This is a genomic window from Flavobacterium hydrophilum (genome assembly GCF_003202405.1).
Classification (GTDB): Bacteria; Bacteroidota; Bacteroidia; order Flavobacteriales; family Flavobacteriaceae; genus Flavobacterium; species Flavobacterium hydrophilum.
Genome location: NZ_QJHL01000009.1, coordinates 1 through 57671, shown reverse-complemented (window position 1 = coordinate 57671; position 57671 = coordinate 1). Strand labels below are relative to the sequence as shown.

49 protein-coding genes (1 of these 49 running past the window's edge) are annotated in these 57671 nt (G+C 34.8%); 24 read left to right on the top strand and 25 right to left on the bottom strand.

The genetic code is table 11. The features are described from left to right. The 3 genes from DMB68_RS22645 to apaG form a co-directional block, all read left to right on the top strand. Window positions 1–602: the end of a DEAD/DEAH box helicase gene (locus DMB68_RS22645; protein ID WP_110348908.1), read on the top strand. Its footprint begins 2305 nt before the window's first position; only the last 602 of its 2907 coding nucleotides appear in the window; the start codon falls outside the window, past its left edge; the stop codon is at window positions 600–602. 74 nt (window positions 603–676) lie between these two features. Next, window positions 677–1930, top strand: coding sequence for a type IX secretion system plug protein (locus DMB68_RS22640; RefSeq protein ID WP_110348907.1), 1254 nt, complete (start codon window positions 677–679; stop codon window positions 1928–1930). Between the two features lie 81 nt (window positions 1931–2011). Beyond that, a complete protein-coding gene (apaG, locus tag DMB68_RS22635) occupies window positions 2012–2398 on the top strand; it encodes a Co2+/Mg2+ efflux protein ApaG (RefSeq protein WP_110348906.1) in 387 nt (128 codons plus the stop codon). Window position 2399: 1 nt separating this feature from the next. Here apaG and pdeM read toward each other — a convergent pair whose 3' ends face one another. Genes pdeM through DMB68_RS22615 form a run of 4 tightly spaced genes read right to left on the bottom strand, consistent with a single transcriptional unit; the run spans window position 2400 to window position 8181 of the window. Beyond that, the gene (gene pdeM, locus DMB68_RS22630; RefSeq protein ID WP_110348905.1) at window positions 2400–3032 is read right to left on the bottom strand and encodes a ligase-associated DNA damage response endonuclease PdeM; all 633 of its coding nucleotides are present in this window, start codon (window positions 3030–3032) and stop codon (window positions 2400–2402) included. A 4-nt stretch (window positions 3033–3036) separates the two neighbouring features. Beyond that, entirely contained in the window at window positions 3037–5496 is a 2460-nt protein-coding gene (locus DMB68_RS22625; protein ID WP_110348904.1) for a ligase-associated DNA damage response DEXH box helicase, read from the bottom strand. An 18-nt stretch (window positions 5497–5514) separates the two neighbouring features. After that, window positions 5515–7116, bottom strand: coding sequence for an ATP-dependent DNA ligase (locus DMB68_RS22620; protein WP_110348903.1), 1602 nt, complete (start codon window positions 7114–7116; stop codon window positions 5515–5517). Beyond that, entirely contained in the window at window positions 7117–8181 is a 1065-nt protein-coding gene (locus DMB68_RS22615; protein WP_110348902.1) for a ligase-associated DNA damage response exonuclease, read from the bottom strand. Between the two features lie 175 nt (window positions 8182–8356). On the opposite strand from DMB68_RS22615, the gene pruA reads away from it, so the two are divergent. Further along, complete coding sequence (pruA, locus tag DMB68_RS22610) at window positions 8357–9985, top strand: L-glutamate gamma-semialdehyde dehydrogenase (protein ID WP_110348901.1); 1629 nt, start codon at window positions 8357–8359, stop codon at window positions 9983–9985. Between the two features lie 116 nt (window positions 9986–10101). On the opposite strand, the gene DMB68_RS22605 is transcribed toward pruA, so the two are convergent. Then, window positions 10102–11517 (bottom strand): alkaline phosphatase, encoded by a 1416-nt coding sequence (locus tag DMB68_RS22605; protein ID WP_110348900.1) that lies wholly within the window; start codon window positions 11515–11517, stop codon window positions 10102–10104. 147 nt (window positions 11518–11664) lie between these two features. Next, window positions 11665–12294: a 16S rRNA (guanine(527)-N(7))-methyltransferase RsmG gene (gene rsmG / locus DMB68_RS22600; protein WP_110348899.1), complete on the bottom strand. Its 630-nt coding sequence runs from the start codon at window positions 12292–12294 to the stop codon at window positions 11665–11667. Window positions 12295–12401: 107 nt separating this feature from the next. Between rsmG and DMB68_RS22595 the strand changes: the two genes are divergently transcribed. The 10 genes from DMB68_RS22595 (at window position 12402) to DMB68_RS22550 (ending at window position 23443) form a co-directional block, all read left to right on the top strand. Next, entirely contained in the window at window positions 12402–13496 is a 1095-nt protein-coding gene (locus DMB68_RS22595) for a fatty acid desaturase family protein (protein WP_110348898.1), read from the top strand. Between the two features lie 73 nt (window positions 13497–13569). Next, window positions 13570–14760 carry a pyridoxal phosphate-dependent aminotransferase gene (locus DMB68_RS22590; RefSeq protein WP_110348897.1) on the top strand — a complete coding sequence of 397 codons (1191 nt, stop codon included), beginning with the start codon at window positions 13570–13572 and terminating at the stop codon, window positions 14758–14760. A 318-nt stretch (window positions 14761–15078) separates the two neighbouring features. Further along, window positions 15079–15534, top strand: a complete 456-nt coding sequence (locus DMB68_RS22585; protein ID WP_110348896.1) for a ferritin-like domain-containing protein — start codon at window positions 15079–15081, stop codon at window positions 15532–15534. A 144-nt stretch (window positions 15535–15678) separates the two neighbouring features. Further along, on the top strand, window positions 15679–16080 hold the full coding sequence (locus tag DMB68_RS22580) for a hypothetical protein (protein WP_110348895.1): 402 nt from the start codon (window positions 15679–15681) through the stop codon (window positions 16078–16080). 129 nt (window positions 16081–16209) lie between these two features. After that, the gene (locus DMB68_RS22575) at window positions 16210–18078 is read left to right on the top strand and encodes a peptidase U32 family protein (RefSeq protein ID WP_110348894.1); all 1869 of its coding nucleotides are present in this window, start codon (window positions 16210–16212) and stop codon (window positions 18076–18078) included. A gap of 155 nt (window positions 18079–18233) precedes the next feature. Beyond that, complete coding sequence (locus DMB68_RS22570) at window positions 18234–18893, top strand: response regulator transcription factor (RefSeq protein WP_110348893.1); 660 nt, start codon at window positions 18234–18236, stop codon at window positions 18891–18893. Between the two features lie 101 nt (window positions 18894–18994). Then, entirely contained in the window at window positions 18995–20473 is a 1479-nt protein-coding gene (locus tag DMB68_RS22565) for an MFS transporter (protein WP_110348892.1), read from the top strand. A gap of 274 nt (window positions 20474–20747) precedes the next feature. Next, complete coding sequence (locus tag DMB68_RS22560) at window positions 20748–22136, top strand: CmpA/NrtA family ABC transporter substrate-binding protein (protein ID WP_110348954.1); 1389 nt, start codon at window positions 20748–20750, stop codon at window positions 22134–22136. Window positions 22137–22324: 188 nt separating this feature from the next. Then, window positions 22325–22690, top strand: a complete 366-nt coding sequence (locus DMB68_RS22555; protein ID WP_110348891.1) for a hypothetical protein — start codon at window positions 22325–22327, stop codon at window positions 22688–22690. Window positions 22691–22810: 120 nt separating this feature from the next. Next, window positions 22811–23443 (top strand): class I SAM-dependent methyltransferase, encoded by a 633-nt coding sequence (locus DMB68_RS22550; protein WP_110348890.1) that lies wholly within the window; start codon window positions 22811–22813, stop codon window positions 23441–23443. Window positions 23444–23483: 40 nt separating this feature from the next. Here DMB68_RS22550 and DMB68_RS23755 read toward each other — a convergent pair whose 3' ends face one another. Further along, on the bottom strand, window positions 23484–23618 hold the full coding sequence (locus DMB68_RS23755) for a hypothetical protein (protein ID WP_262510120.1): 135 nt from the start codon (window positions 23616–23618) through the stop codon (window positions 23484–23486). A gap of 252 nt (window positions 23619–23870) precedes the next feature. On the opposite strand from DMB68_RS23755, the gene DMB68_RS22545 reads away from it, so the two are divergent. Then, the gene (locus tag DMB68_RS22545; RefSeq protein ID WP_110348889.1) at window positions 23871–24761 is read left to right on the top strand and encodes a hypothetical protein; all 891 of its coding nucleotides are present in this window, start codon (window positions 23871–23873) and stop codon (window positions 24759–24761) included. A gap of 21 nt (window positions 24762–24782) precedes the next feature. Beyond that, window positions 24783–25922 (top strand): OmpA family protein, encoded by a 1140-nt coding sequence (locus DMB68_RS22540; RefSeq protein WP_110348888.1) that lies wholly within the window; start codon window positions 24783–24785, stop codon window positions 25920–25922. Between the two features lie 527 nt (window positions 25923–26449). On the opposite strand, the gene DMB68_RS22535 is transcribed toward DMB68_RS22540, so the two are convergent. Continuing rightward, complete coding sequence (locus DMB68_RS22535) at window positions 26450–27754, bottom strand: ammonium transporter (protein WP_110348887.1); 1305 nt, start codon at window positions 27752–27754, stop codon at window positions 26450–26452. Between the two features lie 384 nt (window positions 27755–28138). Between DMB68_RS22535 and DMB68_RS22530 the strand changes: the two genes are divergently transcribed. Then, window positions 28139–28891, top strand: coding sequence for a PAS domain-containing protein (locus DMB68_RS22530; protein WP_231131724.1), 753 nt, complete (start codon window positions 28139–28141; stop codon window positions 28889–28891). A gap of 110 nt (window positions 28892–29001) precedes the next feature. Here DMB68_RS22530 and DMB68_RS22525 read toward each other — a convergent pair whose 3' ends face one another. From DMB68_RS22525 to DMB68_RS22505, 5 genes are all read right to left on the bottom strand, one after another. Beyond that, window positions 29002–29808, bottom strand: a complete 807-nt coding sequence (locus DMB68_RS22525; RefSeq protein ID WP_110348886.1) for an ABC transporter ATP-binding protein — start codon at window positions 29806–29808, stop codon at window positions 29002–29004. An 85-nt stretch (window positions 29809–29893) separates the two neighbouring features. Next, a complete protein-coding gene (gene ntrB, locus DMB68_RS22520; RefSeq protein ID WP_110348885.1) occupies window positions 29894–30781 on the bottom strand; it encodes a nitrate ABC transporter permease in 888 nt (295 codons plus the stop codon). 167 nt (window positions 30782–30948) lie between these two features. Continuing rightward, window positions 30949–32163 (bottom strand): CmpA/NrtA family ABC transporter substrate-binding protein, encoded by a 1215-nt coding sequence (locus DMB68_RS22515; RefSeq protein WP_110348884.1) that lies wholly within the window; start codon window positions 32161–32163, stop codon window positions 30949–30951. Between the two features lie 29 nt (window positions 32164–32192). Continuing rightward, complete coding sequence (locus DMB68_RS22510; RefSeq protein WP_110348883.1) at window positions 32193–33644, bottom strand: alginate export family protein; 1452 nt, start codon at window positions 33642–33644, stop codon at window positions 32193–32195. Window positions 33645–34022: 378 nt separating this feature from the next. After that, on the bottom strand, window positions 34023–34727 hold the full coding sequence (locus tag DMB68_RS22505) for a Crp/Fnr family transcriptional regulator (RefSeq protein ID WP_110348882.1): 705 nt from the start codon (window positions 34725–34727) through the stop codon (window positions 34023–34025). A 277-nt stretch (window positions 34728–35004) separates the two neighbouring features. Between DMB68_RS22505 and DMB68_RS22500 the strand changes: the two genes are divergently transcribed. Further along, entirely contained in the window at window positions 35005–38523 is a 3519-nt protein-coding gene (locus tag DMB68_RS22500; RefSeq protein ID WP_110348881.1) for a nitrate reductase, read from the top strand. Window positions 38524–38597: 74 nt separating this feature from the next. After that, window positions 38598–40031: a rubredoxin gene (locus DMB68_RS22495; protein WP_110348880.1), complete on the top strand. Its 1434-nt coding sequence runs from the start codon at window positions 38598–38600 to the stop codon at window positions 40029–40031. 248 nt (window positions 40032–40279) lie between these two features. Here the strand turns inward: DMB68_RS22495 and DMB68_RS22490 are convergent, their stop codons facing one another. Beyond that, window positions 40280–41143 carry an AraC family transcriptional regulator gene (locus DMB68_RS22490; RefSeq protein ID WP_110348879.1) on the bottom strand — a complete coding sequence of 288 codons (864 nt, stop codon included), beginning with the start codon at window positions 41141–41143 and terminating at the stop codon, window positions 40280–40282. A 96-nt stretch (window positions 41144–41239) separates the two neighbouring features. On the opposite strand from DMB68_RS22490, the gene DMB68_RS22485 reads away from it, so the two are divergent. Together DMB68_RS22485 and fabD are read left to right on the top strand one after the other, a co-directional pair. Next, window positions 41240–41602: a DUF983 domain-containing protein gene (locus DMB68_RS22485; protein WP_110348878.1), complete on the top strand. Its 363-nt coding sequence runs from the start codon at window positions 41240–41242 to the stop codon at window positions 41600–41602. A gap of 73 nt (window positions 41603–41675) precedes the next feature. Further along, a complete protein-coding gene (gene fabD / locus DMB68_RS22480; RefSeq protein ID WP_110348877.1) occupies window positions 41676–42551 on the top strand; it encodes an ACP S-malonyltransferase in 876 nt (291 codons plus the stop codon). Window positions 42552–42650: 99 nt separating this feature from the next. Here the strand turns inward: fabD and DMB68_RS22475 are convergent, their stop codons facing one another. From DMB68_RS22475 to nirB, 9 genes are all read right to left on the bottom strand, one after another. Next, a complete protein-coding gene (locus tag DMB68_RS22475; RefSeq protein WP_110348876.1) occupies window positions 42651–43184 on the bottom strand; it encodes a YceI family protein in 534 nt (177 codons plus the stop codon). Between the two features lie 248 nt (window positions 43185–43432). Then, window positions 43433–44149, bottom strand: a complete 717-nt coding sequence (locus DMB68_RS22470) for a pirin family protein (protein WP_110348875.1) — start codon at window positions 44147–44149, stop codon at window positions 43433–43435. A gap of 256 nt (window positions 44150–44405) precedes the next feature. Continuing rightward, window positions 44406–44981, bottom strand: coding sequence for a Crp/Fnr family transcriptional regulator (locus DMB68_RS22465; protein ID WP_110348874.1), 576 nt, complete (start codon window positions 44979–44981; stop codon window positions 44406–44408). 1 nt (window position 44982) lies between these two features. After that, window positions 44983–45303: a DUF6370 family protein gene (locus DMB68_RS22460; RefSeq protein ID WP_110348873.1), complete on the bottom strand. Its 321-nt coding sequence runs from the start codon at window positions 45301–45303 to the stop codon at window positions 44983–44985. A 3-nt stretch (window positions 45304–45306) separates the two neighbouring features. Beyond that, complete coding sequence (gene purT / locus DMB68_RS22455; protein ID WP_110348872.1) at window positions 45307–46467, bottom strand: formate-dependent phosphoribosylglycinamide formyltransferase; 1161 nt, start codon at window positions 46465–46467, stop codon at window positions 45307–45309. A 725-nt stretch (window positions 46468–47192) separates the two neighbouring features. After that, the gene (locus DMB68_RS22445; protein ID WP_110348870.1) at window positions 47193–49013 is read right to left on the bottom strand and encodes a PAS domain-containing sensor histidine kinase; all 1821 of its coding nucleotides are present in this window, start codon (window positions 49011–49013) and stop codon (window positions 47193–47195) included. A gap of 66 nt (window positions 49014–49079) precedes the next feature. Then, the gene (locus tag DMB68_RS22440) at window positions 49080–49664 is read right to left on the bottom strand and encodes a DUF4202 domain-containing protein (RefSeq protein WP_110348869.1); all 585 of its coding nucleotides are present in this window, start codon (window positions 49662–49664) and stop codon (window positions 49080–49082) included. Window positions 49665–49698: 34 nt separating this feature from the next. Next, entirely contained in the window at window positions 49699–50079 is a 381-nt protein-coding gene (gene nirD, locus DMB68_RS22435) for a nitrite reductase small subunit NirD (protein WP_110348868.1), read from the bottom strand. A 253-nt stretch (window positions 50080–50332) separates the two neighbouring features. Then, entirely contained in the window at window positions 50333–52843 is a 2511-nt protein-coding gene (nirB, locus tag DMB68_RS22430; RefSeq protein ID WP_110348867.1) for a nitrite reductase large subunit NirB, read from the bottom strand. A gap of 261 nt (window positions 52844–53104) precedes the next feature. On the opposite strand from nirB, the gene DMB68_RS22420 reads away from it, so the two are divergent. Beyond that, the gene (locus DMB68_RS22420) at window positions 53105–53893 is read left to right on the top strand and encodes an META domain-containing protein (RefSeq protein WP_110348865.1); all 789 of its coding nucleotides are present in this window, start codon (window positions 53105–53107) and stop codon (window positions 53891–53893) included. Window positions 53894–53952: 59 nt separating this feature from the next. Here DMB68_RS22420 and DMB68_RS22415 read toward each other — a convergent pair whose 3' ends face one another. Beyond that, complete coding sequence (locus tag DMB68_RS22415; protein ID WP_110348864.1) at window positions 53953–55086, bottom strand: DegT/DnrJ/EryC1/StrS family aminotransferase; 1134 nt, start codon at window positions 55084–55086, stop codon at window positions 53953–53955. Window positions 55087–55221: 135 nt separating this feature from the next. Between DMB68_RS22415 and DMB68_RS22410 the strand changes: the two genes are divergently transcribed. After that, the gene (locus DMB68_RS22410; protein WP_110348863.1) at window positions 55222–56451 is read left to right on the top strand and encodes a 3-deoxy-D-manno-octulosonic acid transferase; all 1230 of its coding nucleotides are present in this window, start codon (window positions 55222–55224) and stop codon (window positions 56449–56451) included. 342 nt (window positions 56452–56793) lie between these two features. Beyond that, the gene (locus DMB68_RS22405) at window positions 56794–57018 is read left to right on the top strand and encodes a PG1828 family lipoprotein (protein WP_110348862.1); all 225 of its coding nucleotides are present in this window, start codon (window positions 56794–56796) and stop codon (window positions 57016–57018) included. 122 nt (window positions 57019–57140) lie between these two features. Here DMB68_RS22405 and DMB68_RS22400 read toward each other — a convergent pair whose 3' ends face one another. After that, the gene (locus tag DMB68_RS22400; RefSeq protein WP_110348861.1) at window positions 57141–57515 is read right to left on the bottom strand and encodes a DUF1508 domain-containing protein; all 375 of its coding nucleotides are present in this window, start codon (window positions 57513–57515) and stop codon (window positions 57141–57143) included. Between the last annotated feature and the right edge of the window lie 156 nt (window positions 57516–57671).

The window sequence follows — 57671 nt, the reverse complement described above, 5'->3', positions numbered from 1 at the left end:
GTCCGGACAAAATCAGTATTATCAATACTTTGATGAAGTTAAGACAGCTGAGTAATCATCCGAAAATGGTCGATCAGAAATCGGAAATTGATTCCGGAAAATACATTGCGGTTACCAATTACCTGGAAAATTTAGTAAAAGCAAAACAAAAAGTTATCATTTTTAGTTCGTTTGTTACCAATTTGAATTTTTACACGGATTGGTGCAGGGAAAACAAAGTAGCGTTTTGTGAAATTACAGGAGAAACTCCATCCGGAAGAAGAGAACAGCAGGTAAAATTGTTTCAGGAAAAAGAAAATCCGTTATTGTTTTTTATTTCGCTAAAAGCGGGAGGTGTTGGTCTGAATATTACCAAAGCTTCTTATGTTTTATTCTTGGATCCGTGGTGGAATCCTTTTGCAGAAAAACAGGGAGTTGGACGAGCCCACCGAATTGGGCAGTTAAATAAAGTAAATGTTATTCGTTTTATTTCGAAAAATACAGTGGAAGAAAAGATTATTAAACTGCAGGAAAATAAAAAACTTTTATCTGATTCGCTTTTAGAAGAAAGTTATATCAATGATGAAATTGAAGGTAACTTAGCCTATATTTTGGGATCTTAGCAGTAAAATCCAATAGAATGGCATCTTTTTCGTTACATAAAATTGTTATATTTACAATCTTACAACTAAATGAGATGCCGAAATTTTTATATACAAGCTTAGTTTTTCTTTTAATTTTCACTTTGGCAAAAGCCCAGGAAAAAGAAATCAATCCTCCTTATAATATAAAAACCGTTTCCTTTGTTCAAAACGGCAGCAATGTTGTTCCCATATTTGAATTGGGCTCCACATTTGAATTACAGTTTGATGATTTGTATGGCAATGAAGCCAATTATTATTTTGAGATTATACACTGCGACTACAACTGGAAAGCTTCTGAAATTCCTAAAATGGATTATATTCTCGGATTAGACAATCAAAGGATTATGGATTACAGTAATTCTTTTAATACGCTGCAGAGTTATTCGCACTATCGTATTAACTTTCCAAACCAATTTACGACACAGTTGCGAATTTCAGGAAATTATATCTTAAGAATACTGAATGAAGACCGAGAAGTTGTTTTCTCCAGAAAATTTATTTTATATGAGAACCAATGTACTGTAGCAGCTCAGGTAAAACGTACCCGAAACCTAAACAATATTAATCAAAAGCAGAATCTGGATTTTTCAATTGCTTCAAATGATATTGCATTTCAGACACCTTTGCAAAACGTAAAAGTACTTTTACTGCAAAACGGAGATTTTAACACTTGTATTAAAAACATTCGTCCACAATATACACTTGGAAATCAATTAGTTTATAAATACGATAGTGAAACGCAGTTCTGGGGCGGAAATGAATTTTTATACTTTGAAAATAAAGATATCAGAGCAGCTAATAACAATGTAGCAAAAGTGAGCTCTACCAGCGATATTTACAGTTCATTTTTATACACAAGCCCAGCAAGAGGCAATCAGATTTATACAGTATATCAGGATGTCAATGGGAATTTTGTAGTCAAAAATATCAACGGTTCTAATCAGGAAATTGAGGCTGACTATGCCTGGGTTTATTTTAGTCTTTCTGCTCCAGCTTTTAGATTGAACAAAGACATCTATATTACAGGAATGTTCAATAATTACAGCTTGTCACAAGAATACAAAATGGATTATAATGCAGAGAAAGGAATCTACGAAAAAGCTGTCATGATTAAACAGGGATTCACCAATTTTCAATATACTGTTGCTGATAAAAAAGGTGAAATTGATTATGAAAATGCTATAGATGGCAATTTTTATCAAACCGAAAATGAATATACTATTTTAGTTTATTATCGTGAAAATACCGACCGATACCAAAGAGTTATTGGAAAAGGAAATGCGAACTCATTGAATATTATTAACTAAACATTCTAAAAAGGATTTAAATTGAATCATTTTTTTTTGTAAGTTTGCAGTTATAACGCACACATATATACTACTTTAGTTATGGTTTCTCAGATAACAAGAGGCATAAAAATATCTGTTTTAACTAGTTTTGAAGGTACTTACTTCAAGAACTACAAGATTCATTTTGCATTTAGTTATGTTGTTACAATCGAAAATCACAGTAAAGATTCTGTACAGTTAACATCACGTCACTGGGAAATTTTCGACTCTTTAAACGATCTTGAAGTAGTTGACGGAGAAGGCGTTATCGGAAAAAAACCTGTTTTAAAACCAGGAGAAAATCACACCTATAGTTCAGGTTGTTTATTATCATCTCCTTATGGTGCAATGAAAGGTCATTTTAATATGATCAATTTTACTACAACCAAAATTTTTAAGGTGATAGTTCCTACTTTTAGAATGTGCGCACCTTTCGCCTTGAATTAAATTAGTTTTTAATTTCTATTATTTCCCCCTTGGCAAGAGCATATACTTTGTCATTTTCTGTGGGAGTCAGATAATAATTCCCCGTAAATTCTCCAAAAGCCGGAAAAATCATTTGATTCGTTTTTCTGAAAAAACAAGACAAGCTTAAGAATTGTTTTCCTAATCCTTTTAGTTTAATTCCGGGATGAATGTGACCGCAAAAATTAAATAAATTTTCACGTTCTGTTGGATGATGTGTAAGCAGAAAATCATCAATTATTAGTTCCGAATAAATTTCGATATTTAAAACTGTATAATATTTTTTTGAAATAATGTCGTGATTGCCTTCAATCAAAATAATCCTTTGCAAAATTGTCTTTGTCCAGTCTGCAAAGAAATTCCATTCATTATTGATTTTACTGTGAAATAAATCTCCCAAAAAAATAATCGTTTCGGCATCAAATAATTCTAAAACATTATTCAATCGATTAAAATTTTCCTGAACGGCTTTCTCCGGAATTGGCATGCCGTGTTTTCTAAAATGTGATACTTTGCCCAAATGCAGATCAGATATTAGAAGTATTTTCTTTTCTTCCCAATAAGCAGCCCCACACGAGTGTAAAACAAATTTTTGATTGTTGATTGTAATTTTCATGTTATTATTTCATGTAACTCGCTGTCATTTTTTTGATCCTTTCTGCCAATGTCTCACTGGATAATTTTTCCCTCAATCGGTCTGTAATGATTGGAAAACTAAATGGTGTAGGCTTTTTGCACTGTTTCCAGACAATAGTCTGTTTATTCACTCTTTCCAAAGCCTGAATCAAGCGTCCTTCTTCCAGCTGATGTTCAATTGTTTCTGAATATGCCTGCTGGAGTAATAAATTATCCGGTTCATAATCCCTGAAAACTTCAAAAAGCAATTGTGATCCGCTCTGTAAATGCTTTGTTTTAACAGGTCTTCCGGGCATTCCCGTAAAAACCAGACCGGCAATTACAGCAATATCTCTGAACTTTCTTCGGGCCATTTCCGTTAAATTTAGGCTTTTTTGCAAATCATGGTGTACATATTCTGTTGAAAATAAATTATTATCAAAAACAGACTGCATATCAATCTCCTGATCGGAGAGTAATTCAAAACCGTAATCATTATACGCCAGCGAAAAAGTTATCGGAAACAGTAAACTGATACGGTAAGATAAAATACTTGCTAAAGCTTCATGCACAAACCTGCCTTCGAAAAGATAAAAAACGGCATGATACCCTTCTCTGGTTTTGAAAGTTTCAATTAAAAATTCATCATCAGAAGGTACAATACTTTCTTTTCTCTGTCTTGCAAAAATAGGCTGCAAAGCTTTTAATTCCGGGGTCAAATCATCAGAATTAGCAGCGTACAATTCTTCCCGAAGCAATTCACTCATTTGCACCGATAATGCCATTCGCCCGCCCATCCAGCTTACGGTTCGGGATTCTTTTTTAGGATCTGCTTTTCGTACCAATACCTGCATATTTTTTACACGAAATAATTCCAATCTTTTTCCAGCGAAAGTAAAAACATCTCCCGGCTGGAGTTTTGAAGCAAACCATTCTTCAATATTCCCTATATAACCTCCGCTTAAAAATTTCACATTTAATGATGCGTCGCCAACAATGGTTCCAATTTGCATTCTGTGGTGCATCGCAATCAGTCGGCTATTGATTTTAAAACGGCCGTCTTCTTCAATTTCTACTTTTTTGTATTCATCATACGCCCGTAAACTCTGACTTCCATTGGTTATGAAGTTCAGAATCCAGTTCCAGTTTTCCTTTGTGATGTTTTGATAACAGAACGTTTGTCGCACCTCTTCAAAAATTTCATCCGGAAAAAATCCGTCAGAAACCGCTAATGTATTTAGGTATTGCACCAAAACATCCCAACTGTTCAAATAGGGAATTCGGTCTTCAACAATGGTTTTAGCAACCGCTTTTTTAAGTGCCGAAGCTTCAATCAATTCTATGGCGTGAGTTGCCAAAAAGTAAATCACACTTTCTTTACCGGGTTGGTGACCGCTTCGTCCTGCTCTTTGCAAAAAACGGGCAACACCTTTTGGACCGCCTACCTGAATAATAGTTTCAACAGGGGCAAAATCTACTCCCAAATCCAAGCTTGAAGTACACACCACTACTTTTAATTCTTCGTTTCTAATCGCATTTTCAACCCACAAACGGGTTTCCCTGCTTATGCTTCCGTGATGCATCGCCATATCTCCGGCAAACTCCGGATATTTCTCCAATATTGCCTGAAACCACATTTCGCAGGCAGAACGTACATTGGTAAAAATTAAAGTAGTTTTGCTTTTCCGTACTATTTTAGCAACCTCATCAATTAGATGTAATCCCATGTGACCACGCCACGGATAACTGTCCATTTTGTCTGGCAGTATCGAAAGTACTTTTATTTTTTTGTTGATGTGGGCTTTAATCAAAACTGAATTTTGGTAGGTCTCAGAATTTAAACCTAATAATACCTGTTGCGCCAGTTCCAGATTTCCGATGGTGGCAGAAATTCCCCAAATTCGCATTTTGGGTGCAACCTTTTTTAGTCGGGATAGAGCCAGTTCCATTTGGACGCCACGTTTTGTTCCTAATAGTTCGTGCCATTCGTCAACCACAATGGCAGAACAACTGGCAAAAGTTTTTGCAAATTCTTTTGAAGCCAATAGTAATTGCAGACTTTCCGGAGTGGTAACCAGCAAGTCTGGCATTTTTTTGCTTTGCTTTGTTCTTTCACTTTGCGAAGTATCTCCGGACCGAATTCCAACCGTCATTTGCGTATCCAGATCGTTAAGAATTCTTTCGGCAGCTTGTTTTATTTCAACAGAAAGTGCACGTAAAGGCGTTATCCAGATGGCTTTTAATCCGGGTTTATGTTTGGTTTTATAATTCGGATTTTTCTTCATGTAATCGAGAACGATCGGAAACCATAAGGCATACGTTTTTCCGCTTCCGGTTGGAGCGTTCAATAACCCGTTTTTTCCTTGCAGAAAAGCAGTCCACGTCTGGGTTTGGAATGGAAATGCTTTCCAGCCCTGATCATGAAACCAGTTTTCTGCGATGGTATATAATTCGTCTCTGTTCATTTTTGGAGAGGATTTGACTTATGAAATCATACTTTTTAAATCTTCAATTGAGTTGGCATCCTCTATTTTTTTATCCTGCCGCCATCTCAAGATTCTTGGAAAACGGGTGGCGATACCGCTTTTATGTCTTTTGGAAAGTGCAATTCCTTCAAAACCAATTTCGAAAACCAATTGAGGCGTTACACTTCGAACCGGACCAAATCGTTCCAAAGTATTTTTTTTGATAAAGTCATCAACTTTTCTGAATTCAGCATCGGTTAAACCGGAATAGGCTTTGGCGAATGTTACTAATTCTCTTTCTCCATTATCATTGTTTTGCCACAGCGCAAAAGTATAATCGGTAAAAAGATTGGAGCGTCGTCCGTGTCCGCGCATCGCATAGGTTAAAACGGCATCAATTACGAGAGGCTCAATTTTCCATTTCCACCAATCGCCCTTTTTTCTTCCCACCTGATAGGGTGAATCATTTCTTTTTAACATCAAGCCTTCGCTTTTCATTTCGCGGGCACGCATCCTTTCGTTGGATACATCTTCCCAGGAATGGAGAAGCACTCTTTCTGATAATTGAAAATGTGGCGTTCTATCTTTTATCGAATCATATAATTGTTCTAATAATAATCTTCTTTCGGAATAAGGTAAATTTCGAATATCCTGACCTTCCCATTCTAAAATATCGTACGCTTTTAATATTACAGGAACTTTTTCCAACAAAGAGGCCGAAATAGTTTTACGTCCTATTCGGGCTTGCAGATCATTAAAAGTTCCGATTTCTTTCTCAGGAAAAGCTAGAATTTCAGCATCAATAACGGTTCCGTCCGGAATAATTCCGATAAAAGATTTAAACTCCGGATATTTATCAGTAACCAGCTCCTCGCCTCTTGACCAGACATACATTTCGTTTTCACGGATAATGGTTTGTGAACGGATTCCGTCCCACTTATGTTCAACCGACCAGTCTTCGGGATTTCCTAAATTATCCACTTCGCCTTCAATTGGATAAGCCAGATAAAATGGATAAGGTTTTGATAAATAATCGCTGCTTTTTTCATCCAGAATCAATTCCTGGAAAGTAATGGTATTCGGATCCCAATTTCCCATTAATTTATACGCCAAAGCATCTTCATCAACAGCTTCTGCTTTTGATAAGGCACGGGTCATTAATTTTTGGCTTACGCCGATTCGTAAACTTCCGGTAATTAATTTTGTAAAGACAAAGCGTTCATAGTAATTCAGCGCTAGCCAGTTTTCATGCAAATATTCTTTTTTCTCAATATCTGATTTCTTTTTTAACGCAATAATTTCCTGAAGATATTCGGTTAAACTTTTATCCGAATGTTCTTTTGTAGTTGGAATAATTAAAGCAATCGTTTCCGCCAAATCACCGACAATATGATAACTTTCCTCAAAAAGCCAGAGCGGAATATTCGCTAATTCATTTGCCCAAATTCGCAACAAAGTCGTATTAACAGGTCTTGGCGGGCGACGATGAGACAAAATCGCAATCGTCCATACTTTATCTTCCGGCGATGCATTTTTAAAATACGTCGTCAGGGCATCGACTTTTACGTTCGTTTTATTCGAGCTGTCAAGAGTTTTTATGAGTTGGGCGAAATTTTTCATCTACAATTCGTTATTTTCAGAAATAATCGGGGTTTCGTTTTGTTCGAATACAACTTCTTTTTCATCCTTTTCCATTTCTGCCGTTTCACCTTCATATTGTGTTTTTTCGGTTCTGGCATCGTAACCCAATTCCCTCAAATATTTGGAAAAAATATCGGTGTAACCGTGTGTGCAGATTACTTTTTCTGCACCTGTGGCTTTGATGCTATCCAAAAGTGAGTACCAATCGCAGTGATCGCTCAACACAAAACCCTTATCAATCGCACGTCTGCGTCTTGCGCCGCGAAAAGCCATCCAGCCACTTGCTGAACCAGTCACAAAAGGCGTCATTTTTCTAATCCAAACACTTCCATGCGCACTGGGCGGAGCGAGAACAATATTTCCAGCAAATTCCTCTTTTTTGGTTTCACGCGTAATCAAAGTTGTTGGAGGAAAATCGACCATCGGACGCAAAACATTAGTCATGTTTTCAATCGCTCCATGCGTGTATATTTTACCAATATCGGTATCGAGATATTTTAAAAGTCGTTGCGCTTTACCCAACGAATATCCAAAAAGAATGGACGTTTTTCCCTCGGCTTTATTTTCTACCCACCAATTGTTGATTTCTGTAATAACTTCTGCCTGCGGTGTCCAATTGAAAGCAGGTAATCCAAAAGTACATTCGGTAATGAAAGTGTGGCATTTTACCACTTCGTATGGAACTGAAATTCCATCGTCTTCGGTTTTATAATCTCCTGTAAAAACCCAGACTTCCCCTTTGTGTTCAACACGAATTTGTGAACTTCCAATAATGTGTCCTGCAGGGTGAAGCGAGAACTTTACATTATTGATGACAAAGCTTTCTCCCCATTCTTTTCCGGTAACATTTATTTCGCCCAAACGATGCCGAATGATTGGTACATTAGTATGATGTGTAATATAGTTTTGATGCCCCCAACGGGAGTGATCGGCGTGACCGTGTGTAATAATGGCATTCTTAACCGGTCGCCAGGGATCGAGATAAACATCGGCCTGTTGACAGTAAATTCCTTTATCGTTAAAAGCTAAAAGTGGAATTTTCATAATACAAAAATTGAAGTCTCTCAAATTTAAAACTTTATAAAAACAGACATTTACAACTTGACGGGATTAGTTTATTAAATTACAACATTTTAATATTGTATTGTGATATAATCAAAATAACCTTTGTACTTTTGCCTAAAATTAAACAATTCGTAATTTCAAAATATCTTATCCCATGTTAAAAGGATTTTTTAATGTACCTAAAGCGGTTAATGAACCGGTAAAAGGATACGCACCCAACTCTCCGGAAAGAACCGCTGTTCAGGCAGCTTACACTACAATGTGGAATTCTCAAATTGACGTTCCTTTGCATATTGGAAACGAAGAAATCAGAACCGGAAATACCAGAAATATAACAGCTCCACATGATCACCAGCACGTTGTTGGAAAATATCATTTGGCTGAAAAACAACATATCGAAAAAGCGATTGCCAATGCTCTTGAATCAAGACATGCTTGGGCAAATATGGCGTGGGAACAACGTGCTGCTATTTTCTTAAAAGCGGCTGAATTAATCGCAGGTCCATACAGAGCACGTATAAATGCTGCGACTATGATTGGTCAGTCTAAAAATATTCATCAGGCAGAAATTGATGCTTCTTGTGAATTGATCGACTTTTTACGTTACAACGTAGAATTCATGACTCAAATTTACGGAGATCAGCCAAAATCGGATTCAACAACCTGGAACCGTTTAGAATACAGACCGCTTGAAGGTTTTGTTTATGCTATTACGCCATTCAACTTTACAGCTATCGCTGCCAATCTTCCGGCAAGTGCTGCGATGATGGGTAACGTTGTGGTTTGGAAACCAAGTGACAGTCAGGTATTTTCTACAAAAATTATTTTGGATGTTTTTAAAGAAGCAGGTGTTCCTGATGGCGTTATCAACGTTGTTTTTGGAGATGCTTTAATGATTACCGATACTGTTTTGGCAAGCCGTGATTTTGCAGGTGTTCACTTTACAGGATCGACTCATGTATTTAAAGATATCTGGGCTAAAATTGGAGCCAACATTCACAACTATAAAACATATCCAAGAATCGTTGGTGAAACCGGTGGTAAAGATTTTATCATTGCTCACCCAAGTGCTAACGTAAAACAAGTTGTTACGGGAATTACGCGTGGTGCTTTTGAATTTCAGGGACAAAAATGTTCTGCGGCTTCAAGAGTTTATATTCCGCAAAGTTTATGGCCAGCTGTAAAAGAGCAATTGATCACCGACGTAAAATCGATGAAAATGGGTTCTCCGGAAGATTTTGGAAACTTTATTACTGCGGTTATTCACGAAGGTTCTTTTGATAAATTAGCGAGTTATATTGATCAGGCTAAAAATGACGCTGATGCTGAAATTATTGTTGGAGGAAACTATGACAAATCTGTAGGTTACTTTGTAGAACCAACCGTTATTGTAACGACAAATCCAAAATATACTACAATGGAAACCGAATTATTCGGACCGGTTGTGACAATTTACATCTACGAAGATGCTAAGTGGGAAGAAACTTTAGAATTGGTTAATACAACTTCTGAGTACGCTTTAACAGGAGCGGTTTTCAGCCAGGATCGCTATGCTATTGAAGTAGCTACTGTGAAATTGCAAAATTCAGCAGGTAACTTCTACATCAACGACAAACCAACCGGAGCAGTTGTAGGAATGCAGCCTTTTGGTGGTGCAAGAGCTTCGGGAACTAACGATAAAGCGGGTTCTGCATTGAACTTATTGCGTTGGGCTTCTCCTAGAACTATCAAAGAAACTTTTGTAACTCCTGAAGACTACAGATATCCTTTCTTGGGAGAATAGTCTTAAAATCGAAGGTCAAAAGTCTTAAAAGACTTTTCAATATAAAAAAGCCGAATCTTTTCATTAAGATTCGGCTTACTTTTTTGTTGATGTGAATTTTAAAATCTTACCAACGTCTAAAATTTATTCTCCACTTCTGCAGCTTGTAGCATTAGATAATGTAAGTCGGTATTTTTTACGAAAGGTTTTAAGAGTTCGCTTCCAGGACCAAACATGGCCAATTCGACATAGTCTGCCGAATGATCCATACTGATCCAGCCTACCGAATTTATTTTCCCCTGCATTTCTGCGAAAGCTTTATAGGGTAATTTTTTATAATTATACAAACCATCTTCTTTGTGCAATCCGTCATAATAACCCAATACATATTTGGCGTCTTCATCAGAAACCGAGTGACCGTTTGCTTTTTCAATAATTTCTTTTACGTGCGCAACAGAAGATTCTGGTTTTATCTGATTCAGAATCCATTCGTTGGTCTGTGTATATTTCTGAATACTGTCGAAATTGTCATTGGCATTTTTTCCGTAAATAATTCCCGGATTTGCATTTCCGTGATCTGTGGTAATGATTACTAATGTTTCTTTGTCTTTTTCAGCAAAATCTATCGCAACTTTTACAGCTTCATCAAATTCAATCTGGTCGTTAATCAAACCGGCAATATCGTTACCATGTGCTGCCCAATCCACTTTTCCACTTTCAATTTGCAACACAAAACCATTTTTATGGCCTTTCATTCTGTCGATTGCTTTTTGAGACATTTCGGCAAGACTCGGAATAGTGGTTTTTAATTTTTCATCACTGTTTCTGTCCACATAATATGGAAGTCCGTCATCTGCAAACACACCCAAAACAGGTTTAGAATTAGATGCACCCTCCATTTCAGATTTAGTTTTGACAACTTGGTATCCTTTCGATTTAAAAGCAGCATACATATCTTTTTTATCTTTCCGTAATTCCGGACTGAAATAATTGGCTCCGCCTCCCATCATAATATCAAAACCCAATTCCAAATATTGTTCGGCAATATCTTCCTGGGCATTTCTGCTTTTACTGTTAACACAAAAACCGGCCGGAGTTGCATGCGTAATAGGAACTGTAGTCACACAGCCCGCCATTTTTCCTGATTTTTTAAATTTTTGCCAGATTGGTAAATGCGGTTCTCCTTGCGGGCTAACATTTAAAGCGCCATTGTTTACACGAAAACCGCCTCCCCATGAAGAACTCGCAGCAGATGAATCGGTTACTATAGAACTCGCAGAAGCGGTGTCCATCAAAGCTCTTGAAACTCTGTTATCTTTATACAATTGTATCCAGTTTGAACCTTTGCCATTTTTTCTGTTCAGATACAAATCGGTCATATTAAGCGTCCCGGTACTCATTCCGTCACTCACCAGTAAGATGATATTTTTTGCCTTTTTATTTTTATTTGCAGACTCTAAATCTAAAACATTTGCAGAACCCTCAAACGGATTCATAATTGCGGCTCCTATTGTAAACAATGAGCCATTTTTAAAGAACTTCCTTCTATTCATTATAACTTTATTTAAGCATTTTCAAAGGTAAGGAAATTGGATCAGCTACAAATTATCATTTAGGTTATGATTGCTTTTCAGGCATAAAAAAACCCGATAACAATTTTAAGGAAAAATAGTATCGGGCTGTATTTGTATAAATAAAAATTAAGGCTGAAATTTCAATGGCAGATGTACCACTTTTTTGGTTTCAAAAAACTCATCTTCAAAAATAGTAGACAAATCATATAAAGTTGCTTTTGGAAAATCTTTTAATTCTTCTGTCAAATCACCTCCTTTTAAATACAGAATTCCATTTTTCAACGTGTGCTTGTGCTGTTTTTTAATTTTATCATGAATCCAGGAAACAAAATCCGGCATATTGGTTACGGCACGGCTTACAATAAAATCGAAATCACCTTTTACCAATTCGGCACGTTTTTGTTCTGCTTTTACATTTTTCAGTTCCAAAGCGTCAACTACTCCCTGAACCACTTTTATTTTTTTCGCAATAACATCAATTAGATAAAAACGTGTTTCAGGAAAAAGAATTGCCAATGGAATCCCAGGAAAACCGCCTCCAGTCCCAACGTCCAAAACGGTTGTTCCCGGTTCGAATTTCATGATTTTTGCAATTCCAAGCGAATGCAAAATATGTTTGATATATAGGGAATCAATATCTTTTCGGGAAATTACATTGATTTTTTCATTCCAGTCGTGGTATAAAAAGTCTAATTTTTGAAACTGTTCGATTTGAAGATCTGTCAAATCAGGAAAATATTTCAATATCTCATCCATTGCGCTAATTTTTTAACAAAAGTACTACTTTACGATTGAAATATTTAACTCAATTTTGCAAATTGAAAATTTATAATAATTACCTTTGACAACTATTTAAAATTAATATGAATAATACCGCACCGACATTTTCAAAGCAGGATAATCTGAAGTTTTTCAGAACGCTTAACTCACGGGTAAACAATTACTTCAAAGAGAACAACATCCAAAAAACCGGAAACTGGAAGTTGCACCTAAAAGCTATTATTCTTTTTAGCATTTTCCTAACCCCTTATTTTTTAATTCTCGCGCTTGACATGCCTTTCTGGGCGCAATTATTATTAAATATTTTGATGGGTATCGGCATGGCCGGAATTGGAATGAACGTTATGCATGATGGGAACCATGGCTCTTACTCTTCAAAATCATGGATCAATAAAATAATGGGTGGCAGTATTTATGTTTTAGCTGGAAATGTCTACAACTGGCAGGTTCAGCACAATGTTTTGCACCATACTTACACCAATATTCACGGGCATGATGAAGATCTTGACGCCGGAAGAATCATTCGCTTTACACAAAATGCCGAGTGGCATCGTTTTCATAAATTCCAGCATTATTATTCTTTTTTTCTATACGGATTATTGACTTTTAACTGGGCTTTAACCACAGATTTCAAACAGATGAAAAACTATCTGAAAAGAAAACTGTCGTATGGAACCCCACAAAGTCCAACCAAATTATGGACTGTTTTGGTTATTACAAAAATAATTTATGTAATGATCTGGATGGTTTTGCCAATGCTTTTAGGAGTAATCTGGTGGAAAGTCGTTATCGGTTTTTTTGTAATGCATTATACTGCAGGATTAATTTTGAGTATCGTTTTTCAGTTGGCACACGTGGTTGAAGAAACTTCAAACCCGGTTCCGAATGAAGAAGGAGAAATCGAAAACACCTGGGCCATTCACCAATTGTACACTACCGCTAATTTTGCGCCAAAAAACAAAATTGTGAATTGGTTTACCGGCGGATTAAATCATCAGATAGAGCATCATATTTTTCCAAATATCAGCCACATCCATTACGGAAAAATAGCAGAAATTGTAAAAGAGACAGCCAAAGAATGTAATTTGCCTTATTATGAATTCAGAACCATGAGAGGCGCAATCTGGGCACATTACAAGCATTTAAAAGATCTTGGGGTAAAACCTGAATTTGCATAACAAAACTTAAAATCTATTAATAATAACCTCTCTTAAGAAAACAGCATATTTAAGAGCAATTAAATTTTTTATAATGAATCATATTCTTTCAGACAGAATTAACAATTTAGCTACTTCGCAGACTTTAGCGATGGCTGCATTAGCCCGTGAGCTAAAAGCACAAGGAAAAGACATTATCAGTTTAAGTTTAGGTGAGCCTGATTTTAATACTCCTGACTTTATTAAGGAAGCTGTTAAAAAAGCAGTAGACGAAAACTACAGCACTTATTCTCCGGTAGAAGGATATTTAGAATTAAGAGAAGCTATTTCCAGAAAATTCACAAGAGACAACGGATTAGATTACAAACCATCTCAAATCGTAGTTTCTACAGGAGCAAAACAATCATTATACAACATTGCACAAGTAATGCTTAACGATGGTGACGAAGTTATTTTACCTGCACCATACTGGGTTTCGTATTTCGAAATCGTAAAACTTTCAGGAGGTGTTCCTGTTGAAGTTCCAACTTCTGTTGATACTGATTTCAAAATTACACCTGCTCAATTAGAAGCAGCAATCACACCAAAAACAAAAATGATGTGGTTCTCTTCCCCTTGTAATCCTTCGGGGTCTGTTTACAGCAGAGAAGAATTAACAGCTCTTGCAAAAGTGTTGGAAAAACACCCAAATATATATGTAGTTGCTGACGAAATTTATGAGCACATCAATTTCTCAGGAACTTTCTGCAGTATCGGTTCAATCCCGGGAATGTTAGAAAAAACAATCACTGTAAACGGAGTTGCAAAAGCATTTGCTATGACTGGATACAGAATTGGTTATATCGGAGCTCCCGAATTCATCGCAAAAGCGTGTACAAAAATTCAGGGACAAGTAACTTCAGGAGCAAATTCTGTTGCACAAAGAGCTACAATTACAGCTGTAGATGCAGATCCAAGCGTGTTAAACCACATGGTTCAGGCTTTCCACACGCGCAGAGATTTAGTAGTAGGGTTATTAAAAGAAATTCCAGGAGTTAAAATCAACGTTCCGGAAGGTGCATTTTACGTATTTCCAGACGTTTCTTCTTTCTTCGGAAAAACATTAAAAGGAACAGAAATCAAAGATGCAAACGATGTATCGATGTATCTTTTGGCAGAAGCAAACGTAGCAACCGTAACAGGTGACGCTTTCGGAAATCCAAATTGTATTCGTTTCTCTTACGCAACAAGCGACGATATTTTAAAAGAAGCATTACGCAGAATCAAGGAAGCTTTAACAGCTTAATCAGGATTCTAAATCATAAAATCAGCCTCAGGAATTTCTTGAGGCTTTTTTTATGGGGGTTGCCTCCGGCCGGGCTATCCATTCCAATCTTTTCCTTTTTAAAGAAAAAAGTAAAAGGATTTCATTTCTATCCCTAACCCAAACCGAAAGCAATAAGTATTCATTTTAAAAGATAAATTGTCTTATTCTGTAAGAAACAAAAAACAACTTTCAAAATTCCCATTCCACAATATTATAAACAACTATCATAATTCTATAAGAATTAAGCCTTTATAAAATCCCAACTTTGTATTATACAAATTATAAAAAATTATAGTCATGATACATACAGATGAAACCACCAAAGAGGCAGTGAAAACTCTGGAAGGATTAATATCTATTCTCGAGGATGGAAAATTAGGATACACCAACGCTGCAGAACACGTTGAAAATGCAGCAATGAAAACTGATTTTCTGGAATATGCGCGTGAAAGAGCACTATTTATCGTAGAACTGCAGGACGAAATTAACAAACTCGGAAAATCAACTGACACATCAGGTGGTGGTCCACTAGGTGCTTTGCACCGCACCTGGATTGACATTAAATCATCATTTACGGGAGGCGACACAGAAGCAATCATCAATGCCTGTATAACCGGTGAAGAAGCTGCAATTGAAAAATACAAAATGGCTTTAGAAGAAAACCATTTAGAATACAATCAGGTTTCTGTTGTTTCAAAACAACTGAACAGTATTCAAAACACACTGGCACAAATTAAAATGAAAGCGAATTAATCGATCGATCGATTCATGCTTTTTTTTTGAGAACTGTCTGGTCTTCGGATCAGGCAGTTTTTTTGTTTATTTTATAAGAGCATTTTCAAATTGAAAACAGTTATGTTTTTTCTATACTTTTGAGCTCAATCAAAATCAATCAACATGAGACGTATTTTTTTTATTTCAATAATTCTTCTTTTATTAGCCAACTGCGTAAAAAAGGAATCTAAAGATTTTAATATTAAATTCTCATCAGAAGAAGCTTTTGATTCCGGCTATTTAAAAAGAAATGAAAGTAAAACTTCAGAATTAATTACCTCTAAAAAAACAAAAAGTGGCATTGAAATCATAGTTGAAAAACATGAAACGGGAGGCCTAAAATATTATGGAGATGCAAAAGTAATTAATGACACTTTATTTCTTTACTATTGGATTAATACAGATCAAATGAATATATCAGCTGTATTAATCCCAAAAAGATTTAAATACAAAATTAGAAATGTATCCTATAAACAAATACAATTTGAATACTTAGGAAACAAATACAAAAGCAGCACTGAATAAAGTATCAACTATTTCCATATTAAGTTAACAATTTCAAAAAAACTGCTCCAACGTTAGCAATCTCAAATAATTTATAAGACCTTTGCACACTTTTTTTCGTGAATACCACAAAAGCCTAAAGTTTTAAAAATGAAGAAGAAGATTGAAATATTAGCTCCGGCAAGAGATTTAATTGGCGGAATGGCAGCGATAAACAGCGGTGCAGATGCAGTATATATTGGAGCGCCACAATTTGGAGCACGTTCAAATGCCAACAACTCAATTGAAGATGTTGCGGCCTTAGTAAAATATGCGCATTTATTTAACGCTCAGGTTTTTGTGGTAATGAATACCATTTTGTACGACAACGAATTAGAAACGTGTCGCTCCATGATTTGGGAATTATATGATATTGGTGTTGATGCTTTGATTATTCAGGATATGGCGATTATGGAAATGGACTTACCTCCCATTGTACTTCACGCCAGTACACAAGCCAATAACCGTGATGCAGATAAAATCAAATTCTTAAAAGATGCCGGTATCAAACGTGTGGTTTTAGCTCGCGAATTAAACTTACATCAAATTAAAACAATCTACGACGAGGCTGATGTCGAATTAGAATTCTTCGTAACCGGAGCACTTTGTGTTTCTTTCAGTGGAAACTGTTATATGAGTGTGGCAAACGGAGAACGAAGCGCCAACCGTGGCTCTTGTGCGCAAAACTGCCGTTTACCTTACAACTTAATCGACGGAAACGGAGAAACATTAATCAAAAACAGTCACCTGCTTTCAATTAAGGATTTAGATGTTTCAGATCAAATTCCGAATTTGATTGAAGCCGGAATTGTATCTTTTAAAATCGAAGGTCGTCTTAAAGATGTGGCTTACGTTAAAAATAACGTGTCTTATCTTCGTCAGAAATTAGACAGTTATTTAGAAGGAAGCGATAAATATACCAAAGCTTCTTCCGGAAAATGTACGTATACTTTTGATTCTACTTTAAACAGAACTTTCAACCGTGGCTATACGGATTATTTCGTAAACGAAAGACACAGCTCAATTGGTTCCTGGGAAAGTCCAAAATCAAAAGGTCAATATATTGGTAAATTGATCAGAACTGTTGGAAATGCTTACGAAATCGAAAACGGCGAATTACTAAACAATGGCGACGGACTTTGTTTTATCAACGAAAACAATGAAGCTGACGGAATTTACGTAAACAAAGCCGAGAACGGAAAAGTATATCCAAACGTCCTAAAAGAAGTAAAAGACGGAACTTTTATTTATCGTAACAACGATACAGCTTTCATCAAAATTGTTGAAAGAGAAGATAGTGCGATTCGTAAAATCGGAACGACTTTATTGCTTACCGAAAACGAAAATGGTTTTGAATTAATCGCAACCGATGAAGACGGAAATGTAAGCACAGTAAAATTAGAACACGCAAAAGAGCAAACCAAAAATGGCGAATCAATCGCAGAAAACTTCAAAGTACAATTAGCAAAAACAGGTTTCACACCATACAGCGCTGATGAAATTGATGTTGTATTTTCTCAAAACTGGTTCCTTCCTATTTCAAAAATTAACGAAATGAGAAGAAATGTTTTCGAACAATTATCTGAAATTCGTTTGGCAAACTATAAACGTGAAGAACACCAATTGGTAAAAACGTCACATCCTTATCCGGAAACCAAACTGGATTTCATGTACAACGTTTCAAACAAAACGGCTCGTAAATTCTACGAACGACACGGTGTTACCGAAATCGAAAAAGCATTCGAATTACAATGGGATCCGGGAAAATCCCGTGTAATGACAACTAAATATTGCATCAAATACGAATTAAAAAAATGTCCGATTCACCAAAAGGATATTGTTGGTGTGAAGGTTAAAGAACCATTGGTATTAAAGCAAGGCGAATTAGAATACAAACTAAAATTCAACTGCAAACCCTGCGAAATGGAAATCTGGGAAAAAGATGCCGAATTCGAAATAGAAGAAGATCATTTTCATTAACATACAAACCGATACTTTTGAAGTATCGGTTTTTTTTATACACTCATTTTTTTACATTTTGTAATTAACTAATTTCTTAATTTAAAAATTACGTATCTTAGCGGCTCGTTATAGATGAATATACGTAAAAGTTCAGAATCAAAATTAAGTAGAATATGAGTGATATTATTCGGGTTGTACTCGCAGACGACCATGTTTTTGTAAGAGATGGAATCAAATCTTTACTTGAAAATGAAGCAAACATAGAAGTTGTTGGAGAAGCAATTGATGGTGCCGATGCGCTTGATGTCGTTGCTGCCAATAAACCCGATTTACTTATTGTTGATATTAGAATGCCTAACTTTACCGGCATTGAAGTAGTAGAAAAACTTAGAGCAGATAATAACAGCGTAAAAATTATTATGCTTTCGATGCACGAGTCGGAAGAATATGTGTTAAAATCTATAAAAGCAGGTGCTGACGGTTATTTATTGAAAGGCTCCAGTAAAGATGAATTTTTGAAAGCATTGCATACCGTAGCTAATGGCGGAAAATATTTTAGTGGCGATATTTCTTCTATTTTAATAGGTCAGTTAACAAGTTCGTCACTTTCAGCAGAGCCAAAACAAAATTTGGGCGAAGAAATGATGATAACAAAAAGGGAGAAAGAAATTTTGACACTTTTATTATCCGGAAAAGGAAATAAAGAAATTGCCGAAGCTTTAGATATAAGTAAACGTACTGCAGAAGTACACCGTTTTAATTTAATGAAAAAATTAAAGGTCAAAAACTTAATGGAATTATCCAATAAAGCGACTGAATATTCTCTACTGTAGATACTACTACGTATAATTACGTAAATATTTTATAAAAACTGCGTTTTCGCAGTTTTTAACTACGTTATAGTACTTATTTTTACCGAAAAAATATAAGTACAATGACAAATACAAATTCACTATCGCAATCACACAAGATTTTATTTTTAAACACATTGGCATTTACGGTGTGTTTTGCATGCTGGACCTTAAATGGCGTTTTAGTAACCTTTTTAGTGGATAACGGCATATTTAACTGGAGCGTTGTCCAGGTAGGCTGGTTACTTGGAATTCCGATTCTTACCGGTTCCGTGATGCGTTTGCCAATAGGAATCCTTACGGATAAATTTGGTGGTAAATATGTATTTTCATTATTACTGTTACTTTGCTCGATCCCTTTATTTTTATTGCCTTTTGCAAATAGCTTTTTGATGTTTGCGATATTAAGTTTCTTGTTCGGAATGGTAGGAACAGGTTTCGCTGTTGGAATTGGATTTACATCAATCTGGTATCCGAAAGAATGGCAGGGACGCGCGTTAGGAATCTTCGGAATGGGGAATGCCGGTGCTGCAATTACTACATTTTTAGCTCCTTCCCTATTAAATCATTTTTCTATAGAAGATCCGCAAAATGGCTGGAAAATATTGCCTGTTATTTACGGAGTAGCATTAGTAATGATAGGAATCACTTTTTTACTATTTACTCAAAACAAAAAAAATGACAACAATACAAGAACAGTTTCTCAAATGCTCGGATCTTTAAAATCAGCACGAGTTTGGCGTTTTGGAGCCTATTACTTTTTAGTTTTTGGATGTTTTGTGGCGTATTCACAATGGTTATTGCCAAATTTTATGAATGTTTATCAAACGAGTTTGGTAATGGGTGGGCTATTTGCTACGATGTTTAGTCTGCCATCAGGTGTCATCAGGGCTTTTGGAGGATATCTTTCAGATAAATACGGTGCTCGAAAAGTAATGTACTGGGTATTGAGTTCTTCTGTTATTTTGAGTGCTTTATTAATGGTTCCAAAAATGGAAATTACAACAACTGGCCCAGGAGTATTGGCAACCAAAAAAGGAACAATCACTTCCGTTTCTAATCAAAATATTAAAATTGGAGAAACAGATTTTCCTGTAAATCAAAAAAATGAAATCACAGCTGAAAGTAGTATTTTTCCAACCAGCACTTCGTGGCAGCAAGTAGTTGTGGAGCAAAATCAACCCGTTAAGAAAAAAGAATTGCTTGCAAAAGGAATTACCGTAATTAAGTTTGATGCCAATATGTGGGTTTTCTTAGTATTAGTTATTTTAATTGGAATTTCATGGGGAATCGGCAAAGCAGCTGTTTACAAACACATCCCTGAATATTTCCCTACAGAAGTTGGAGTAGTTGGCGGAATGGTAGGTATGATTGGCGGCTTAGGCGGTTTCTTCGGACCAATTATCTTTGGATATTTATTAACCGCAACCGGAATCTGGTCAAGTTCATGGATTTTTATTCTGCTTCTTTCTGTTATTTGCCTAATATGGATGCATTACACTATTACCAAAATCATGAATGAGAAACAGCCCATATTATCAAAAGTTATTGATAGACAATAAGCTTTTATATTTTTTTTAATTCTTAGTTATTTAGTTATTTGAATTAGGCTTAAGCCAAAGTGTTCTATTTTTCTCCTTTTTATAAACATTAAAAAGGAATTCTAAAAAAGAGTTTTTGATTTATTTCAGAAACTCTTTTTTTATAAAATTATCCGCTAAACAACTGATATCATTTTTTATACCAATACAATTATTTCTTTAAAGAAGTAATTGAGGACTCTTATTTTCTAAAGTGAAATTCCAATTTATTTTTTTAACCAAAAAACCAGCCATTATGAAACCAATATTACTTAGATTGTCTATGTTCATCATAGTAGCCTTTATTATTTTTAGTTTTAAAGGAAAAAATTCAAATGAAATATCCTCAAAATCGGGAATAATTGATCCTCCAACAACAAAAAAACTTGCTTTGGAGAAACCAAATGTAACAATAGGATTCATCAAACTTACCGATATGGCCCCTTTGGCAATTGCAAAACATCTTGGTTTTTTTGAAGCTGAAGGCTTAAATGTAAAACTGGAAGTACAGGCCAACTGGAGAGATATTTTAGATAAAGTCCTCGATCAGCAAATTGATGGTGCTCAGATGCTGGCCGGGCAACCCATTGCTGCAGCAGTTGGCTGTGGACGACAAGGAGCTCTTGTTACAACATTTTCTATGGATTTAAATGGTAATGCTATTACCGTATCTAAAGATATCTGGTCTAAAATTGTAGACAGTATTCCGCAGGAGTATGGCAGACCGGTGCATCCAATCCCGGCAAGCGCTTTGAAACCGGCATTAAATATGTATAAAAAATTGAATAAACCTTTTGTCGTTGGAGTTGTATCTGCGTATTCAAATCATAATTATCAATTACGTTACTGGCTTGCGGCTGCAGGAATTAATCCGGGGTTTTACAGTAACAATAATATCCAGGGAAGCAAAGGGACTACAGGCGGAGACGTATTATTGAATGTAACGGCACCACCACAAATGCCTGAAACATTACAGGCTGGAACGATTAATGCGTATTGCGTTGGAGAACCCTGGAATCAGCAGGCCGTTGATCAGGGAATTGGTGTTCCTGTTGTAACAAGCAGGGAAATCTGGAAGAACCACCCCGAAAAAGTTTTTGTTATGACGAAGGAATTTGTCGAAAAATATCCAAATACCGCAATTGCGATTACAAAAGCATTGATTAAAGCAGGAAAATGGCTGGACGATCCTGTAAACAGAAAAGAAGCAACCCGTATTCTATCAAAATCAGCTTATGTAGATGGTGAAAAAAGAGTAATCGATAATTCCATGTTGGGAACATTTGAATTTGAAAAAGGCGATATTAGATCTATACCTGATTTCAATGTTTTTTTCAGATACAATGCCACCTATCCTTATTACTCTGATGGTATTTGGTTTTTGACGCAGATGAAACGCTGGGGACAAATTACAGAACCTAAAACAAACGAATGGTACCATTCTAAAATCAAAGAGGTTTATAAGCCTGAAATCTGGAATACAGCAGCCAGATTATTACTGGAAGAAGGTTTTTTAACAAAAACAGAAATCCCGGTAACAGATGGCTACAAACCTGCCACTACTGAGTTTATTGATAACATGCTGTATGATGGAAAAAAACCTTTGGAATATATTAAAGGATTTAAAATTGGGATTAAGGATTGATTACATCTCGTTATTTCTGTGAATGCAAGAATTTTTAGCTGAAAAAAATAATTTTTCTTCAAAATTCACTTATATATTTTACCCTTTTCTTATTTCTGAAAAGGGTATTTTTTTTATTTACTAAAAAACGCATTATATACTTTAATTAGTTATATTTGAATCGATTATGAACCCCAAATTCTATCCAAATGAAACCATTCCTAAAATTATCTATGTTAACCTTTTTTGTAACTCAAACTGGTATTGCTGAAAAATTCAACGATGCTTTAATTTCAAAAAATTCAGAAATAAATTTTGCAAAAACACAAAAAAGAGGAATTAAAAAAAACAACATTGTCTATTATGTTGAAAACGATTTACAAACAATATCAGCCTACAAAAGAAGCAAACTAAAATGGCAGACAAATGTAATTTCTGTTTGTGGAAAACCAAAAAATGGAAATCCCGAAATACGGTATGTTGGCTATAATACAAACAAACTGCTTATCGTTATGGGAAAACATAATTTTGCAGAAATTGATATAAATAGTGGTGCAACAACACTTGTTGGTTAAGATTAATCCATTTTAAAATAAAATATAAAGGGCTTTTGATTCATTTCGGAAGCTCTTTTTTTATGAGCGTTTACGTATTTTTGAGTTTAAAATTAATTTTTTTAATACAATAAATAATAAATGACAAACTCCTGGACCCAAAGATGGGACGACCGTTACAGCAATGAAGAATTTGCGTATGGCGAAGAACCTAACAACTACCTAAAAGAACAACTTAAAAAATTAAGCCCCGGAACCATACTTTTCCCCGCAGAAGGAGAAGGCCGAAATGCCGTTTTTGCAGCCAGATTGGGTTGGAAAGTTTCAGCATTTGATATTAGTGCTGAAGGTAAAAACAAAGCCATTCGACTTGCTGAAACAAACAAAGTAACGATTGATTATCAGGTTGGAGAATTGAAAACACTGAATTTCACTGAAAATCAATTTGATGCGATTGCTTTAATCTATGCTCATTTTCCGGCAGCAATTAAATCTTCAATTCATAAACAATTGGATAAATATTTGCGAAAAGGCGGAATTATCATCTTTGAAGCTTTCAGCAAAAAACATCTTGAATATCTGGCGAAAGATGATAAAGTAGGTGGTCCAAAAGATATTGAATCCTTATTTTCAATTGAAGAAATTAAAGCCGACTTTTCTGATTATGAAATTATCGAACTGGAAGAAAAAGAAATCGAACTCAATGAAGGCACATTCCATAATGGAACTGGTTCGGTGATTCGATTTGTGGGCAAGAAAAATAAAATTGATTAAACGAATAGAGACGCACAGCAGTGCGTCTCTACAAAACAAATTAATATATATAGGTCATTTCCATATCTTCAATAGAGAATTTGTCGGTTAATAAATACAATAATTTACGGCAATAATGATTCTTATCTGAAGAAAATACAAATGCCGATTTTGATGGAGCTCGTTTGGATATCATAGACGCTTTTGAGTTTTATGAATGAGGAAAAAAAGCCATATCAGAGAAAAAAACTACAATTTTAGCATTGAAAAATATTTAGTAAATTACCTAATTTTTTATAATTATCATTTCAATTATGAAAAATTAACTAATTAATAAAATCAAAAATGCTTTTATGCTGATAATATAATAATACCAAACAAATAGACTTTTAGCTGTAAATCGCTTGGTGTAAAATTTTTCATTTTATAAATTTGAAAAAAAAACACTATGACAGAAAACAAAAGTATTAGTAAAAAACGAATTATTTTATTGCTTTTATTGTTACTTGCAGGAGGTTATTCCTATTATCTATATGAAAGTAATACTAAACTCAATACTGAAAAAACAGCATTAATTGACAACCTTACCAAATCAAGAGATTCAATCACATCTGTAATCAATGAAAACAGTTCTATTAAAGAAGAGTTATTGGTAGAACAGCAAAAAATCACCAATTTGATTGATGAATTAAAAGAATCAAAAGCCACCGTAGAAGAACTCAACAAATACAAAACAGAAGTTGTAAAACTTAAAAAACAGGTAGCACTTCTCAAAAGTGATAAGATGGAATTGGTGGAGAAATACGAAGCTTTGAAAAACAAACAGGACAGCACATTGACTGTTTTAAAAAATAAAGAAGAAAGCAACGGCAGTGGTTACGATAATACTAAAGTTAATTTGCCATCTAATCGTGGTACAAGTCTTTCTGAACACCTTAATGTTACTAAAAGTAAAAATGTAGTTTTTGCCAATTTGAGAGTAGAAACTTATTCAGCAAACAAAACGTTAACCAAAATGGTTACAACGGATAAATCGGATATGGTGAATTTTTGCAGAATCAAATTTTTGATACGTGGAAATTCAAATGTAAGCGATTCAAAAGGAAGATATTATGTTCAAATTATTAATCCGGAAGGAGATGTAATAGGATACAAACTTTCGCATAAATTTGGTTCCATTGTTTTAGATTACAGTTACCACGAAGACTATAGTTATGCAGGAGAAAATTTAGAAGAAATATCCGGTCTGCCTTTGTCAGCTTTATCAAAAGGAAATTATACCATCTATTTGTTTAAAAACGACAAAATTGCCTTGAAATCAGGTTTTACTTTAATTTAATCCTAATACTCTATCCCATCAATGTATTCAAAACAAATTCAAATTCTAAAAAGGTCTGTCAGCAATTACAATATCAATGAATCAAGTAAATATTTGGACGAATTTGAAAATAGCGTATCCAAAGCTATTGATTTGTCTTTAGAAATAATTGTAAAAAAAATAATTGATACTACTGATAGCTTCAAAATAGACTTGTTTTATAAAGATGCCCATAAAATAAGAAATACGTATGAAAATATAATCCAAAATATCCCTGCTGTTTTAACCAATGATACTTCACTGGATGAGCTTAGTGAAAATTTTGAATTGAATTTTTCTCTTGATTTGAATACTATCACGGAGTCTATTGCTGAAAAAACCTTCATTAAATTAGATTCTGCTGAAAGAATCTTTAAGATGTCGATTATTGTAGTAATTTGTTATTTTGTTGAACAAAAAATAGACAGAGCCCACATCAAATCCCATTTTGAAGACGAAGTAACAGAGCAAGAACCTGAACACGATATTCAGAAAAAAGCAATTGAAGAAACGACTGCCCCTGGTTTGTCTAAAAAAATGATGTTTGCCATAGCAGCAATATTTCTGGTGGGTTTATCATTGTTTTTTATGACTGGTTCTAAACAAGAAACAACCGCAACAGAAACCACTATCGATGCCGAAAAACAGCCTCAGAACATCGAATTTAAAGATATCAACAAACTCGGCGATTACATCGATTATATGCTGCCAAGTGACGATATTATTACCATACCGGAAAAAGGAAGTGAGAAAGCCATTCTGGATTTTATTCTCGATAATTCTAACGGTCTCAATGGTTCAGGATACTGGATTGTCTTAGACAGAATCCATTTTAAAGACAGAGATCCTTCCTATTTTATTGATTCTGAAGAACAAATAACCAACATTGCCCTGATTTTATCTTCTTTTCCAAAAACCAAAATAGAAATTGCAGGTTACACCGATAATTTAGGCAATCCCAAAAGCAATGAAACTTTGAGTTTAAAAAGAGCAAATTCAATAAAAGATGCGCTGGTAAAATTAAAAATTGCAGAAGAAAGGATTACTACAAAAGGCTATGGGCAGGAATTTCCTTTGTTCAAAAATGATAATGAAACCAATAGAAAAGAAAACAGAAGAATTGCTGTTAAAATAAGTAAATAAACCACTCTGCACTGAAAATGAAGAGGTTTGTTTTGACGTGAGACTTTCAGTCTCTCCATTCTTAAACTTATTTAATAACATTCAAAAGTCAAAGATTATATTTTTTCATATTACTAAAACCCTAATCTGAGACTAATAAATAAAGGCCGAAGCTTTCACTTCGGCCTTTTATATTTTATAATAATCCAATAAAATTTCCTGTGATTTTTCTGCCTTCGATATTTGATTATAAGGCTTTGAATATATAGCTCTCGTTGTTAGTTGAATTTTAGCGGCTTTATTATAATCAACAGCTACTTCATTTCAACTTATTATAATTTTGCTCCAGTTTAGCACGGAATACTTTCAACTAAATTAAAGTTTTACCAATTACTGAGTTGTTTAGCTTTATCTAAGCTCTTTTAGTATTTTTATCGTAAAATGTACTTTAGTCTCCCCTCTATTCAAAAAAAAAGCCACTACTTATCATTGGTTAGAATGACAAATAATGACTTTGAACAAAGATGACTTAACCTAAAAAAGGTTTTTTATTTATTAATGAACTGGTTACCATCCAATCCGTCGATTTCCTGTTGTTCAGTTACTTTAATAGGTGAAATGGCATTGACGATAATAAATAGTAAATAAGAAACCGCAAAAGAAAATGCAGAAACAATTACTATGGCAATAATCTGATTTACGATTAATGTTGAACCACCAAATAACAAACCAGGCTCAGTAATACCAGGATTAATGGCTTTATTGGCAAAAACTCCGGTCAATAACATACCTGAAATCCCACCTAAGGCATGACAGCCAAATACATCCAGCGCATCGTTGATGATTTTGAATTCACTCACAATAATGTAACTGATGATGCTGGCAATACAGCCTATCGAAACGGCATGTTCAATACTTACATAACCGGAAGCAGGTGTAATAGCTACTAAACCAACCAGAATCCCCAGACAGGTTTCGACAGCAGTAATTTCATACCCTCTGATTTTATCCAGAAACATCCAGGCAAATCCGCCCGCAGCAGCAGCTACAACCGAATTCGCTATGGCTTGTGCCGCCAGACCATTTGCCGCTAAGGCTGATCCTCCGTTAAAACCCAGCCATCCAATCCATAAAATTCCTGTTCCTAAAAGTACGTATGGAACCTGCTCCGCTTTTGAAACATGCAGTTTTCGTTCACCTAAATAGATCGCTCCTGCCAATGCAGCCCAGCCAGCACTCATGTGTACAACGGTACCTCCGGCAAAATCCAGAACTCCCAGTTTAAAAAAGAATCCATCAGGATGCCAGGTCATATGTGCAATTGGAGCGTACACAAATAATGAAAATAAGGCGATAAATAATATATAAGGAAGTAAATTGATACGTTCCGCAAATGAACCCGAAATTAAGGCAGGCGTAATAATGGCAAACATCATTTGATAAACTGCAAAAATAATCAATGGCGTAGTAGGTGATAAAATCCAACTGGATTGTATGCCAACGCCCTGAAAAAAGAAATGCGTAGTCGGATCTCCGATAATTCCTCTAATAGAAGGACCAAAACTTAAACTGTAACCTACTATTAACCATAAGACAGCAATTACAACCATAGCCAAAAAACTTTGCAGCATAGTAGTAATCACACTGTTTTTACCCACTAAACCTCCGTAAAAAAAAGCAAGTCCCGGGGTCATCAATAATACTAAGACACTCGCAACAATCATCCAGGCTGTATCCCCGGAATCGAACTTGGGAGTAGAGACAGGAATGACCTGATCGACAAAAATTAAATTAGAAAAAATAGGTACAATCATTACCAATAATAAAATCAATGTTAAAAAAATTCTTTTCATGTTATATTGTTTTGAGTTCATTTCAAAAATATTGATTTATTAATTATTTGTTAAAAACCGACAGGATCGTTAACCGTAAAAAAGGTGGGTTTTTAGCAGGGTTAACGATCTAAAAACAGTAATCTGTTTTTTTTAGACAGGCTAATTTTAGCAATTCCATAATTCAGAGATATAAAAAAAGCAGCCAGATTATGAGATACATAAAAATGCATGAATTTGAAAATATTTATCAAAAACTGTATTTAACTGAGAATTATATTACGTTTTTGTTAATTTTAACTTATTGATTAAAAAATACTTCTTAAAAACACGGAGTTGAAAAAATTATGCTAATTTTGCCAATAAGCCAAAATGATATATTCTATTGATTTAAAAAATAAGAAAATGGGAGCGGAAGAATCTAAATATAATATAAGCCCAATGAGTAGTTCAGATGACAAAGTATTTGAATTGACACAAAGACCAACACCTTCTGACCGGGAAGTGATTTGGGATAAAACAAAGACCTTGCTTTGTAAAACCGATTCTAAAGGAATTATAATGTATGCCAACGAAGCATTCATTGATGTTTGTGGTTATGATGATTTTGAATTAGTCACCAAAAGCTGCAACATCACCAGACATCCGGATATGCCCAGAGTGATCTTTAAAATCATGTGGGAAATTATTTCTGAAGGAGAACATTTCATCACATTGGTTAAGAATATGGCAAAAACGGGCCGATATTATTGGGTAATTAATGAGATCAATACAGCTACAGATAAAAATGGAGAGTACACCTATACCAGCAGGCAGAATTCTTTATCGGAAGAGAGCAAAGCTTTGAAAAAAGTGATCACATTATATAAAAAACTGCTGCATATTGAACAGGCTAGCGGTGTAGTGGCCAGCGAAAATTATCTGATTGGTTTTCTGGAAGAACGTAATCAAACATTTGTAGAATACATCAGCAGTATTTTGGAATCCAATAATTCAGATGAAAACGAGGTTGGAGAAAATAATGTAGAAGCTACTACAACTTCAAAAGTTATTGAAAAGACTGTCTCTGAAAATTCAGACACGGAAGGTTCCGATATTATTAAGATTAAGAAAAAAGGATTTTTTACAGGTTTCTTTGCCAATGAAGAAGAAAAATAAATCTCGATAAATAATAAAAAAACCTCAGTTTCTTTATAAATTACTTAAAAGAAATTGAGGTTTTATTGCCTTATTATTGGGATTCTCTGCTAAACGAAATAAATTAAAAATTAACTTTTGTATACCATTCCCATATCTTCAATAGAGAACTTATCTGTTAACAAATGCAATAAGTGATCTCTTAAAGCAATATATTCAGGTGTTTTTACGATTTCAATTTTATTTCTGGGTCTTGGCAGTTTTACTTCTACAATTTCGCGGATAGTTGATGCCGGACCATTATTCAAAACCACAATCCTGTCAGATAAAAACAGAGCTTCTTCGATATCATGGGTAATCATCACAATGGTTTTTTCCCTGTTGTTTAAATTCCATAATTTTAAAACCTCCAATTGCATCGAACCTTTTGTTAAAGCATCCAAAGCCCCAAACGGCTCATCCAGAAGCAATACGCCCGGATTGATTGCAAAGGCTCTTGCAATAGCCACACGCTGTTTCATTCCACCGGAAAGTTGTCCCGGTAATTTGTCTTTGTGTTCAAAAAGATTCACCATTTTAAGGTTCTCAATTACAATTTCGTGTTTTTCTTTTTTAGAAATACTCATTACCGAATCCACTGCCTGAAAAATATTTTCTTCAACAGTTAACCAAGGCAAAAGCGAATAGTTTTGAAAAACGATACCGCGGTCCGGTCCTGGCCCTTTTATTTTTTCGCTGGCCAGTTCAACAGAACCTCCCGTTGGTGTTAACATGCCGCCAATTGCATTCATAATAGTCGATTTTCCACAGCCTGAATGTCCTATAATCGATATTATTTCACCTTTTTGAATAGATAAATTAATATCTCTTACTGCTATGTATTTTCCTTTTGGGGTTGGGAATGATATTTCTAAATTTTTTATTTCTAAATAGCTCATGATGTTTTAGTTTTAAATTTTTGAAAAGTTTCAGGTTTCAGGTTAAAACCTTTGCGCTTTGTTTCTTTGAACCTTTGTTCCTTTATCAGGCTTTATAAGCCACTTTGCTCTCAATAAAAGTGAATAATTTGTCGAAAAGAAGTCCCACAATTCCGATGATGATAATAGCTGAGATTACTTTTTCAAGACTTAATGCATTCCAGCTGTCCCAAACAAAGAACCCGATTCCTGCACCTCCTGAAAGCATTTCTCCCGCAACAATTACCAGCCATGCTACGCTAATACTCAAACGCAAACCCGTGATAATATGAGGCAAACTGTAAGGAATCAAAATTTTGGTTAAATAACGCATTTTCGAAAAACCAAAAGCTTTTGCAACATTTTTATGATCCTGCGGAATCGAAGCCACTCCAAAAGAAGTATTGATTAAAGTTGACCACAATGATGTGATGAAAACAATAAAAATGGTTGCCATTCCGGTATCTTTAAAAACTACCAGTCCAATTGGAAACCATGCCAAAGGAGAAACCGGTTTTAAAAGCTGTACAATCGGATAGAAAATTTGTTTGCAGATAGTGCTTGCTCCCATCAGAATCCCAATTGGAATCGCAATTAAGGATCCTAATAAGAATCCGGTTAAAACGGTTTTGATAGAACTGAATAGTTGCAATCCGATTCCTTTGTCATTCGGACCATAATCATAAAACGGATCACTCAGCATTTCTTTTAAAACAGTAAAAGTCGCTAATGGTCCCGGAAGCGCATCTTTGGTGTAAATGCTAAGTAAACTCCAAAAACCTATGAAAACTAAAACTCCAATTCCTGCAAATACAGTTGATTTTAATTTAGTTGCAAATTGACCGATAATCAATTTAAACTTGTCGTTTTTTACCGTATCAGCTGTAATGTTCGAAGTTAAAATTTCGGCCTGACCGGTTATATCACTTAGTGTTAATGTATCTTTATCTGACATGATGATGTAATTTAAAGTTGAAATTATTTTATAAAATAGAAGTTAATTTTGCCACAGATTAAAATGATTCTCTCAGATTAAAGCGCTTTAAGTAGGTTTAAAGAATAATCCTTTAAAATGATTAAATCTGTGGCAGAGAAATTAAACTTGTTGAATTAGTAAGTATTTTATTTTTTGACTACTTTTAAATAGGCTGATGGGTTCGAAGGATCGAAAACCGTTTTGTCCATGGTTAATGAGAAAGGTTTCATATCGTCATTTGGAACTTTTACTTTCATGCTTTTGGCAACCTCTTCATATAAATCCTGCAAAATCAGTTTGTCTGCAATGGCTTTATAATTAGGAGCTTCTTTCAAATATCCAAATCTTACATATTGTGCCATTGCCCAGATTGCATGTGATTTACGAGGATAATTTACCATTCCGCCTTTGTAAAATAACATATAATCTTTAGCATAAACCTGAGTTCCCTGATTACAACCTAAGTCGTAATTACCCATTAATCTGTTTTCTATAACATCTGCAGGAGCATTTACATAAGGTGCTTTTCCTATTATTCCTGCTGCTTTTTTACGATTGGCAGGATTATCTAACCAGATGCAGGCTTCTAAAACAGCTTTCATTACTTTTACTAAATCAGTTCTGCGTTTTTCACTGAATTCTTTATTCACAACTAATGCTTTTTCAGGATGATCTTTCCAAATGTCCTGTGAAGCCACTTGAGTAAAACCAATTCCCTGTTTTACCGCTACTCCACCCCATGGCTCTCCAACGCAGTATCCATCCATGTTGCCCACTTTCATATTTGCAACCATTTGCGGAGGCGGAATCGTAATGATTTTTGATGTTTTTTGGTTCACTCCGGCAATTGCCATCCAGTTACGCAGCCATAAATCGTGCGTTCCTCCAGGAAAAGTCATCGCAAAAGTTACTTCTTTCTCTGCTTTTAATTTTGCTGCTACAACCGGTGCTACTTTGTTCATTTGCTTAAAGCCCACTTTTCCACAAAAATCTTTTGAAAGTGTAATAGCCTGGCCATTTACATTTAACATCATAGCAATTTTCATTTCAGAACCTGCTTTTCCTCCTACCCCTGTATAAACCGAAAATGGCATAGAATACAGACAGTGCGCTCCGTCTAATTCTCCGGTTAAAATTTTATCACGAACATTTGCCCATGACGATTCTTTGGTAACTACGACTTCAACGCCGTATTTTTTGAACAATCCCAATTCTTTAGCCATGACGATTGGCGAACAATCTGTCAGCGGAATAAATCCTAGTTTTACCGGATCATTCTGAGCCGTTACTTCTGTAAAGGAAGCTATCATGACTATTACTAAAGTCAGTATAATTTTTGTGAGTGTGTTTATTTTTTTCATTTTAAATAGATTTAAAAGTTATTTAGAATTTATTTTTTGGCTAAAAAATTTGGTTTGATGTTTAGCATTACATAAGCAAATTGTGGATTCAAATCGGGATTGGCAACATTTTTAACTGCTGCAGAAGCCATAGAATTTGTTGCTTTCAGGAAAGAATAACCTGCTTCAAAATTGATGATTTTGGTAAGATTGTATTTTACTGTTAAATCAACTTCGGTACCCAGATAAGAGTTCAATGTTCCTCCGGCACCATTCGATAATTTGTTTGCCGATTCAAAACCATGTACATCTAAAAAGAAACTCAGATTGTCTTTCGCATTGTATTTAATTTTAAAGAAATAATTCAGCAAACCTTGTTTTCCAAAGCCATTAGCTGCATAAAAATAATCCATGCTTCCCCAGAATTTATGCGGCGTTCCGTACAAAGGGTCAAAACGATTGTTGTCAGAAGTAGCAGTTACCGCTTTTGTTCCGTCATCACCGGATAAATAATCAACACCCGGGCCTACAAAAAGTTTTCTTCCAATTTGATACGTTGATGTGATAGAAGCCATGTTTGCACTTAAAGATCTTCCATCCTTATCATGACCGCCCTGATGATAGAAACTTCCCATAAAATTTAATTTTCGGGTTGCATTTACATTATAGTAAATACCGGTAGTATTTCTGCTCCAAACACCTTCGCCATTTACTTTTACAGTTACAGGAGGTGTTCCTGAGGTTACATTGGTGTATTTATTGAAATCATCTTTAAAGAACAGGAAAGACAAATCACCAAAGAAGAATTTCTTACCTATGTATGCATATTGAAATGATTTGTACATCGTTCCGATTCCGTTTGTTCCTGCGCCATAAGCAGGGTTTGTTCCGTTATAGATTGTGCCGGTATTCAGCTCTTTATTTTGATTGAAAGCTGCTCCAACATCTGCAATCCATCCTTTGTTTGCGTATTTGAAGACAATTGCATCGTGACGTCTTCCTTGTTGCAACCAGTCTAAGCTTCCTAAAACTTTCTGATCGTCATAAGCAATTTCCTGACGTCCTGCTTTAATACTTAAGTTTTGAATAGTACTTAAAGTATCTACTAATGAAATTTCTGCCCAGGCTTCGTGAAGTAAAATACCGTTGTTCGCCTCAGTGGTTGTTCTGTTAATTGAAGAAGCATCCTGACCCCAAACCCGAACATCTTGTAATGAAGTATAAATTTTAAAACGATATCCTGTATATCCTGCAGATAATCTTGTTCTCTGACTTGTAAAAATAGATGCTTTATCGCCATTTTGCTGTAATGTTCCTTGTCCTGCACGTACTTCTACACGGTCTCTTAACTGACCTGTAAATGTAAATTGTGCTTTTGCTTCGTATTGAGAAAGACATGTAATGGCAAATCCTAATAAAATTGATTTGGAAAGTTTCAGGTTAAAAAAACTTTCTTTTTTTGCGTTTTGGCTGGTTAGTTTCTTATTGGTTAAGTGTAACATAGTAATTTGTTTTGATTAGTATGAAGCAAACTTACATACGTATTAATACTTAAGTATTGTGCTTTTTCCATATTAAAACATTTTTTTTCAACTAAAAAAAACGTTTCAAAATCAATTTATTTACTGCGTTATCGCATAAATTTTAAAATAACCAAGATGCACTAAGGGATCAAGATGACTGATTTTAGCATCAGAATCGTGTTTTAAAGAAAAATATAGTCTTGAATAAATGAAAATAAGCCCTTTTAAGACATTTTTTTAGTATATAAAGCTAAATAAACTTAAAAATATACGTAGAATAATTTCTAAGTGTGTATAAAGAATACTTAATAAGTGTCCAATAAGTAGAATTAATGTAGATAATAATGAAGTGTATCTTTAAAAATACTTATGCTCCATTATTTCAGATTGCAGTTTGGAAGGAGACAATAAGCCAATTCTTTTTCCAACAGTTTTGATCAGGGCTTCTTTTTTAAGACTTGAAATCACTCTAATAGCCTGCTCTTCGGTAGTTCCGGCGAAGTCAGCGATTTCTTTACGGGAAAGTTCGATTTCTATCAGGCCATTGGTTTGGCCAAATTTTTTGTGAATGTATAAGAGTAAATCAATTACACGTTCCCGTACATTCATGTGAGCAATTTTTCGAATGTTATTTTCGCTTTTGTTTAATTCATCGGCATAAAACAACATTAAGTCATAGGTAAACTCAGGAACATTCCGAAGTATTTCCATCATCGTTTCATTACTGAAATTGCACAAAACAGTGTCTTCCAGAGCGTATGCACCAATCAGATATCGCTTACTGGTTCCAAAACCACGAAAACCTACTGTATCGCCATTCTTGGTTAAGCGTACAATTTGCTCACGTCCATTGATACCGGTTTTAACCGTTTTTACTTTTCCTTTACAGATAAAATAAAGTCCCTGAATAGGAGCGCCTTCAATAATAAACTGATGCGATTTTTTGCAAACGAAACTATGTTTTTTCGCAACATATTGTTTCATCTGCTCTAAATGGATGTGCTTTTTGATGAAACAGTTTTCGTTTGTACAAGTATCACAAATGGCCAATTCTTCTTTCATACGATAGCTTTTTATTGATTTACTACTCAGCCATAGTAATTAGTGAAAGTGATTAGCTTAACTGACTAAATCTGTGTTTCAGACTAATTACTAGTAACTATTTACTTGTTTTGCTGTACGATTTCTGCTTCTTATTTATTTTGATTCAAAAATAGAAAAATAAATTGATAAAATAAGTATTTATACGTAAAAATACTTATTTTTGTGTAGCTTTACATAAGTGCTTTATCTGAAGGCTTATTAAAGACAACAATTATAGTATTTAAAAACAACCAGGATGCAAAACACAAAAATCAAAACTACCTGTTCCTATTGTGGCGTTGGCTGCGGAATCATCGTTACAAATGATCCGAAAAGTGGTGTAATGGTTGAAGGAGACAAAGATCATCCGGTAAATAAAGGAATGTTGTGTTCTAAAGGAAGAAACTTACATTATGTTGTAAATGATACTTCAGACAGGATTTTGTATCCACAAATGCGCGGAAGCAAATCGTATCCTTTAGAGCGTGTAAGCTGGGATACTGCAATTGATCGTGCTGCAGCTGTTTTTTCTTCTATCATAAAAAAACACGGTCCGGATAGTGTTGGTTTTTATATTTCAGGCCAGTGTTTAACTGAAGAATATTATTTAGTAAATAAGTTAGTAAAAGGTTTTTTAAAGACTAATAATATAGATACCAATTCCAGACTTTGTATGAGTTCTGCCGTAGTTGGGTATAAGAAAACATTTGGTGAAGATTCAGTTCCAATTGCTTACGATGATATTGAACTGGCTGATACATTTTTAATTACAGGTGCAAATCCTGCCTGGTGTCATCCTATTTTATTTAGAAGACTGGAAAAACACAAAGAAAACAATCCGAAAGTAAAAATTATTGTAGTTGATCCAAGAAGAACCGATACAGCTGCTTTTGCCGATTTACATTTGCAGATTATTCCCGGTTCTGATATTATTTTATATCATGCGATGGCAAAACGTATCATCGAAAAAGGATATGTAGATCACGATTTTGTAAAAAATCATGCCGAAAATTTTAAACAATATAAAGATTTAGTTTTAGGAACTTCACTGGAAAAAGCCTCAAAATTATGTGGAATTTCAGTAAACGACATTAAACTTGCCGCTGATACCATCGGAAAAGCAAAAGGTTTTATCTCGTTATGGGCAATGGGATTAAATCAAAGTGCAGTTGGGGTAGATAAAAATACCGCTTTACTGAATTTATCACTTTTAACAGGTCAGGTTGGTAAACCAGGTTCAGGCCCTTTTTCGCTGACAGGACAGCCTAATGCAATGGGCGGAAGAGAAGTGGGTGGAATGGCAACTTTGCTTGCAGCCCACAAAGACATTGCAAATCCGGAACACAGAAAAGAAGTAGCCGATTTTTGGGGCGTTGACTCTATATCAGATAAACCGGGTTTAACCGCAACCGAAATGTTCGAAGCATTGGAATCAGGTAAAATGAAAGCAGTTTGGATAATCTGCACCAATCCGTTAGTAAGTTTACCTGATTCCCGTCGTGTCGAAAAAGCATTGCAAAATGCCAAATTTGTCGTGGTTCAGGACATTTCGCATAATGCAGATACGGCCAAATATGCCGATTTATTATTGCCTGCAGCTGGCTGGCTGGAAAAAGACGGCACAATGACCAACTCTGAGCGCCGAATTTCATATTTACCAAAAGGAATAAATGCCCCGGGTGAGGCGCTTCCGGATATAGAAATTCTAATTCGTTTTGCTAAAAAAATGAACTTTAATGGTTTCAATTTTAATAATGCCGAAGAAGTTTACAAAGAGCATTGTGCGCTGACCAAAAATACCAATATTGATATTTCATTTTTAAATTATCACCGGTTAAAAACAGAAGGTACTTTTCAATGGCCGGTTCCGGATTACGGACATCCCGGAACACCGCGTCTTTTTACCGATAAAAAATTCTATACGCCATCGCAAAAGGCGATTTTTAATCTGCCAACCTCTATTGAAAATACGTCTGAACTGCCAACACCTCAATTTCCATTTATTTTGACTACAGGAAGGGTTCGCGATCAATGGCATACGATGACAAAAACCGGAAAAGTATCACGATTAATGACGCATACGCCAAGTCCTGTTCTTGAAATTAATCCAATTGATGCTTTTAAGACAGATATCAAAGATGGTGATATCGTTACTGTAACCAGCAAAAATGGAGAGGTTCGTGTAAAAGCAAAAGTTACCGATTCAATCAGGGAAAAAGTGGTTTTTCTGCCAATGCATTGGGGAAAACAACTTGAAAATGATTTGAACAGAACCAATAATTTAACCAACACATTGGTTGACCCCGTTTCAAAAGAACCTGATTTTAAATACACTACGGTTTCGATTACGAAATACATAAAACCTTTTAAGAAAATCGCGATTGTGGGAGCTGGTGCTGCGGCTTTCCGCTTCATTCAAAATTATCGTGAATTCAATTCTACAGATGAAATTATCGTTTTTTCAAATGAAATAAATCCGTTTTACAATCGTGTATTGCTCCCTGAATATATGACAGGCGAATTTACCTGGCAGCAATTATTAAAGGTTAAGGACGGAGAAGCATTAAATAAATTGAAAATTACCATGAACGCCGGTATTGCCGTTGGTAAAATAAATGCTTCCGAAAAAACAATTATTGACAGTAACGGAGACAGACATTCTTACGATTCATTGATTTTAGCTACAGGAAGCCGCCCTTTTGTACCTGAAAATGCACAATTACATTTACCGGGGCGCTTTACTGTGAGACGAAAAGAGGATGCCGATCGTTTAAAAGCACACCTTGACAACACCAATTTACCTCCTGAAGAACAGCATGTTGTAATCGTAGGTGGAGGTTTGTTAGGACTCGAACTCGCAGCGGCACTAAAACATAAAAAAGTAAAAACTACTATCATACAGAGGGCTTCCCGATTGATGGAACGCCAACTGGACCGAATTTCAAGCAAATTACTTGCCGAAGAAGTACAGCTTCGTGATATCCAGATTTATTTTGATAACGAGGTAAGTACTGTTTTTGAAACTGATAACGAAAACGAACTTGAAATCGCTTTAAAAAGTGGACGAATCCTAACCGCAAATGCAATTGTTTATACCATCGGAACTATTCCGAATATAGAAATTGCGAGAGAAACCGGGATTGCATGTGGCCGAGGGGTAAAAGTAAACCAATATTTACAGTCTTCAAATCCGGATATTTATGCCATTGGAGAAATAGCCGAATTTAATAACAGGCTATTCGGAATCACATCTGCAGCAGAAGAACAGGCCGATATTCTGGCTAACTTTTTAGCGGGAGATATCAGCAGTTACTACAAAGGTTCAGTTTTAATGAACATCCTGAAACTGGAAGATATTAATTTGTGCAGTATCGGAGAAGTAGAAATTCCGGAAAATGATGATTCGTACGAAGAAATTGTTTTTTCTGATTTGAAACAGCGTTACTATAAAAAATGTATCGTTAAAAATGACTTATTGGTAGGTGCTATTTTAATGGGTGACAAAAACGAGTTTGCCGAGTTTAAAACCATGATTGAAAGCAAAATCGAATTGTCTGAGAAACGAAATTTATTACTTAGAGGAAGTTCGAACGCCAAACCTGTTCTCGGAAAACTAGTTTGTTCCTGCAGTCAGGTTGGAGCCGGAAACATTGAAGAAACCATTAAAAGCGGTGTAAATAATTTTACAGATTTATGTAAAAATACAGGAGCCGGATTAGGATGCGGAAGCTGTAAAACAGAAGTTAAAGAGATTTTAGCAAAGTGTAAGGTTTAAAAATTTTGTTTCAAGTTAACCGCATCGAGCATAACTTGAAACCTGAAACCTGAAACAAATAAAACTAAAGAGATATGGAATTAACGAGATTAATAGTAAAGGGAGGCGTTATTTCGCCGGGAGAACTCAGAGAAGTTGTTAATATGGCAATGGATCAGGGTTTGGATTCAATTTCATTTGGTTCAAGACAGGATATTATTTTTCCAAAAGGTTTTAAAGCTTTGGATAAAGAAAAAATGGGGAAACATCATTTTGTATTTCCTGACGAAAAGAGCGGTAACAATATCGTTTCCTCTTATGTTTCTACAGATATTTTTAGAAATACCAACTGGCTTACAGGAAATAAGTTTTTATATATTTTAGAACAGTTTAAAGATCAGCCTAAGCTTAAAGTGAACATCAACGACCCTAAGCAACAGCTGGTTCCGTTGTTTACAGGACACCTTAATTTCATTGCTTCGGAGCATGAAGATTACTGGTATCTCTATATTCGTTTGCCAAAGTGGCAACGTATGGAAGTCTATCCTGTATTGATTTACAGCTGGGATATTGCAACATTTTACTATGAAATTGAGCGCATTGTTACCACTGAAGAATCCTGCGGAATCGACATCATTTTTAGCTTGGTTACCGAAGCTTTGGATACCAATAACAGAACAATTGACAAACCGCTGAATGTTCCGTTTTACCCTTTTCCGTATTATGAAGGCATGAACCGAATGGGCATTGACCAATATTGGCTTGGCTTGTACTGGAGAAATAATCTTTACGATTTGGATTTCCTAAAAGAAATGTGCGATTTATGTTTTGATTGTAAAATCGGTAAAATATGCATCACACCCTGGAAATCATTTATTGTAAAAGGGATTCCGAAAGACCGAAAACTGGAATGGGAAAAATTTTTAGGAAAAAAAGGAATCAATGTGCGTCATTCCCTTTTAGAACTGAACTGGCATTTACCAGTGGCAATGGAATGGGCCTTGAACCTGAAAACATTTTTGGTTCGTACGCTCGATCAGTTTGATATCAGTACCTACGGATTAAATTTCGGAATATCTGAATACAATCGTGACGGACATTATTTTACTTCGATTGTAGTTGAAAAAAATGATTTACCCAAAGATCTGGAGTCGATTAAGATTCGTGATACTTACAATGTGTTGTATGCGAAGAATTTTGATCCGAATACACGAGAATATATTGTACATTCACAAGATATAGACAAACTGGAGCTGCCAACAATTTTGATTGAATTAAGCCGAAAATATTTTGAAGAACTAGGAAATTCAATTCCTGAAACAGTCGAAAAAAATCAGAAAAAAGAAAAACCACAATTGGATATTTACCAATGTCAGGAATGCCTTTCGCTTTATAATCCTGAATATGGCGATGCAAATCAGAATATTCCAAAAGGTATTTTATTCACTGATTTAGCCGAAACCTATTGCTGCTCCTTATGCGAAGCACCAAAAAGCAACTTTAAAATTTTAGAAACCGTTACTGCTTAAAATATTTTTTGAACCATATAAGTTATATTAAGTTCATTTAACCTTGTGGTTTAGTTTTACAATTATCACCCTGAGCGGAGTCGAAGGCTTATGAAAACGAGGGCTTCGACTCTGCTCAGCCTGACATTTATAAGTGATATAACAAAATATATGTTTTTAGTTCTCTGTCACATTGAGCGAAGTCGAAATGCTTTTGTGAAAACAGAGAATAAGTCAAACTTTAAATAAACTTATATAACTTATATGGTTTAATTTTTTAATTCCCGAAAAGCTGTTGGAGAAACTCCCGTTTGTTTTTTGAAAACCCTTGAAAAATAAGAGTAATCATCATAGCCAATAGCCGATGCAACTTCGTTTACAGCCAGTTGTTTATCTGTCAGCATTCGTTTGACTTCAAGAATTACTCTGTCCATAATCACTTCTGTAGCCGTTTTTTGCAATATTTCATTACAGATTCTGTTCAGATGCTTCAATGTAATATTTAATTTTTCAGCATAAAAAGAAGGTAATTTTTCTTTTTTAAAATGCTGTTCTAAAAGTTTTTCAAAGGCGTTTATTTTAACATTATACGAATGCGCCTGATGTGAATAAGTTTCGCTGTATTTTCGTGAAATTTCAATATGAATGCAATCCAGTAAATTCAGCATTTTATCCAGCTGGAAATTATTATGCTGACTATTTTCTTCAATCAAAAGATTGAAATAAGGCAAAATTTTAGGTGTTTCACTGTCTTCAAAAAGCATTTCCGGACGGTTGTGAATCGAATGATAAAAGTTGTAATTATTGATGTTTTTCTGTCCGAAATATAAATTATAAAGTTCCTGCGAAAATATAATCACAAAGCCTTCAATATCATCCGACAAACTCCAATGATGCATTTGCCCGGGCTGCAAGACAAATAAACTGCCTTTCTTAATTTCAAAACGGTCAAAATCAATTTCATGTATTCCTGAGCCATCCGTAAAAAACACCATCAGATACGAATCATGGCGGTGCGGTTCTTCTACAAAGCTGTGACTTTTTAAATGCTCCTTAAACGTATTCACATAAAATTCACGATGAATATCATTACAGCTAAAATTTTCCACACTATAAACCGGATATTTTTTCATGATAAAATGTCTTTATTGTGCTACAATCAGCGAAGATATAAAAAAGGTTTTGAAAGAATCTGATTTACCTTTGTATAAATATAAAACAACAATATCATGTCTAATGCATTAACTCATATTTTAAGCAACGAATGTCCGGTTTGTCATAAAGGAAAAGTTTTTAAAGACAAGAATATTTTCCTGAATTTTGGCTTCCCGAAAATGAATGAAACCTGCAGTCATTGTCATTATAAATTTCAAAAAGAACCCGGTTTTTTCTTTGGCGCTATGTATGTAAATTATGGCCTGACAGTAGCTCAGGGAATTGCAACGTATTGTATCGCTCAGTTTTTCTTTGAAAATACGTTCGATTTAAGAATTATACCGATTATTGCCGTTGTCATTATCCTGCTTACTTCTTTTAATCTCCGATTCTCAAGATTAGCATGGATTTACATGTTTAAGGATTATACGAGCTAAAAAATTGCTATTTTTGCCTTTCAATTGAAACTAATTTTCAATTTCAAAAAAAACAAAAAAATAAATTAGACAAATGAAAGCATACGTATTTCCGGGTCAGGGCGCACAATTTACAGGAATGGGCAAAGACTTATATGAAAATTCGCCATTAGCAAAAGAATTATTCGAAAAAGCGAATGAGATTTTAGGTTTCAGAATTACAGATATCATGTTCGAAGGCACTGCCGAAGAACTAAAAGAAACAAAAGTAACACAGCCGGCTGTTTTTTTACACTCGGTTATTCTGGCAAAAACTTTAGGTGATGATTTCAAACCTGAAATGGTAGCCGGACACTCTTTAGGAGAATTTTCAGCATTGGTTGCCAACGGAGCTTTATCTTTTGAAGATGGTTTAAAATTAGTTTCACAGCGTGCTTTGGCGATGCAAAAAGCCTGCGAAATCACACCTTCAACAATGGCAGCAGTTTTAGGACTTGCGGATAATATTGTAGAAGAAGTTTGTGCTTCTATCGAAGGAGTTGTGGTTGCTGCAAATTACAACTGTCCAGGACAATTGGTAATTTCTGGAGAAACTTCAGCGGTTGAAAAAGCATGCGAAGCGATGAAAGCTGCAGGAGCAAAACGTGCTTTGATTTTACCTGTTGGAGGCGCTTTTCACTCGCCTATGATGGAACCTGCAAGAGAAGAACTGGCAGCAGCTATTGAAGCGACTACTTTTTCAGCTCCAATTTGTCCGGTGTACCAAAACGTAACGGCAAATGCTGTTTCTGATGCTGACGAAATCAAAAAGAACTTAATTATTCAGTTAACTGCTGCTGTAAAATGGACACAGTCTGTACAGCAAATGATTGCTGACGGTGCTACTTTGTTCACAGAAGTTGGGCCTGGAAAAGTATTAGCCGGTTTAATCAACAAAATTGATAAAGAAGCTGCTACGGCGAATGCTTAAAATTTAGTTTTAAATAATAAAAGAAACCCTTCTTAAACAAAAGTTCAGGAAGGGTTTCTTATTTAAATTCTTTTGATTATGAAAAAGAATAAATAATAATTAAGCCTGTTTAGCAAATTGCAATTCAATGTTTAGTTTCACTTCTTCGCCAACCAAAACGCCACCGGTTTCAAGAGCAGAGTTCCAGTTTAGGCCCCAGTCTTTACGGTTGATTTTTCCTTCAATACTCAAACCAACTTTAGTATTTCCCCATGGATCAGTCAGGATTCCGCTGAATTCTACTGGAAAAGTTACTGTTTTTGCTACACCTCTGATGTTTAAATCTCCAGTGATTTCATACTTTTCATCATTGATTTTTTTGAATGAAGAAGCTTTGAAAGTTAATTTTGGATGATTTTCAGCATCAAAAAAATCACCGCTTTTTAAGTGATTATCCCTGTCAGCATTGGCAGTATCGATAGAAGCGATATCTCCTGAAAATTCAATTGCTGCATTTTCGAAATCATCCCCTTCTGTAGTGATTGTTGCATCGTAAGTTCCAAATTTTCCTGAAACATTTGTAAACATCATGTGTTTTACTTTAAAACCAATTTCTGAGTGAGTTGGGTCAATTGACCATTTTGTAGTTGCCATAATTTTATTTTTTAAATATTAATTTCATTTTGATAAGACAAAGTTACGGTGACAGTAGCCCTAAAGCACTTAACCTAGATTAAGAAATAAAATCTGATTTTTAGGCTGTACAGACCAGAACTAAGCCTATTTATAAAGTTAACCTTTCTTTTTTAGTTTTTCAAGAAAGTAAAAAAAGAAACGATAACAATCTGATTAACAGATTCATTATCGTTTCACGGTACAGGTATTATTTTTTTCTTACTGAATTAATAATTCATCGGAATGTCCATCAATAAAAATTCAGCATCTGTATTTGCTATTATGTTTAAAGTGTCAGTTCCTGAAATCCCAACAGCATCACGGGTATTTAATTCCTGACCGTTGATGGTTACGTTTCCTTTTAGGATGAAAGTATAAACGCCGTTTCCTTCTTTTTTGATTTTATATTCGGTTGAAGTTCCAGCGTCAAAATTACCCATGTTAAACCAGGCATCCTGATGAATCCAAACTCCCTCGTCATCTGCATTTGGAGACAAAATCTGAGACAATTTATTGTGTCTGTCTGCAACATTCAAAGTAATTTGCTGATAACGCGGCTCTACATTCCTTTTGTTTGGAAACAGCCAGATTTGCAACAATTTAGTCTGCTGATCTGCATTCGGGTTAAACTCACTATGCTGAATTCCGGTTCCGGCGCTCATTACCTGAACATCGCCATTTTTAATAATTTCAGTATTTCCCATACTGTCTTTGTGAGCTAAATCTCCTTCAAGCGGAATGGTAATAATTTCCATATTATCATGTGGATGCGTTCCAAATCCCATTCCTCCTGCAATCGTGTCATCGTTCAAAACACGAAGAGCTCCAAACTGAATTCTGTCCGGATTGTACCAGCTTGCAAAACTAAAGCTGTGATAAGCGTTCAACCATCCGTGATTTGCATTTCCTCTTGTTTCTGCTTTGTGCAATACTATATTTTCCATGATTTTGTGTATTTGTTATTTTTATAGTACAAAGATACCATCAACATACACGAAAAGCACTTAATGTAGATTAAGAAAGGTTTTAAGGTTTAAATTATGGTGTTTTAGGAGCAATAATTTTAGTTTTCAAAACACCTTTAGTGCTGCTATCCGCTATATCTATTACTGCGAACACCGCAGCAATAGGATGCCGCTGCTATCAGGGCTGAATTAGACATTTTGTTTTCAGAAGATCCATATAGTGAAACTATGCTTTTTACTTCTTCAAAAGCCTGGCTTTCATTTTACTGAAAAACTCAGGAGTTACACCAATAAAGGAAGCAATTTGCTTTTGAGGAACTTTATGAACGAGTGTTCCGTATTTAGCACAGAATTTTTCAAAACGCTCTTCTGCAGGTAAACTCAAATTGTCCATTAATCGCTGTTGGTTCGCTACCAATGAGTTTTCTATTAAAATCCTAAAAAAACGTTCTAATTTTGGAATCTCGAGAAACAGTTGCTCCTGATTTTCTTTGGATAATGAAATGACTTCGGATTCTTCTAAAACTTCTATAAAAAGCTGTCCGGGTTTTTGCGAAAAATAACTGTACATATCGCTCATCCACCAGCCTTCGCAGGCAAATGCCAGAACATGCTCCACAATATTATCGTTGATATTGAAACTTCTTAAAATGCCAGAATTTACAAAATACGAATGTTTGCAGATCTCGCCGGCATTCAGTAAAATGGTTTTAGCTTTATAAGTCTGCGTTTCTAATTTAGATAAAAAAAGAGCCTGTTCTTCCGGTGTTAACGAAACGTGTTTGGCAATGTTTTCGAGAATCAATGCCATACTATTTCTTTTCGTCTATTAATATAAATGAAGTTGCTATAAAACGATTTCCTTTTATTTCTCCCGTAACAGAAGCTTTGCGTATTGCATTACAAAATCCCTGATCTGAATGCGCATCGCCATGATCGTGAATAGTCGTTCCGTCAACGAAATAGGATTTTCCCTCAATACGAACAGCCAAATCACAACTAGTACCTTTCATACCAAATTTACATTCGCCACAAGAAGCCTCAACTATTGTAGGCTTGTCAATCTTTTTTTTACTTTGTGCCTGTGCAGCAAGTCCAACAACTAAGAATGCTGCTAATACTATATTTTTCATGTTTTAAGAATTTACGGTTACTAATTTTACAGTTGCTTTGGCTCGTTCCACGACTTCCTCAATTGGAGTTGCTAAAGTATCAGAACTCAAAACAACACCCATTCTGCGATAAGGTCTTGAAGTTGGTTTACCGAAGATTCTAAAATCGGTTTTAGGTAAAGCTGCTACTTTTTCGATTCCGGTAAATGTTGGATTTGTAGAATCTTCCGAAGCTAAAATTACGGCACTTGCACCAGCTTTTTCTAAAGTAATTTCAAAAATTGGGAGACTTAAAATGGCTCTTAAATGCAATTCGAATTCGTTGAAATTCTGCGTTCCTGCCAACGTTACCATTCCGGTATCGTGCGGACGCGGAGAAAGCTCAGAGAAATAAACACCTTCGTTCGTCAGGAAAAATTCAACACCAAAAAGCCCGGCACCGCCAAGTGCTTCGGTGATTTTTTCTGCCATATCCTGAGCTTCGTACAAATCTTTTTCTGCAACCAGAGCAGGCTGCCAGCTTTCCTGATAATCGCCTCTTTCCTGTCGGTGACCAATTGGCGCACAAAATAAAGTTGGATTATTATTTTGGGGAATCGTTAAAAGCGTAATCTCCGAATGGAAATCTACAAATGCCTCAACAATCACTTCAATAACATCTCCACGTGAACCTGCAACAGCATATTCCCAGGCTTTTAAAATATCTTCTTCTGTTTTTATTGTAGATTGCCCTTTTCCTGACGAAGACATTAAAGGTTTCACCACACACGGAATTCCCACTTCTCCAACTGCTTTTTGAAGTTCCTCGGCAGAAGTAGCATACTCATATTTGGCAGTTTTCAAACCTAATTCTTTTGCTGCTAAATCACGAATGGCTTTACGGTTCATGGTAAAGTTAGCCGCTTTCGCTGAAGGAACAACGGTAATACCTTGTTTTTCATAATCGTAAAAACGTTCGGTGCGAATGGCTTCTATTTCGGGAACGATAAAATCCGGTTTATGTTTGGCTACGATTCGGTCCAAGGCTTCGCCGTCGAGCATATTGATGACTTCAAAACCATGAGCAACCTGCATCGCCGGTGCATTTTCGTAACTGTCTACTGCAATTATGGTTTGTCCGATTCGTTGTGCTGCAATGGTAAATTCTTTGCCTAATTCACCTGAACCGAGGAGTAGTATCTTCATTTTGTTCGATTTAAAGTTTGAGTATTCTGGCTTGCTTTTATAATTATCAAACTGCTTATAAAAGTTAGAATCATTAATACAAATGATAAAAACAAAATCATTTGTATTGAAAATAAAATTTGATAAGGAATTTGTGAATGTAAAATAACAGATATTCCGTTCATGAATAATCCGATTGCATAAATTATAAAAAGAGCTATTGTAATTTTTGAACTCACTCCAAAAGAAAATTGAGAACAAGCTTTGAAATAAGTTATTTGATTTAATGAAAAGCTTAATTTTTTTGCTGTCTTCCAAAATAGAAAAACTATAAATAATGGAAATAGAATTCCCCAGAAAATTGGATTCCATGAAATACCGAAATCACATATTTGAATGCATTGGAAAATAAAATAGCTGTCTGAAAAAATTAAAAATGGAAAAAAGGAGCACACAAAAATCCCAGCAATGACTGCATACTTTTGAATGTTGTTTTTTGATTCCATTTAAATTTATTTTGAGAGTAAAGATAAATAAAATGGGATTTATTCTCACGAAGATTGTATAGATTCGGCGGATTTATTTGATTTTTAAACAAAAAACCATACAGCTTGTCATTTCGACCGAAGGGAGAAATCACACAGCCTGACGAAGGAAGAGCGAGGACTTGGAGCGGATAGCCCGACCCTTGTGGTCACGCCAAAATAAAATAATTAACTTTTATAATTGACACATTTCCAAATTATCTAATTTTCTAATTTAGAAATCGGAATATTAAACGTAATTCTCGTTCCTTCTCCCAAAATAGAATTTATAAATACACGACCGTTGATATATTGAATTCTTTCATTCATAAACAACAACCCCATTCCGGATTCACTGTTGCGTTTTTTATCTACACTGGTCTTATCAAAACCTTTTCCGTTGTCATCAACAATGATACTTAACAATGTTTCACTATGAGAAAGCTGCACAATAATATGGGTTGATTCTGCATATTTTATCGCATTATTAATTGCTTCCTGAGTCAGACGGTAAATATTTATTTCAATCAAAGAGTCTAAACGCTGGTCAAAATCGGTTTTGTTATAAAATAAAATTTCCTTTCCTGTAAGTTTAGATAGTTCCTGAGTTAATTTTGCAATTGAAGAAACTATTCCATGATCGCTTAATTCAGGCGGCATTAAATTAAAAGTTGCAGTACGGACACCTTTGATAATATCAAGTGATAATTTTTTCAGGTATTCTATTTTCTGTGCCGATTTTTCTTTGTCATCAAGATTAATACTCTCCAGGCTAAATTTTAATCCGGTCAGCATTTGCCCAATTCCGTCGTGAATTTCTTTGGCAATACGATTTTGTTCGTTTTCCTGATTTTCGACAATTTTGCTCGAAATAATCTTTTGCTGATTGATTTTTTCGGTACTGTTTTCAATGTTCAGACGTTCAACTTCGCGTTGTGCTTTTTTACGTTCAGTAATATTAAAACAAACAATTAAAAGTTCCAGTTCGTCCTTTTTAATCATTACAGGTACCATTGATAAATCCAGCCAGATGGTCTGATCTTCTCTGTTATGAATTTTAATCTCACCCTGCCAGCCACTTCGCTGCTTCTCAAAAATAATACGGTCTATATTAAGCTGTTCCTTTTCATCAATCGTTAAGATCTGTGAAAAAGTTTTATTCGACGAAAATTTGGTATAATTTAAAAGTTTTGCGAATTTTTCACCTACGTGAATGATAGATCCGTCAGGTGCAATACGGCAATAAAGCAAGGTATTTTCCATCGCATAATTCAGCGATTTCAACTCTTTTACAGAGTTTTCCTTTATCTCGCTGATTATTTCAGTATCATAAGCCAGTTTTAAGGCTTTCTTCTGAGAGGATAAAAGTCTGGCAATAAGTTTTTCAATTTTTTTGTTGGTAGGTTTGAAGATAAAAAAGAACTCCAGAATCAGGACCAGCAATGTAAACCCGAAAATCCAGTATTCAGTTTTGCGCTGTTCTGTTACTTTTTCATGTGCTTCTTTATCGTATTGAGTTACAATTTCATTCATTTTCGAAAGAAAGATTCCTTCGTTTTTTAGAATTTTCTGTACTAGCTTTTGATTGTCAGAAGCATCGTTTTTTTGCTCTAAATTTAAAAGAAACAGATTTACCGATTCCACTATAGTATTGAAACTCGGTTTTATTTCTGCATATAATTTAGACAGTGCTTCACTTTTTTCTTTAGGAAAAGCGAGGCTGTCACTACCATTTTCTAATGCATCCTGATTGATTTTCCAAAGAGACAAAACATTTCGGACATGAGCAATTTCTTTTTTTGGAGAAGCATCAGAAACAAAATTTAAAATTAAAACTTCTTTGGTAATCCTTTGACTCAACATCCTTTGTTTTCCGGAAATATTGATAATTTTAGAATCGCTAAGCTGCTGTTTTAAATTGTATTGAATTAAAAGCTGACTCAGAATAATGGTTACGGCGATAGTCCAGAGTGCAAAAAAATACAAACGTCGTAAATTTTTGAATGTAATTTTCTCTGCAACTTCCTGACTGCCTTTTTTCATTCGGATAATATTTGTTTTACATCAGAAATAGAATTCGCTTTTTAGCTCATTTCATAAAAATCACATTTATAATCCCAAAGATGCTTTTATCAAATTTAAGTTTTCTTCAGAATAATTGATTTTCAAGGCTTCCTGATGCCCTTTTTCAGACATTTTATCCCAGGTCTTTTTGATGATGTTTTTAAGTTTTTCATCATCGTGCTTTTCAACAAAAGGCTCTAAGTAATAATCCAAAAATACCAGACAAATTACATCTTCCAGTAATTGGGTTTCAGTATCTTTTTTAAGTAATTTTTTTTCAATTAAAAAGGAAACACGGTCAATAAAAGCTTGCTCATACCCTGCTCTTTCAAGAATTTCAGCAGTAGTTTTGGCATGAAATTTTTTCAGATCTTCACGCCATCTTAAATATCCCACGCGATCCATTGGGTAAGATTCGCGTGCCACTTTCCATCTGCAGATATGTTGTGCTTTTGAAGCAATCTGAACTTCTTCTGATGCTTCAGGACAAAACTGCATCAGTTTTTCATACATCCTGTTTGAGTATAAAAGCTCTTTTGGATATTCAATATTCTGATCTGTTTCTATGTTCGGATCCTGAGCGTTTTCGGCATCAATCCACTCACTTGCTTTCTGAAAAGGTGTATTCATTATTTGTTGAAAATATATTTTCAAATATACGTAATTAATCTAAAAAGCCAACGAATACTTCGTCTTCAACAATCTTAATTGGATATGTTGCAATTTTCAAATCATCATCACCATTCAGGTTGGAACCATCCACTAATGAGAATGTTTTTTTGTGCATTGGGCAGGCAATTTTAGGAATATCTTCAGCAGAACCCGTCATTCCTCTTGACAATACCATTTCCATTTTATGAGGACAGGCGTTTTGACAAGCATACCATTCATTTCGGCGTGCAAAATTAAAAATAGCGATTTGTTTATTTTTGTATTTGATGCAACCACCACGGTTAGTTGGAAAATCACTCACATTCCCGGCTTTGAACCATATTTTGGCATCACTTGGATGCACAGTTTCGTATTGGTTTAAAATTTCTTCCATTTTGGTTGTATTTATAAATCTGTGTTCTTATCCCTCCCTTTACAATCAAGAGAGTTTGATGGCGCAGTAAAAAAGAGGGTAAGAGGACAGCAAACGTTAATATATTTTAAATCTTTTTTAAACACATCGAAACATAGATTTTAATCATTGGAAAAGGAACTCCAAAAGAAAGTGGTTTCTGATACATAGCTATTTGTATAATAAAATTCTTTTTGAGTTTATAAAATCTATGTTTCTATGTGTTAAATATTAATTATGACCATGCTTTTGGCATTTTTTGATCTCTTAACGGAACAAAAGCAATGTTGTCATCTTTTTCATCTGAGTTTACAAAGTGACTGAAACGTTTCAATAATCTTGGTTTTTCAAGAGCTTGTTTCCACTCACATTCGAAAGTGTTAACCAAAGTCTGCATTTCAGCTTCTAAAGTTTCGCAAATTCCTAAACTGTCTTCGATAATTACTTCTTTTAAGTAATCTAAGCCGCCTTCAAGTTTTTCCAGCCAGGTTGATGTTCTGATTAGCGGACCAGCCGTTCTGATATAATACATTAAAAAACGGTCCATATATTTAATAACAGTTTCCTTGTCAATTTGTTCAGCCAATAAAACGGCATGTTTTGGATTGGCTCCACCGTTTCCGGCAATGTAAAGATTCCAGCCGCCTTCAACAGCAATTAAACCAAAATCTTTTCCACGGGCCTCGGCACATTCGCGAATACAAGCCGAAACTCCTCCTTTTAGTTTATGCGGAGAACGAATTCCTTTATATCTGTTTTCAAGTTCGATGGCAAAACCGGCACTGTCATCCATTCCGTAACGGCACCATGCGTTTCCAACACAGCTTTTTACAGCTCTTAATGATTTTCCATAAGCGTGACCACTTTCAAAACCATTATCAATTAATACTTTCCATATTTTTGGAAGATCATCCAAATGTGCACCAAATAAATCCACACGTTGAGCTCCTGTAATTTTGGTATACAAATCAAATTGTTTGGCTACTTCTCCAATTACAATTAATTTCTCAGCTGTGATTTCTCCTCCGGCAACCCTTGGCACTACAGAATAAGTTCCATTACGTTGAATATTTGCCAGGAATCTATCGTTGGTATCTTGTGTTGTTAAATGTTTATTAGCAGTATCATTATAAATACTGGAGAAAATAGAAGCAATTACAGGCTTACAAACCTCACATCCATCACCTTTTCCATGGTGATCAAGAACATCGTAAAAATTCTCGTATTTATTAATTTTAACTAAATCAAATAATTCCTGACGTGTATGTTGAAAGTGCTCACAAACAACATCTTTCACTTCTTTACCCATAGATTTCTGAGCCGCTTTTACCAAATCAGAAACCATTGGCTTACAACCACCACAACCAGAAGTCGCTTTGGTCAATTTTACAACATCTGAAAAACTGGAACAGGTTTCATCTAAAATAGAACAGCAGATGGCACCTTTTGTCACATTTTCACAAGAACAAATTACAGCAGTATCAGGCAAATCCATTGCTCCCACAGCTGAGCTTTCAGAACCGTCTCTTGATCCTAAAATCAAATCTTCAGGATTTTTAGGCAAAGCCATTCCATTGTTGTAAATCTGGAAAAGTGAATTATAATCACTTGAATCACCCACTAAAATTCCACCTAATAATGTTTTAGAATCTTTAGTTACATTGATTCTTTTATAAACTCCGGATAATTTATTTTCATAAATAATAGCGGTTACCTCGTCATTTTCGATAAAAGGATCTCCAAAACTTGCCACTTCAACACCAATTAATTTTAATTGTGTCGACATGTCGATGGTTTCTCTCATGGTTTTCGAACCATTTAAGATTTGCTCTGCAGCAACATCGGCCATTTCATATCCAGGAGCTACAAGACCATAAATATTTTGATTATAAAGAGCCACCTCACCGATAGCAAAAATAGAAGGATCTGATGTTTGCATTTGATTGTTTACCACAACTCCACCTCGCAAACCAACTTCAAGTCCCGAAACTCTAGCCAGTTCATCACGCGGTTTAATTCCGGCAGAAATAACCAACATGTCTACTTTTAACAATTCATCATCGGCAAACATCATTCCCGTTATACATTCTTTTCCATCAATATATTGGGTCGCTTTATTAAGATGTATCCCAATATTGAGCTCCTCGATTTTAGACTGCAACATATCACTTGCTCCTTTATCCAATTGTCTTGGCATCAAACGCGGAGCAAACTCTACTACATGAGGATTTAATCCTAAGTCACGAACTGCTTTTGCTGCCTCAAGACCTAATAAGCCTCCGCCTAAAACAGCTGCTTCACTGCAACCCTTTTGTTTTATTTTTTTAGCATACCCCATAATTGCATCCAAATCCTCAATGGTTCGGTATACAAAAACACCTTCTTTTTCTACTCCATCAATTGGAGGAACAAAAGCTGACGATCCGGTTGCAAGTACTAGATAATCGTATTTATGCGTTTTTTCTAAATGCGTATGAATCGTTTTTTCTTCTCTGTTAATATCTGTAATTAATTCAGAAGTATTTAAAGTAATATTATTTTCTGAGTACCATTCTGTTGTTGATAATGATAAATCATCAGCTGTTTTCCCTCCAAAGTATTCACTTAAGTGAACACGATCATAAGCACGTCTCGGCTCTTCTCCAAATACGGTAATCTGATAATTCTCCTGCCCAGATTTTGCTATAAATTTTTCACAGAATTTATAACCTACCATTCCGTTTCCAACTACTATTACTTTAATCATGATTTCTTTAATTAAGTATTACTACGCAAATATAAGTATTTATACTTACACAAAATACTTATTTACGTAAATTTTTTATTAATTAGAATTTTTCTAAATACGTATTTTATCGTAATACTAATAAGTACAAGCACCTCAAACGCTAAGTCGTTGTTAACAAACTTCTTTATCTGTACTATTTTCCTTAAATTTAAGTATGCCATATTCGTTATTATCCTAACAGAGAACCTGAAAACCGTTTCTAATTCTAAAATATCTGACATGAAAAAATACTTAATATTACTCATTATAGCTTCTTTAGCATGTAACTGCAAATCTAAAAGTTCTATAAATTCGAACGCTAAAGAAACAAATAGCAATACCCACTCAGAGAACAAATCTGAAGACAATACAATTTATTTTAAAGCAACAGGAAATGAACCTTTCTGGGAATTGAAAATCGGAAAAGAGCAAATTATTTTTACGTCTTTGATTAAAGGAAATGAAAGTACTGTTTTTTCAACAGTGAAACCAAGCAGAGCGATGGACGCCAATTTAAAAACATATAATGTAAAAAACGAAAAGTCAAGTGCCGTAATTTCTATTCAGCAAATTGAATGTCAAAATTCGATGTCCGGTTTAATTTCACCTTATAAAGTTTCAATAGAAATTAAAAACAATACAGATTCTAATGCTCAAAAAATAGATGGGTGCGGAAAATACATTACAGATTACCGCTTGCACGACATCTGGGTTTTGGAAGAATTAAACGGATATAAAGTTTTTATCAGCGATTTTCAAAAAGAACTTCCCCGAATCGAGATTCATGCAGAAGAAAACAGATTTATGGGATTTGGCGGCTGTAACTCAATTAACGGAAGTTTATTTTTCGAAAAAGACCTGCTGAGATTTAACAATATAACCTCTACTTTAATGGCTTGCCCGGAAAACAATAAAGAAGATCAATTTGTAAAAGCACTTCAAAGCACCACCACTTATTCCATTAAAGATAACCGATTAACTCTTTCTAATCCATCAGGAAAACTTTTGATTTTCAAGAAAGTAGATTAAAAACAAAAACCCAAATCATCAAACTGATAATTTGGGTTTCAATATATTTTTAAACTCAATTATTTATTCAAAAATTCTAAAACAGAATCTGTTATAAATTTAATTTGCTCATCATCAAGTTCGGTATGCATTGGCAACGCAATTACTTCTTTTACCAATTGGTTCGTTACAGGAAACTGCTCTTCTTTATATCTTGAATCTACATAAGCTTTTTGAGAGTGCAACGGAATTGGATAATAAATCGCACATGGAATTCCTTTATCCAGTAAATGCTGCATCAATGTATTTCTATCTGCACCAATAATCCTTAAAACATATTGATGAAATACGTGATCATTTTCATTTGAATCAAATTCTGGCGTAATAATACTTTTATTTCCTTCAAAAGCAGCATTATATTTAGAAGCAGCCAAACGTCTTGCTGCATTGTACTCATCTAAAAGAGGCAATTTTGCATTCAAAACTCCAGCCTGAATACTATCTAAACGTGAATTAACCCCAACAACATCATGATGATAACGCTCATACATTCCGTGATTTACGATTCCGCGGATAATATGCGCCAAATTATCATCATTAGTAAAAATTGCTCCGCCGTCTCCGTAACAGCCTAAATTTTTAGACGGGAAAAATGAAGTCGCCGCAACATGTCCAATAACACCTACTTTACTTTTTGTTCCTGACTTAGAAATATAATCAGCACCAATTGCTTGTGCATTATCTTCGATTACATGTAAATTATGTTCTGCAGCAATTTCCATAATCGCATCCATATTCGCAGCACGTCCAAATAAATGTACCGGAACAATCGCTTTTGTTTTTGGCGTAATGGCGCTTTTAATAGCATCAATATCGATGTTCATATTATGTAAATCCACATCCACCAAAACAGGCGTCAACTGCAATAAAGCAATAACCTCAACAGTAGCCGCAAAAGTAAAATCTGCCGTAATAACCTCATCGCCTGGTTTTAAATCCAATCCCATCATAGCAATTTGCAAAGCATCAGTTCCATTTGCACAAGGAATAACGTGTTTTGCTCCTAAATAATCTTCAAGATTTTTCTGGAACTGATGAACCAAAGGTCCGTTTATATAAGTATTTGTATCTAAAACTTCCTGAATAGAAGCATCAACAGTAGCTTTTATCTTTTCGTATTGACTCTTTAAGTCAACCATTTGAATTTTTTTCATTTATCTTTCTTATTTAAATCTGAAGATTCGGATTTACATCAAAATCTCTAAAACGAAAAGCAAAAATAGTTATTTAATACCTTCAAACAATGAAAATAATCGAAAGAAACGTAATTTAGCACCAAAATTAAACAGATGCTTTTTCTATACAATTTAGTCGTTTTACTTACCGGTTTATTCCTTAAAATAGTAGCGCTTTTTAGCCCAAAAATTAAACTTTTTGTTGATGGCCGAAGAAATGTTTTTTCCATTTTAGAAGAAAAAATCAAACATGATGACAAAACAATCTGGTTTCACTCAGCTTCATTGGGTGAGTACGAACAAGGTCTTCCGGTAATTGAAAAAATCAAAGAAAAATACCCTTCACATAAAATCATTATTACTTTTTTTTCTCCTTCAGGTTATGAAGTCCGAAAAAACAATACTATTGCGGATGTAACTATTTACCTTCCTTTAGACACTAAAAGCAATGCAAAACAATTTTTAAAATTAGTTCATCCAGACCTGGTATTTTTTATCAAATATGAATTTTGGCTTAATTATCTGGAAGAATTGAAAAAACAAAGAACACCTGTTTATTTAATTTCCGGTATTTTTAGAGACAGCCAGATGTTCTTTAAATGGTATGGCGGATTTTACAGAAAGGCATTAAAAACTTTTACTTACTTTTTTGTTCAGAATGAAGATTCCAAAATAAAAATTGAATCGATAGGATTTCACAACGTAATTGTTTCCGGCGATACTCGTTTTGATCGTGTAAATACTATTTTAGACCGGGATAATTCGCTGGAATTTATTGAAACTTTCAAAAACAACCAACCGCTGATTGTAATTGGAAGTTCCTGGCCAAAAGACGAAACTTTATTAATTGAATACATCAATCAGGCGCCTACAACCGTAAAATTTATTATTGCCCCGCATAATATTAAGGCAGAGCAAATTGAAAATCTAAAAAATGCCATTACAAAAAAGACTGTTCTATTTTCTAAAAAAGAAAACAAAATTTTAGCTGATTATAATGTTTTCATAATAGACACAGTTGGTTTATTAACTAAAATTTACAGCTACGGAACTATCGCTTATGTTGGCGGCGGCTTTGGTAATCCCGGGATTCATAATATCTTAGAACCGGCAACCTTTGGTATCCCAATTGTTATAGGCCCCAATTATTCGAAATTTGCCGAAGCTATTGAATTAGTAAATCTTGGAGGCTGTATGGTTATTTCAAATAATGAAGAGCTAAAACAAATCTTTGACAGACTACTTACGGACATTGATTTTACTGAAGAAAAAGGAAAAATTTGCCAATCATACATTCAAAACAATAAAGGAGCAACAAATACCATTCTAAAAGTTATTTCATAAATTGACAATTTTAGGTTTTTAAACATTTGGTGTTCGTAAAAACACCTAAAACAAACCCTTATATTTTTTTTGCTAATACAGAATAATCAACCAAAAGCAATACAAACCCCAAACGAACAATCCAAAATAGCCAAATGTTTTTTGAATATTCAATAAAAAATAAAATTTACAAAAAAAATAACAATATCGCGAGTTTTGTCAGTTTTGGCATATTAATTGATAAGTAACAACATCGAGTGACGAAGGAAAATATTTTAAAAAAAAAATAAAAAAATATTTTACATATTAAAAAATTTATATCTTTGCCTCGAATTAATAATTAACCTTTTATAATAAAGTAAGATGAAAAAAGTATTTTTAAGTTTAGCTGTTGTTGCTGTTTTAACTGTTGTATCTTGTAAAAAAGCTGACGCTGCAGCTACTGAAACTGTAGATTCTACTGCAGTTACTGTTGATTCTGCTGCTGCTGTAGTTGATTCTGCTGCTGCTGTAGTTGATTCTGCTGCTACAACTGTTGATTCTGCTGCTGCAAAAGTAGAAGAAGCTGCTAAAGAAGTAAAAAAATAATTAGAACCTAAGTTCTAAAATTTTTAAAACCATCCTAGAGATGGTTTTTTTTTATGCGATAAAATCTCGTTTTATCATTTACAACAAAAAAAGCGTTTTGAAATTCACAAAACGCTTTTTTTTTATTCTTCAATCTCCTCCTCCACCGCTTCATCTTCAAAAATCGATTCACTGGAAGAAAAATCCAAAATCTCAGCTCTTGAAGCATACAAAACAATTTCTTTTATTCCTTTCTGCAAAAGCAATTCCGTAGTATATTTACGGCTTGTTGCAAAATGAATCTCACCCAACATTAACTTAAAGAAATATTTTCCTCCGGAACCTTTAAATTTCAAAAATTTAGCCTGATCAATATTTACTTTAAACTTCTCAATATCCTCTTCACATTCAAACTTCAACTCATAACTCAAACTTGTAAATATCACTTTTCCTTTCCTGGAAGTAAACACAAATTTATACTCATCGTTAAATCGCCTGCTAATTACAAAAGCCCCCATTTATAAATTTTAGATTGTTGATTTTAGACTTCTTAGATTCTTAGATTCTTAGATTCTTAGATTCTTAGATTCTTAGATTCTTAGATTCTTAGATTCTTAGATTCTTAGATTCTTAGATTCTTAGATTCTTAGATTCTTAGATTCTTAGATTCTTAG

What these genes read in the sequence shown, in the direction of transcription:
- DMB68_RS22640 (WP_110348907.1), top strand. Translation starts at nt 677, where the DNA reads ATGCCGAAATTTTTATATACAAGCTTAGTTTTTCTTTTAATTTTCACT.
- apaG (WP_110348906.1), top strand. Translation starts at nt 2,012, where the DNA reads ATGGTTTCTCAGATAACAAGAGGCATAAAAATATCTGTTTTAACTAGT.
- pdeM (WP_110348905.1), bottom strand. Translation starts at nt 3,032, where the DNA reads ATGAAAATTACAATCAACAATCAAAAATTTGTTTTACACTCGTGTGGG.
- DMB68_RS22625 (WP_110348904.1), bottom strand. Translation starts at nt 5,496, where the DNA reads ATGAACAGAGACGAATTATATACCATCGCAGAAAACTGGTTTCATGAT.
- DMB68_RS22620 (WP_110348903.1), bottom strand. Translation starts at nt 7,116, where the DNA reads ATGAAAAATTTCGCCCAACTCATAAAAACTCTTGACAGCTCGAATAAA.
- DMB68_RS22615 (WP_110348902.1), bottom strand. Translation starts at nt 8,181, where the DNA reads ATGAAAATTCCACTTTTAGCTTTTAACGATAAAGGAATTTACTGTCAA.
- pruA (WP_110348901.1), top strand. Translation starts at nt 8,357, where the DNA reads ATGTTAAAAGGATTTTTTAATGTACCTAAAGCGGTTAATGAACCGGTA.
- DMB68_RS22605 (WP_110348900.1), bottom strand. Translation starts at nt 11,517, where the DNA reads ATGAATAGAAGGAAGTTCTTTAAAAATGGCTCATTGTTTACAATAGGA.
- rsmG (WP_110348899.1), bottom strand. Translation starts at nt 12,294, where the DNA reads ATGGATGAGATATTGAAATATTTTCCTGATTTGACAGATCTTCAAATC.
- DMB68_RS22595 (WP_110348898.1), top strand. Translation starts at nt 12,402, where the DNA reads ATGAATAATACCGCACCGACATTTTCAAAGCAGGATAATCTGAAGTTT.
- DMB68_RS22590 (WP_110348897.1), top strand. Translation starts at nt 13,570, where the DNA reads ATGAATCATATTCTTTCAGACAGAATTAACAATTTAGCTACTTCGCAG.
- DMB68_RS22585 (WP_110348896.1), top strand. Translation starts at nt 15,079, where the DNA reads ATGATACATACAGATGAAACCACCAAAGAGGCAGTGAAAACTCTGGAA.
- DMB68_RS22580 (WP_110348895.1), top strand. Translation starts at nt 15,679, where the DNA reads ATGAGACGTATTTTTTTTATTTCAATAATTCTTCTTTTATTAGCCAAC.
- DMB68_RS22575 (WP_110348894.1), top strand. Translation starts at nt 16,210, where the DNA reads ATGAAGAAGAAGATTGAAATATTAGCTCCGGCAAGAGATTTAATTGGC.
- DMB68_RS22570 (WP_110348893.1), top strand. Translation starts at nt 18,234, where the DNA reads ATGAGTGATATTATTCGGGTTGTACTCGCAGACGACCATGTTTTTGTA.
- DMB68_RS22565 (WP_110348892.1), top strand. Translation starts at nt 18,995, where the DNA reads ATGACAAATACAAATTCACTATCGCAATCACACAAGATTTTATTTTTA.
- DMB68_RS22560 (WP_110348954.1), top strand. Translation starts at nt 20,748, where the DNA reads ATGAAACCAATATTACTTAGATTGTCTATGTTCATCATAGTAGCCTTT.
- DMB68_RS22555 (WP_110348891.1), top strand. Translation starts at nt 22,325, where the DNA reads ATGAAACCATTCCTAAAATTATCTATGTTAACCTTTTTTGTAACTCAA.
- DMB68_RS22550 (WP_110348890.1), top strand. Translation starts at nt 22,811, where the DNA reads ATGACAAACTCCTGGACCCAAAGATGGGACGACCGTTACAGCAATGAA.
- DMB68_RS23755 (WP_262510120.1), bottom strand. Translation starts at nt 23,618, where the DNA reads ATGATATCCAAACGAGCTCCATCAAAATCGGCATTTGTATTTTCTTCA.
- DMB68_RS22545 (WP_110348889.1), top strand. Translation starts at nt 23,871, where the DNA reads ATGACAGAAAACAAAAGTATTAGTAAAAAACGAATTATTTTATTGCTT.
- DMB68_RS22540 (WP_110348888.1), top strand. Translation starts at nt 24,783, where the DNA reads ATGTATTCAAAACAAATTCAAATTCTAAAAAGGTCTGTCAGCAATTAC.
- DMB68_RS22535 (WP_110348887.1), bottom strand. Translation starts at nt 27,754, where the DNA reads ATGAAAAGAATTTTTTTAACATTGATTTTATTATTGGTAATGATTGTA.
- DMB68_RS22530 (WP_231131724.1), top strand. Translation starts at nt 28,139, where the DNA reads ATGGGAGCGGAAGAATCTAAATATAATATAAGCCCAATGAGTAGTTCA.
- DMB68_RS22525 (WP_110348886.1), bottom strand. Translation starts at nt 29,808, where the DNA reads ATGAGCTATTTAGAAATAAAAAATTTAGAAATATCATTCCCAACCCCA.
- ntrB (WP_110348885.1), bottom strand. Translation starts at nt 30,781, where the DNA reads ATGTCAGATAAAGATACATTAACACTAAGTGATATAACCGGTCAGGCC.
- DMB68_RS22515 (WP_110348884.1), bottom strand. Translation starts at nt 32,163, where the DNA reads ATGAAAAAAATAAACACACTCACAAAAATTATACTGACTTTAGTAATA.
- DMB68_RS22510 (WP_110348883.1), bottom strand. Translation starts at nt 33,644, where the DNA reads ATGTTACACTTAACCAATAAGAAACTAACCAGCCAAAACGCAAAAAAA.
- DMB68_RS22505 (WP_110348882.1), bottom strand. Translation starts at nt 34,727, where the DNA reads ATGAAAGAAGAATTGGCCATTTGTGATACTTGTACAAACGAAAACTGT.
- DMB68_RS22500 (WP_110348881.1), top strand. Translation starts at nt 35,005, where the DNA reads ATGCAAAACACAAAAATCAAAACTACCTGTTCCTATTGTGGCGTTGGC.
- DMB68_RS22495 (WP_110348880.1), top strand. Translation starts at nt 38,598, where the DNA reads ATGGAATTAACGAGATTAATAGTAAAGGGAGGCGTTATTTCGCCGGGA.
- DMB68_RS22490 (WP_110348879.1), bottom strand. Translation starts at nt 41,143, where the DNA reads ATGAAAAAATATCCGGTTTATAGTGTGGAAAATTTTAGCTGTAATGAT.
- DMB68_RS22485 (WP_110348878.1), top strand. Translation starts at nt 41,240, where the DNA reads ATGTCTAATGCATTAACTCATATTTTAAGCAACGAATGTCCGGTTTGT.
- fabD (WP_110348877.1), top strand. Translation starts at nt 41,676, where the DNA reads ATGAAAGCATACGTATTTCCGGGTCAGGGCGCACAATTTACAGGAATG.
- DMB68_RS22475 (WP_110348876.1), bottom strand. Translation starts at nt 43,184, where the DNA reads ATGGCAACTACAAAATGGTCAATTGACCCAACTCACTCAGAAATTGGT.
- DMB68_RS22470 (WP_110348875.1), bottom strand. Translation starts at nt 44,149, where the DNA reads ATGGAAAATATAGTATTGCACAAAGCAGAAACAAGAGGAAATGCAAAT.
- DMB68_RS22465 (WP_110348874.1), bottom strand. Translation starts at nt 44,981, where the DNA reads ATGGCATTGATTCTCGAAAACATTGCCAAACACGTTTCGTTAACACCG.
- DMB68_RS22460 (WP_110348873.1), bottom strand. Translation starts at nt 45,303, where the DNA reads ATGAAAAATATAGTATTAGCAGCATTCTTAGTTGTTGGACTTGCTGCA.
- purT (WP_110348872.1), bottom strand. Translation starts at nt 46,467, where the DNA reads ATGAAGATACTACTCCTCGGTTCAGGTGAATTAGGCAAAGAATTTACC.
- DMB68_RS22445 (WP_110348870.1), bottom strand. Translation starts at nt 49,013, where the DNA reads ATGAAAAAAGGCAGTCAGGAAGTTGCAGAGAAAATTACATTCAAAAAT.
- DMB68_RS22440 (WP_110348869.1), bottom strand. Translation starts at nt 49,664, where the DNA reads ATGAATACACCTTTTCAGAAAGCAAGTGAGTGGATTGATGCCGAAAAC.
- nirD (WP_110348868.1), bottom strand. Translation starts at nt 50,079, where the DNA reads ATGGAAGAAATTTTAAACCAATACGAAACTGTGCATCCAAGTGATGCC.
- nirB (WP_110348867.1), bottom strand. Translation starts at nt 52,843, where the DNA reads ATGATTAAAGTAATAGTAGTTGGAAACGGAATGGTAGGTTATAAATTC.
- DMB68_RS22420 (WP_110348865.1), top strand. Translation starts at nt 53,105, where the DNA reads ATGAAAAAATACTTAATATTACTCATTATAGCTTCTTTAGCATGTAAC.
- DMB68_RS22415 (WP_110348864.1), bottom strand. Translation starts at nt 55,086, where the DNA reads ATGAAAAAAATTCAAATGGTTGACTTAAAGAGTCAATACGAAAAGATA.
- DMB68_RS22410 (WP_110348863.1), top strand. Translation starts at nt 55,222, where the DNA reads ATGCTTTTTCTATACAATTTAGTCGTTTTACTTACCGGTTTATTCCTT.
- DMB68_RS22405 (WP_110348862.1), top strand. Translation starts at nt 56,794, where the DNA reads ATGAAAAAAGTATTTTTAAGTTTAGCTGTTGTTGCTGTTTTAACTGTT.
- DMB68_RS22400 (WP_110348861.1), bottom strand. Translation starts at nt 57,515, where the DNA reads ATGGGGGCTTTTGTAATTAGCAGGCGATTTAACGATGAGTATAAATTT.